General features: G+C 54.5%; 59 protein-coding genes (1 of these 59 only partly in view). 29 read left to right on the forward strand and 30 right to left on the reverse strand.

Features of this window, described 5'->3' with window-relative positions; genetic code table 11:
- Window positions 1–331: 331 nt before the first annotated feature.
- The 4 genes from IBT46_RS21320 to IBT46_RS21330 all read right to left on the reverse strand — a co-directional run bounded on the left by IBT46_RS21320 (window position 332) and on the right by IBT46_RS21330 (window position 2,587).
- A complete protein-coding gene (locus IBT46_RS21320; protein WP_200547328.1) occupies window positions 332–802 on the reverse strand; it encodes a pyridoxamine 5-phosphate oxidase in 471 nt (156 codons plus the stop codon).
- Window positions 799–921 carry a hypothetical protein gene (locus tag IBT46_RS27605; protein WP_255567239.1) on the reverse strand — a complete coding sequence of 41 codons (123 nt, stop codon included), beginning with the start codon at window positions 919–921 and terminating at the stop codon, window positions 799–801. Before IBT46_RS27605 ends, IBT46_RS21320 begins: the two co-directional genes overlap by 4 nt.
- Before the next feature lie 39 nt (window positions 922–960).
- Window positions 961–1,947, reverse strand: coding sequence for a LacI family DNA-binding transcriptional regulator (locus IBT46_RS21325; protein ID WP_200547394.1), 987 nt, complete (start codon window positions 1,945–1,947; stop codon window positions 961–963).
- A gap of 109 nt (window positions 1,948–2,056) precedes the next feature.
- On the reverse strand, window positions 2,057–2,587 hold the full coding sequence (locus tag IBT46_RS21330) for a D-lyxose/D-mannose family sugar isomerase (protein ID WP_200547329.1): 531 nt from the start codon (window positions 2,585–2,587) through the stop codon (window positions 2,057–2,059).
- 222 nt (window positions 2,588–2,809) lie between these two features.
- Between IBT46_RS21330 and IBT46_RS21335 the strand changes: the two genes are divergently transcribed.
- From IBT46_RS21335 to fetB, 14 genes are all read left to right on the forward strand, one after another.
- The gene (locus tag IBT46_RS21335; RefSeq protein ID WP_105590991.1) at window positions 2,810–3,844 is read left to right on the forward strand and encodes an NAD(P)-dependent alcohol dehydrogenase; all 1,035 of its coding nucleotides are present in this window, start codon (window positions 2,810–2,812) and stop codon (window positions 3,842–3,844) included.
- 3 nt (window positions 3,845–3,847) lie between these two features.
- Window positions 3,848–5,362, forward strand: a complete 1,515-nt coding sequence (gene xylB, locus IBT46_RS21340) for a xylulokinase (protein WP_200547330.1) — start codon at window positions 3,848–3,850, stop codon at window positions 5,360–5,362.
- Window positions 5,359–6,864: a sugar ABC transporter ATP-binding protein gene (locus tag IBT46_RS21345; protein ID WP_200547331.1), complete on the forward strand. Its 1,506-nt coding sequence runs from the start codon at window positions 5,359–5,361 to the stop codon at window positions 6,862–6,864. Before xylB ends, IBT46_RS21345 begins: the two co-directional genes overlap by 4 nt.
- A gap of 83 nt (window positions 6,865–6,947) precedes the next feature.
- Complete coding sequence (locus IBT46_RS21350) at window positions 6,948–7,985, forward strand: ABC transporter permease (protein ID WP_105590994.1); 1,038 nt, start codon at window positions 6,948–6,950, stop codon at window positions 7,983–7,985.
- 78 nt (window positions 7,986–8,063) lie between these two features.
- Window positions 8,064–9,053, forward strand: a complete 990-nt coding sequence (locus tag IBT46_RS21355; RefSeq protein WP_370569512.1) for a substrate-binding domain-containing protein — start codon at window positions 8,064–8,066, stop codon at window positions 9,051–9,053.
- A 444-nt stretch (window positions 9,054–9,497) separates the two neighbouring features.
- A complete protein-coding gene (gene arnB / locus IBT46_RS21360; protein WP_200547332.1) occupies window positions 9,498–10,637 on the forward strand; it encodes a UDP-4-amino-4-deoxy-L-arabinose aminotransferase in 1,140 nt (379 codons plus the stop codon).
- Between the two features lies 1 nt (window position 10,638).
- Window positions 10,639–11,613, forward strand: a complete 975-nt coding sequence (gene arnC, locus IBT46_RS21365; RefSeq protein WP_200547333.1) for an undecaprenyl-phosphate 4-deoxy-4-formamido-L-arabinose transferase — start codon at window positions 10,639–10,641, stop codon at window positions 11,611–11,613.
- Window positions 11,613–13,595 carry a bifunctional UDP-4-amino-4-deoxy-L-arabinose formyltransferase/UDP-glucuronic acid oxidase ArnA gene (gene arnA, locus IBT46_RS21370; RefSeq protein ID WP_200547395.1) on the forward strand — a complete coding sequence of 661 codons (1,983 nt, stop codon included), beginning with the start codon at window positions 11,613–11,615 and terminating at the stop codon, window positions 13,593–13,595. The genes arnC and arnA overlap by 1 nt, the downstream gene beginning before the upstream one ends.
- Window positions 13,592–14,488 (forward strand): 4-deoxy-4-formamido-L-arabinose-phosphoundecaprenol deformylase, encoded by an 897-nt coding sequence (gene arnD / locus IBT46_RS21375; protein ID WP_200547334.1) that lies wholly within the window; start codon window positions 13,592–13,594, stop codon window positions 14,486–14,488. Before arnA ends, arnD begins: the two co-directional genes overlap by 4 nt.
- Before the next feature lie 6 nt (window positions 14,489–14,494).
- Window positions 14,495–16,156, forward strand: a complete 1,662-nt coding sequence (gene arnT / locus IBT46_RS21380; protein ID WP_200547335.1) for a lipid IV(A) 4-amino-4-deoxy-L-arabinosyltransferase — start codon at window positions 14,495–14,497, stop codon at window positions 16,154–16,156.
- On the forward strand, window positions 16,153–16,488 hold the full coding sequence (gene arnE / locus IBT46_RS21385) for a 4-amino-4-deoxy-L-arabinose-phosphoundecaprenol flippase subunit ArnE (RefSeq protein WP_200547336.1): 336 nt from the start codon (window positions 16,153–16,155) through the stop codon (window positions 16,486–16,488). The genes arnT and arnE overlap by 4 nt, the downstream gene beginning before the upstream one ends.
- A complete protein-coding gene (arnF, locus tag IBT46_RS21390; protein ID WP_200547337.1) occupies window positions 16,488–16,871 on the forward strand; it encodes a 4-amino-4-deoxy-L-arabinose-phosphoundecaprenol flippase subunit ArnF in 384 nt (127 codons plus the stop codon). The genes arnE and arnF overlap by 1 nt, the downstream gene beginning before the upstream one ends.
- A gap of 59 nt (window positions 16,872–16,930) precedes the next feature.
- Complete coding sequence (fetA, locus tag IBT46_RS21395; RefSeq protein ID WP_200547338.1) at window positions 16,931–17,596, forward strand: iron ABC transporter ATP-binding protein FetA; 666 nt, start codon at window positions 16,931–16,933, stop codon at window positions 17,594–17,596.
- Window positions 17,583–18,344, forward strand: coding sequence for an iron export ABC transporter permease subunit FetB (fetB, locus tag IBT46_RS21400; protein ID WP_200547339.1), 762 nt, complete (start codon window positions 17,583–17,585; stop codon window positions 18,342–18,344). The genes fetA and fetB overlap by 14 nt, the downstream gene beginning before the upstream one ends.
- A gap of 188 nt (window positions 18,345–18,532) precedes the next feature.
- Here the strand turns inward: fetB and IBT46_RS21405 are convergent, their stop codons facing one another.
- Window positions 18,533–19,846 carry a carbohydrate porin gene (locus IBT46_RS21405; RefSeq protein ID WP_370569511.1) on the reverse strand — a complete coding sequence of 438 codons (1,314 nt, stop codon included), beginning with the start codon at window positions 19,844–19,846 and terminating at the stop codon, window positions 18,533–18,535.
- Window positions 19,847–20,175: 329 nt separating this feature from the next.
- Window positions 20,176–20,562 (reverse strand): carbohydrate porin, encoded by a 387-nt coding sequence (locus IBT46_RS21410; protein ID WP_200547340.1) that lies wholly within the window; start codon window positions 20,560–20,562, stop codon window positions 20,176–20,178.
- A 228-nt stretch (window positions 20,563–20,790) separates the two neighbouring features.
- Between IBT46_RS21410 and IBT46_RS21415 the strand changes: the two genes are divergently transcribed.
- Window positions 20,791–21,048: a hypothetical protein gene (locus IBT46_RS21415; protein ID WP_105591005.1), complete on the forward strand. Its 258-nt coding sequence runs from the start codon at window positions 20,791–20,793 to the stop codon at window positions 21,046–21,048.
- Window positions 21,049–21,108: 60 nt separating this feature from the next.
- Here the strand turns inward: IBT46_RS21415 and IBT46_RS21420 are convergent, their stop codons facing one another.
- The 3 genes from IBT46_RS21420 to IBT46_RS21430 form a co-directional block, all read right to left on the reverse strand.
- Complete coding sequence (locus IBT46_RS21420) at window positions 21,109–21,363, reverse strand: CsbD family protein (RefSeq protein WP_105591006.1); 255 nt, start codon at window positions 21,361–21,363, stop codon at window positions 21,109–21,111.
- A 154-nt stretch (window positions 21,364–21,517) separates the two neighbouring features.
- Window positions 21,518–22,525 (reverse strand): cytochrome d ubiquinol oxidase subunit II, encoded by a 1,008-nt coding sequence (gene cydB, locus IBT46_RS21425; protein ID WP_105591007.1) that lies wholly within the window; start codon window positions 22,523–22,525, stop codon window positions 21,518–21,520.
- Window position 22,526: 1 nt separating this feature from the next.
- On the reverse strand, window positions 22,527–23,951 hold the full coding sequence (locus IBT46_RS21430; protein ID WP_105591008.1) for a cytochrome ubiquinol oxidase subunit I: 1,425 nt from the start codon (window positions 23,949–23,951) through the stop codon (window positions 22,527–22,529).
- Between the two features lie 758 nt (window positions 23,952–24,709).
- Between IBT46_RS21430 and IBT46_RS21435 the strand changes: the two genes are divergently transcribed.
- Complete coding sequence (locus IBT46_RS21435; RefSeq protein WP_200547341.1) at window positions 24,710–25,336, forward strand: LysE family translocator; 627 nt, start codon at window positions 24,710–24,712, stop codon at window positions 25,334–25,336.
- Window positions 25,337–25,380: 44 nt separating this feature from the next.
- On the opposite strand, the gene IBT46_RS21440 is transcribed toward IBT46_RS21435, so the two are convergent.
- The 3 genes from IBT46_RS21440 to ygbI form a co-directional block, all read right to left on the reverse strand.
- Window positions 25,381–26,451 (reverse strand): malate/lactate/ureidoglycolate dehydrogenase, encoded by a 1,071-nt coding sequence (locus tag IBT46_RS21440; protein WP_200547342.1) that lies wholly within the window; start codon window positions 26,449–26,451, stop codon window positions 25,381–25,383.
- Window positions 26,452–26,782: 331 nt separating this feature from the next.
- Complete coding sequence (locus IBT46_RS21445) at window positions 26,783–27,028, reverse strand: hypothetical protein (protein ID WP_200547343.1); 246 nt, start codon at window positions 27,026–27,028, stop codon at window positions 26,783–26,785.
- Between the two features lie 298 nt (window positions 27,029–27,326).
- Entirely contained in the window at window positions 27,327–28,088 is a 762-nt protein-coding gene (ygbI, locus tag IBT46_RS21450; RefSeq protein ID WP_200547344.1) for a DNA-binding transcriptional repressor YgbI, read from the reverse strand.
- A gap of 319 nt (window positions 28,089–28,407) precedes the next feature.
- Here ygbI and ltnD point away from each other — a divergent pair, with 319 nt between their 5' ends.
- The 8 genes from ltnD to IBT46_RS21490 all read left to right on the forward strand — a co-directional run bounded on the left by ltnD (window position 28,408) and on the right by IBT46_RS21490 (window position 37,261).
- Window positions 28,408–29,322, forward strand: a complete 915-nt coding sequence (gene ltnD, locus IBT46_RS21455; protein WP_200547345.1) for an L-threonate dehydrogenase — start codon at window positions 28,408–28,410, stop codon at window positions 29,320–29,322.
- Window positions 29,322–30,584 carry a 3-oxo-tetronate kinase gene (gene otnK, locus IBT46_RS21460; protein WP_234480237.1) on the forward strand — a complete coding sequence of 421 codons (1,263 nt, stop codon included), beginning with the start codon at window positions 29,322–29,324 and terminating at the stop codon, window positions 30,582–30,584. Before ltnD ends, otnK begins: the two co-directional genes overlap by 1 nt.
- On the forward strand, window positions 30,581–31,204 hold the full coding sequence (locus tag IBT46_RS21465) for an aldolase (protein WP_200547346.1): 624 nt from the start codon (window positions 30,581–30,583) through the stop codon (window positions 31,202–31,204). The genes otnK and IBT46_RS21465 overlap by 4 nt, the downstream gene beginning before the upstream one ends.
- A 4-nt stretch (window positions 31,205–31,208) precedes the next feature.
- Window positions 31,209–31,985 (forward strand): HPr family phosphocarrier protein, encoded by a 777-nt coding sequence (locus IBT46_RS21470; protein ID WP_200547347.1) that lies wholly within the window; start codon window positions 31,209–31,211, stop codon window positions 31,983–31,985.
- A gap of 141 nt (window positions 31,986–32,126) precedes the next feature.
- A complete protein-coding gene (locus IBT46_RS21475; protein ID WP_105591017.1) occupies window positions 32,127–33,482 on the forward strand; it encodes a GntP family transporter in 1,356 nt (451 codons plus the stop codon).
- Between the two features lie 443 nt (window positions 33,483–33,925).
- Window positions 33,926–35,308 carry an aspartate aminotransferase family protein gene (locus IBT46_RS21480; RefSeq protein WP_200547348.1) on the forward strand — a complete coding sequence of 461 codons (1,383 nt, stop codon included), beginning with the start codon at window positions 33,926–33,928 and terminating at the stop codon, window positions 35,306–35,308.
- Window positions 35,298–36,389 carry a GNAT family N-acetyltransferase gene (locus tag IBT46_RS21485; RefSeq protein WP_200547349.1) on the forward strand — a complete coding sequence of 364 codons (1,092 nt, stop codon included), beginning with the start codon at window positions 35,298–35,300 and terminating at the stop codon, window positions 36,387–36,389. Before IBT46_RS21480 ends, IBT46_RS21485 begins: the two co-directional genes overlap by 11 nt.
- A complete protein-coding gene (locus IBT46_RS21490; RefSeq protein WP_200547350.1) occupies window positions 36,365–37,261 on the forward strand; it encodes a hypothetical protein in 897 nt (298 codons plus the stop codon). The genes IBT46_RS21485 and IBT46_RS21490 overlap by 25 nt, the downstream gene beginning before the upstream one ends.
- Here the strand turns inward: IBT46_RS21490 and IBT46_RS21495 are convergent.
- The 6 genes from IBT46_RS21495 to IBT46_RS21520 all read right to left on the reverse strand — a co-directional run bounded on the left by IBT46_RS21495 (window position 37,250) and on the right by IBT46_RS21520 (window position 41,304).
- Window positions 37,250–38,473: a DegT/DnrJ/EryC1/StrS family aminotransferase gene (locus IBT46_RS21495; RefSeq protein WP_200547351.1), complete on the reverse strand. Its 1,224-nt coding sequence runs from the start codon at window positions 38,471–38,473 to the stop codon at window positions 37,250–37,252. The two genes, IBT46_RS21490 and IBT46_RS21495, sit on opposite strands and share 12 nt — an antisense overlap.
- The gene (locus IBT46_RS21500) at window positions 38,470–38,871 is read right to left on the reverse strand and encodes a multidrug efflux SMR transporter (RefSeq protein ID WP_200547352.1); all 402 of its coding nucleotides are present in this window, start codon (window positions 38,869–38,871) and stop codon (window positions 38,470–38,472) included. The genes IBT46_RS21495 and IBT46_RS21500 overlap by 4 nt, the downstream gene beginning before the upstream one ends.
- A complete protein-coding gene (locus IBT46_RS21505) occupies window positions 38,871–39,227 on the reverse strand; it encodes an EamA family transporter (RefSeq protein ID WP_200547353.1) in 357 nt (118 codons plus the stop codon). Before IBT46_RS21505 ends, IBT46_RS21500 begins: the two co-directional genes overlap by 1 nt.
- Window positions 39,224–40,069, reverse strand: a complete 846-nt coding sequence (locus IBT46_RS21510) for a carboxylesterase (RefSeq protein WP_200547354.1) — start codon at window positions 40,067–40,069, stop codon at window positions 39,224–39,226. The genes IBT46_RS21505 and IBT46_RS21510 overlap by 4 nt, the downstream gene beginning before the upstream one ends.
- Entirely contained in the window at window positions 40,066–40,785 is a 720-nt protein-coding gene (locus tag IBT46_RS21515; RefSeq protein ID WP_200547355.1) for an MtnX-like HAD-IB family phosphatase, read from the reverse strand. Before IBT46_RS21515 ends, IBT46_RS21510 begins: the two co-directional genes overlap by 4 nt.
- Window positions 40,786–41,091: 306 nt before the next feature.
- Window positions 41,092–41,304 (reverse strand): hypothetical protein, encoded by a 213-nt coding sequence (locus IBT46_RS21520; protein WP_200547356.1) that lies wholly within the window; start codon window positions 41,302–41,304, stop codon window positions 41,092–41,094.
- Window positions 41,305–41,835: 531 nt separating this feature from the next.
- Here IBT46_RS21520 and pagP point away from each other — a divergent pair.
- From pagP to tatE, 5 genes are all read left to right on the forward strand, one after another.
- Window positions 41,836–42,405: a lipid IV(A) palmitoyltransferase PagP gene (pagP, locus tag IBT46_RS21525; RefSeq protein WP_200547357.1), complete on the forward strand. Its 570-nt coding sequence runs from the start codon at window positions 41,836–41,838 to the stop codon at window positions 42,403–42,405.
- Between the two features lie 150 nt (window positions 42,406–42,555).
- A complete protein-coding gene (gene cspE / locus IBT46_RS21530) occupies window positions 42,556–42,765 on the forward strand; it encodes a transcription antiterminator/RNA stability regulator CspE (protein WP_004156612.1) in 210 nt (69 codons plus the stop codon).
- A gap of 480 nt (window positions 42,766–43,245) precedes the next feature.
- Complete coding sequence (locus tag IBT46_RS21535; RefSeq protein ID WP_200547358.1) at window positions 43,246–43,671, forward strand: GNAT family N-acetyltransferase; 426 nt, start codon at window positions 43,246–43,248, stop codon at window positions 43,669–43,671.
- 3 nt (window positions 43,672–43,674) lie between these two features.
- Window positions 43,675–44,475 (forward strand): deaminated glutathione amidase, encoded by an 801-nt coding sequence (locus IBT46_RS21540; protein WP_200547359.1) that lies wholly within the window; start codon window positions 43,675–43,677, stop codon window positions 44,473–44,475.
- A gap of 106 nt (window positions 44,476–44,581) precedes the next feature.
- Window positions 44,582–44,785 (forward strand): twin-arginine translocase subunit TatE, encoded by a 204-nt coding sequence (gene tatE / locus IBT46_RS21545; RefSeq protein ID WP_200547360.1) that lies wholly within the window; start codon window positions 44,582–44,584, stop codon window positions 44,783–44,785.
- 65 nt (window positions 44,786–44,850) lie between these two features.
- Here the strand turns inward: tatE and lipA are convergent, their stop codons facing one another.
- The 12 genes from lipA to lptE all read right to left on the reverse strand — a co-directional run.
- Window positions 44,851–45,816 (reverse strand): lipoyl synthase, encoded by a 966-nt coding sequence (lipA, locus tag IBT46_RS21550; protein WP_200547361.1) that lies wholly within the window; start codon window positions 45,814–45,816, stop codon window positions 44,851–44,853.
- Between the two features lie 223 nt (window positions 45,817–46,039).
- A complete protein-coding gene (lipB, locus tag IBT46_RS21555) occupies window positions 46,040–46,708 on the reverse strand; it encodes a lipoyl(octanoyl) transferase LipB (RefSeq protein WP_200547362.1) in 669 nt (222 codons plus the stop codon).
- A gap of 84 nt (window positions 46,709–46,792) precedes the next feature.
- A complete protein-coding gene (gene ybeD, locus IBT46_RS21560; protein ID WP_105591029.1) occupies window positions 46,793–47,056 on the reverse strand; it encodes a DUF493 family protein YbeD in 264 nt (87 codons plus the stop codon).
- A 157-nt stretch (window positions 47,057–47,213) separates the two neighbouring features.
- Entirely contained in the window at window positions 47,214–48,425 is a 1,212-nt protein-coding gene (gene dacA, locus IBT46_RS21565) for a D-alanyl-D-alanine carboxypeptidase DacA (RefSeq protein ID WP_200547363.1), read from the reverse strand.
- 98 nt (window positions 48,426–48,523) lie between these two features.
- Entirely contained in the window at window positions 48,524–49,648 is a 1,125-nt protein-coding gene (gene rlpA / locus IBT46_RS21570) for an endolytic peptidoglycan transglycosylase RlpA (RefSeq protein ID WP_200547364.1), read from the reverse strand.
- An 11-nt stretch (window positions 49,649–49,659) separates the two neighbouring features.
- The gene (gene mrdB, locus IBT46_RS21575; protein ID WP_200547365.1) at window positions 49,660–50,772 is read right to left on the reverse strand and encodes a peptidoglycan glycosyltransferase MrdB; all 1,113 of its coding nucleotides are present in this window, start codon (window positions 50,770–50,772) and stop codon (window positions 49,660–49,662) included.
- Between the two features lie 5 nt (window positions 50,773–50,777).
- On the reverse strand, window positions 50,778–52,682 hold the full coding sequence (gene mrdA / locus IBT46_RS21580; RefSeq protein WP_105591033.1) for a peptidoglycan DD-transpeptidase MrdA: 1,905 nt from the start codon (window positions 52,680–52,682) through the stop codon (window positions 50,778–50,780).
- Between the two features lie 33 nt (window positions 52,683–52,715).
- Window positions 52,716–53,186 carry a 23S rRNA (pseudouridine(1915)-N(3))-methyltransferase RlmH gene (gene rlmH, locus IBT46_RS21585; RefSeq protein WP_105591034.1) on the reverse strand — a complete coding sequence of 157 codons (471 nt, stop codon included), beginning with the start codon at window positions 53,184–53,186 and terminating at the stop codon, window positions 52,716–52,718.
- A gap of 3 nt (window positions 53,187–53,189) precedes the next feature.
- Entirely contained in the window at window positions 53,190–53,507 is a 318-nt protein-coding gene (rsfS, locus tag IBT46_RS21590) for a ribosome silencing factor (protein WP_105591035.1), read from the reverse strand.
- A 49-nt stretch (window positions 53,508–53,556) separates the two neighbouring features.
- Window positions 53,557–54,237, reverse strand: a complete 681-nt coding sequence (nadD, locus tag IBT46_RS21595; protein ID WP_200547366.1) for a nicotinate-nucleotide adenylyltransferase — start codon at window positions 54,235–54,237, stop codon at window positions 53,557–53,559.
- Window positions 54,230–55,261, reverse strand: coding sequence for a DNA polymerase III subunit delta (gene holA / locus IBT46_RS21600; RefSeq protein WP_200547367.1), 1,032 nt, complete (start codon window positions 55,259–55,261; stop codon window positions 54,230–54,232). Before holA ends, nadD begins: the two co-directional genes overlap by 8 nt.
- Window positions 55,258–55,518, reverse strand: partial view of an LPS assembly lipoprotein LptE gene (gene lptE, locus IBT46_RS21605; RefSeq protein ID WP_200547368.1) — the final stretch only. It continues 336 nt past the right edge of the window; 261 of the gene's 597 nt are visible here — the last part of the coding sequence; the start codon falls outside the window, past its right edge — the gene reads right to left on this strand; the stop codon is at window positions 55,258–55,260. Before lptE ends, holA begins: the two co-directional genes overlap by 4 nt.

The following is a 55,518-nucleotide window of genomic DNA, read 5'->3' on the forward strand; positions in this document are numbered from 1 at the left end:
AGTTTGGAGAGTTTGGAGAGTTTGGAGAGTTTGGAGAGTTTGGAGAGTTTGGAGAGTTTGAACAGGTTACTATGCAGCGATAACAATGAAATGAAGGTGCACAGCCTCTGCCGGGGATACCGGGCAATCCGCAGCGCTGAGGTGGAAGCAGATGGCCAGGAGACGCCAACATGGACGTTGGCGTCAGGCGAAGTCGGGTCAGGGATGACACGTCTTCGCCGGTCCGTCCGGCCAGATGCTGTAACCGAAGGTATCACGCAGCGCGTGACGCGAGGACCGACCGGAAGCTCCGGCAGAGGCTGGGAACCTGGCACGGATTTATCAGCGACAATCAATCACCAGGCAGCGCCTTCAACTGCGCAATCTGCTGCCGCCAGCGCGCTACCGCTCCCGCCTCATCCTTCAGACTGAACGTCACCCCGCTGGTTACCGTCGCATAGGGCGCACGGTGAATCACCACCTGCTGTACGGCGGCATCAAACACCGCCAGCTGAAGATCGGTAATCGTTTCCTTACGCTTATGCGCCAGCGCCTGAATCTCAATCACCGCGCCGTCATCGACCAGCGCCAGAGTCATTTTCCCGTCGCGGGCCAGATTGGCGGTGGTGGTGGAACCGGGCCAGATGGCGAAACGTAGCTGCTGCGGAGAAACAGCGATGATCTCCCCCACACTCAGCTGCGCCGCATATGGCCAGCCGTTGCTGCCAACGCTGGAAAGACGAATCGCCTGATGCAGATGGCTGTCCGGCAGTGAGCCATCCAGCAGGGTCAGCAGCGTTTCAGATAAAAAGGTGTCACTCATAGAAAACTCCATGTAAAAATTTCAGCATCAGCATCAGCATCAGCATCAGCATCAGCATCAGCATCAGCATCAAGACTCGTATTCTTTACATCCGGCGGCCAGAGCCAGCGATAAACCATGACTCCCGCGTTGCGGACGACAAGAATAAGATATCGCCCTTATCCGGCCAGCATCTTCCCGCGTACAATCACCTTGCCGGGCTTGATATCGCTCTCGGTCGCGCGCCGAATGGCCAGATTAATCACCTGCCAGGCCATCTCGTGCAGATCGTGGGAAATGCAGGGGAAATTAAAGCCGTAGATCGCCGCATGGGAAACCTCATCAATGCTGAACAGCGACACATCTTTCATTGGCTGAAGTTGGCGATCGATGCAGGATTTTATAATCCCCAGTGAGATTTGGTTGTTACAGCCAACAAAAAAGTCCGGCGGCGGGTTGTTTTGCAGATAATCACTGGTGACGCGGGCGGCGATATCCATATAGAAATCGGCGTACAGCACCTCGAAACTAGCGACTTTACCCGCCAGCGCGGCGCTCAGCCCGGTTACGCGCTCGCGCGCCACGTTGGAATCCTCAGGACCGGAAACCACCACCACCCGCTGCGCTTTGCGATCCAGCAAATAGCGGCCCGCCTGAAGGCCGCAGTCCAGATTATCGATATATACCCCGCTGCACGAACTGATATCCAGTTCGCGATCCACCAGGATCACCGGGATATTTAACGCTTCCAGCTGCGCCATATAGGCGGGTTGATAGTTGCGATCCGAAGAGATCACCGACAGCACAATCGCATCAACGTTATAGCCAATCAGCTTGTCGATGATGCGATTTTCATGCTCCTGCGACTCACGGGAATCGAAAATCAGCGTATCGTAGCCCGCTTTTTCCGCTTCCAGCGTCATCAGCCGAGTCAACCCGCCAAAGAACGGATTGCCCATATCCGGATTAACGATGCCGATGGTTTTACTGTCCCGCGCACGCAGGTTACGCGCGGCGGTGTTGACCACGTACCCCATCTCTGAAGCGGTTTCCAGTACCCGCTTCAACGTTTCAGGATGCACCTTGTCCGGATGAGAGAACGCACGCGACACGGTAATTTTACTGACGTTTGATTGTGCGGCAACGCTCGACAGCGTGGCCTTCATTTTCCGGCCTGGCGGCAATTTGTGCTCCTGATTCTTCGAATATCATTTTGTACCATTACCGTATCATGACAGATCGCCAGACCTGAAGCGAGTCAATCCTTGCAGGCGTTTATCCCAGGCGGTTTACCCGGGGATCGGTAAAGACATCCAGATCGTCGCGGCTTTCCGAAGAGAATTCAGATACCACCGCGCCGCGCTCACCCGCCTGGAACCAGTGACGGGTATTAGGTGCAATAGTGTACTGCTCACCCGGTCGTAGCAAAATGTAATTTCCTGCTGTATACCACTGTTCCGCACCTTCCGGCGGCTGGCCAATCCCTGCCGAGGAGGGCAGGCTGTCGTCGTCAACAAACAGCCAGACCTCGCCCCACCGGCAGCGGAAGGTTTCCTGTTTGCCCGGTGTGCCGTCAAACGGCGGATGCAGATGTTCAGGGCAGGTCTGGCGTGGGAACAGCACCAGCTCCTTGGCGCAGTAGCGCGGCGTATTAATGTAGGTCAGCAATTGCAGGCCGGATATCGGGTAGTCCGGCAGTCCGAAGGTGGCAATTTCAATCTGCTGCTGCTCGGCCTCGGTAAGCTGAATGCTGGCCTGTTGCAGATAATCGTGGGTCTGTTCAATGGCCTGTTGACGCGTACTCATGATCTTCCTCCGGAGATAAAAACTGGTATCGGTAACATCGTAAAAACGATCCCTGGATCGTTTTTATTGCCTCTCATGCGCCATTATCCGCCTCGAAACGATGTTTCAGTAATGAAAAAGCCAAAAATTTAACCGGAGTCACACATTTTTAACCCCGAATCCGATATTGTCGCTGTCATATTAATGTTATCGATACCATTTAGATATCACCGGGAGCCGAATATGAAAGCGTTAGTTCTTGCAGAAGCAGGCAAAATTGCCATTGAAGATCGTCAGTTTGATGAGCAGCTGGGCGACACCGATGTTGAGATCAAGATCCATTCTGTCGGGATCTGCGGCAGTGATGTGCACTACTACCAGCACGGACGTATCGGGCCATTCGTGGTGGAAGCGCCGATGGTGCTGGGCCATGAAGCCTCCGGTGTGGTGCTGGCGGTCGGCAAAGGCGTGAAGCATTTACAGCCTGGCGATCGCGTGTGCATGGAACCGGGCATTCCGGATATGCAGTCGGCGCAGTCGCGGGCCGGGATCTATAACCTCGATCCGGCGGTACGCTTCTGGGCTACGCCGCCGATCCACGGCTGCCTGCGTGAAACGGTGATCCACCCTGCGGCATTTACCTTTAAGCTGCCGGACAACGTCAGCTTTGCCGAGGGTGCGATGGTCGAACCGCTGGCAATCGGTATGCATGCCGCCACTAAAGCGGCGATCAAGCCGGGCGATATCGCCCTGGTGATCGGTGCCGGTCCTATTGGTGTAGTGACCGCGCTGGCGGCGCTGGCGGGCGGCTGTTCCGACGTGATTATCTGTGATCTGTTTGATGAAAAACTCCAGGTGGCGGCGAACTACGAAGGCCTGCACGCGGTAAATATCAAAAGCGGTCAGCTGGCTGCCACCGTGGCGCGCCTGACCAGCGGCAATGGCGTTGACGTGGTGTTTGAGTGCAGCGGCGCGAAGCCAGCGATTGCCGGGATCAGCGAACATATTGCACCGGGCGGCACCGCAGTGCTGGTTGGCATGCCTATTGACGCCGCGCCGATGGATATCGTGGCGGCCCAGGCCAAAGAAGTGACCTTCAAGACTATTTTCCGCTACGCCAATATGTATCCGCGTACCCTGCGCCTGCTCAGTTCCGGCAAGTTGCGCGTTCAGCCGCTAATTTCACAAACCTATAAGTTTGTCGACAGCGTGGCGGCGTTTGAACGGGCGGCGGCGGGTAACCCTGACGACATCAAAATCATGCTGGAAATGGAGTAAGTCATGGCGCTGTATGCGGGCATTGACTGCGGTACCCAGGGTACCAAAGTGGTGATTGTTGATGACCAGAGCGGGACTCTCCTCGGTAGCGGTAGCGCGTCACATCAGCTGATTAGTGATTCATCCGGGCGGCGCGAGCAGCAGGCTGAATGGTGGACTGACGCGCTGATCGCTGCCTTTAAACAGGCAACGGTGGCAGCGGGCGTGGACCCGCAGCAGATTGCTGCGCTGTCGGTTTCCGGCCAGCAGCACGGTTTCGTGGCGCTGGATGATGCCGGAGAGGTGCTGCACGCGGTCAAACTGTGGTGCGACACCAGTACCGCCGATGAAAACGCCTGGCTGCTGGCACAGCTGGGTGGAGAACAGGGCTCACTGGATCGGCTTGGACTGACGGTCGCCACCGGCTATACCGCCTCAAAAATCGTCTGGTTTAAACAGCAGCATCCTGAACTGTGGCAGCGGCTGGCAACGGTGCTGCTGCCGCACGATTATCTGAACTTCTGGCTGACCGATGTGCGCTGCGCCGAGTACGGCGATGCTTCCGGCAGCGGACTGTTTGATATCCGCCAGCGCTGCTGGGATCGCCGCACGGTGGAACTGATCGACGACAGCGGCCGCCTGTGGAACGCGCTGCCGCCGCTGATTTCAGCCGAACGGCCGGTGGGCACAGTGTGTGAACGGGCGATGGCTGCACTGGGTCTGCGCCCGGGTACGCTGGTGGCCAGCGGCGGCGGTGACAATATGATGGCGGCTATCGGTACGGGCAATATCCAGCCCGGGATACTGACCATGAGCCTTGGCACATCCGGTACGCTGTTTGCCTGTTCTGACAGCCCCGTGGTGGCGGATTCCGCGATGATCGCCGGATTCTGCTCCAGCACCAACGGCTGGCTGCCGCTGATTTGTACCATGAATGTGACCTCGGCGACGACTACCGTACAGCATCTGCTGAATCAGGATCTGGCATCGTTTAATCAGGCGCTGGAACAGGCGGAGCCGGGCGCGGGCGGGATGCTGCTGCTGCCGTTCTTCAACGGCGAGCGGGTTCCGGAACTGCCGGCGGCGAAGGCCAGTCTGCACAATCTGGACAGCGATAATCTGACCCCGGCGAACCTCTGCCTGGCGGTGGTGGAAGGGGCGACCTACGGCCTGCGCTTCGGGCTGGATCTGTTCCGCCAGCAGGGCGTGGCGGTCGGTGAGATCCGTCTGACCGGCGGCGGGGCTAACAGCCCGCGCTGGCGGCAGATCGTAGCCGACGTGATGGACTGCCCGGTGGTGTGCCTGCATGAAAAAGAGAGCGCGGCGCTGGGCGCGGCGATCCAGGCCATCTGGTGCCATCGGCTGCACGGCGGTAGCGAGTGCTCCCCGGCCGCGCTGCTTGCCGAACTGAGCCAGCAGTTTGTGCGGCTGGACGAAAGCAGCCGCGCGCAACCTGACGCTGACCGCACGCGCCGCTATGCCGATCTCTATCAGCGCTACCTGCATTTACTGCACAAAGAGTACGAGGTGAGTTTATGAGTCAGTCAGCCGGAGGAGAGCAGTCCGCTTATCTGCTGGAGGTCAGCGGCGTGAAGAAGAGCTTCGGGCCGGTAGTGGCGCTGAAGAATGCCGAATTCTGCCTGCGGCGGGGATCGATCCACGCCCTGTGCGGCGGCAACGGCGCGGGGAAATCGACGTTTCTCAGCATTTTGATGGGGTTTGTTCAACCCGACAGCGGCGATATCTTTATCAACGGCAAGCGCTGTGAGTTCTCTCATCCGAAAGAGGCGCTGGCGGCCGGCATTGCTATCGTCCAGCAGGAACTCAGCACCATAGCTGACCTGACCGTAGCCGAAAATATCTGGCTGGGACGCGAGCCGCGCCGCTTTGGCTTTGTGGATTTCCGCCGGATGAATCAGCAGACCGCCGATCTGCTGGCGGATCTGCACTTCACCCTGTCGCCGACCGAGAAGATGCGCAATCTCAGCGTGGCGGAGCAGCAGTTGGTGGAGATCGCCAAGGCGCTGTCGCACGCCAACGCCGACATCATCATTATGGATGAACCGACCTCGGCGATTGGCGAAGAGGACGTGCAGAAGATTTTTCAGGTGATCACCCGGCTGGCGCAGAAGGGTAAGGGGATTATCTATGTTTCGCACCGGCTTGCGGAAATTTTCCAGATCGCCGACAGCTACACCATTTTCCGCGACGGCAGCTATATCCACGAAGGCCTGCTGAGCGATATCACCCGTGAGCAGCTGATTGAACATATTATCGGCGGCGAGTTTGAAAACGAGTTCGCCAAGTTCAATCGTCCCGGCGATGAAGTGATGATGCAGGTGAATAACCTGAGCTGGGGAAGAAAGGTGCGGGATATCAGCCTGACGCTGAAGCGCGGAGAAATTCTCGGTATTTATGGCCTGGTGGGTTCAGGGCGCAGTGAGTTTCTCGACCTGATATTTGGCATTCGCCACGCCGACAGCGGAACGGTGCAGCTGGGCGGGAAAACCCTGGCGCGCCATTCGCCGAAGGAGTCGATTGCCAGCGGTATTGCCTATGTGACGGAAGATCGCAAAGAGACCGGTTTAGTTTTGTGCCGGTCGGTGAATGAAAACATCAATATCGCCTCGTTCCAGGATATCAGCCGGGGAGGATTTATCAGCGATCGCCGCGAGCAGCAGCGTACCCGCGAGATGATCCAGCGTTTTAACGTCAAAACCCCGGACGGCGATCAGCTGGTGGGCAATCTGAGCGGCGGTAATCAGCAGAAAGTGGTGCTGGGGCGCTGGGCCCTGGTCGATCCGCAGGTGATGCTGCTGGATGAACCGACGCGCGGCATTGATGTCGGCGCGAAAAAAGAGATTTACCGCTTTATGTCCGAATTCGCCCTGAAGGATCGCGGAATTATTATGGTTTCCTCCGAGCTGTCGGAAATTATTGGTATGAGCGACCGCATCCTTGTCTTTAAAGATGGTGCACTGGCCGGGGAATTATCGGCTGATAATGTCACCCAGGCGGAATTAATGAAGCTGGCGGTGTAAATCCGCTTTAACTATCTGGCGGGAATCAGTGGCCGTTAATTATCCGGCTTCTGAATTCTGACCGGCTTAAAAGAGAAAAAATGATGAACTCGACTCATTCACTGACACCTGGGTTGTCTTTATTCGCCCGAAATAAGCGTCACCTGCATAAATACGGCATTATTATCGCATTCTTCGTTCTGTGCCTGGTGGTAACGGCAATTGGTGAAGTTCAGGTTGCCAAAGGCGCCTGGAGCAGTAATTACTTCCTCAGTAATGAAAATATGCTGATTGTTCTGCGCCAGATTTCAATTAACGGCATTCTGGCCATCGGAATGACCTTTGTAATTATTACTGCCGGGGTGGATCTGTCGGTAGGGTCGGTGCTGGCGCTGAGCGGCATCGTGGCCGCGCGCTTTGCCACCACCAACACCGGGCTGGCGATTGGCGATACCGCTCATGCGGTGCTGATGCCGCTGATTATCGCGCTGGGCATCGGCATTGTTTGCGGTCTGCTGAACGGCACGATTCTGGCGCGCTACCGCCTGCAGCCGTTTATCGTCACCATGGGCATGCTCTCTGCGGCGCGCGGGCTGGCGCTGCTGACCACCGACGGTAACCCGGTCTCGCAGCTTAACTCAGACTTCCGCTGGTTAGGCAATGGCTACGTGTTGGGCATTCCGGTGCCGGTGATCTTGTTTGTGGTGCTGTTCGCTCTGGCCTGGGTATTGCTGAATAAAACCCTGTTTGGCCGCTACGTTTACGCGGTGGGCGGTAACCAGAAAAGCGCCCGCACTTCAGGCATCAGCGTGGTGAAAATTAAGGTGCTGGTATACACCCTGTGTGGCGCACTGGCCGGGATTGCCGGGTTGATCCTCACCGCTCGCACCGGTTCGGCGCAGACCAACGCCGGGGCCGCCTACGAGCTGGATGCCATCGCCGCCGTGGTGATTGGCGGTACCAGCATGGCCGGAGGTGTGGGAACGCTGGTCGGTACGCTGTTCGGTATTTTAATTATCGGTGTAATGAATAATGGCCTGGATCTGCTCGGCGTGCAGTCTTATTACCAGCAGATTATTAAAGGCGCATTGATTGTGGTTGCCGTACTGCTCGATCCGTCGCGTAAACAACAGCGCGATTAATACTGTGTTCGCGGAATAAATAAATAGCCTGTCTAACAGGTGAGTATCCTACAAAAACCAGGAGTTAAAATGCACAAGATGACAAAAATAGCCCTGCTGACCTCCGGCCTGTTAATGGGCAGCATGGCCGCTCACGCCGCACCGGTTAAAATTGCCGTGCTGATGTACGGAATGAAAGCGGAATTTGTCCAGCTGATGGAAAAAGCCGGTAAAGAACACCCGGCGGTAAAAAGTGGCGACGTACAGTTAACCGTTTACGACGGACGATACGATCCGATGGTACAGAATAATCAGGCGGAAACGGCCATTCAGACCCACGCCGACGCGATTATTATTAACCCAATGGACTACGAAGCAAATATCGACGTGGTGACCATGGCCAACGAAGCGAAAATTCCTGTCGTGGTGACCAACGCGCGCCTGAATACCGACAAGATGACCTCCGAAGTGGTGTCCGATGACGTGCTCGGCGGCTATCTGGAAGCCAAAGCGGTACTGAAGAAAATGAACTGCAAAGGCAACGTGGTGATTATTGAAGGACCGAAGGGCGGCAGCGGTGAGATCCAGCGCGGCCAGGGCAACGATAAAGCCATCGCCGAATGCGGTGCCGGTAACGTGAAGGTGCTGGAGCGTAAAACGGCCAACTGGTCACGCGCCGAAGCGCTGCCGCTGATGGAAAACTGGTTACAAAAACACCGTGGACAGATTAACGGCGTGATCGCGCAGAACGATGAAATGGCACTGGGCGCGATTGAAGCGATCAAGGGTGCCAATCTGAATGTGAAAGACTTTGCGATCGCCGGTGTGGACGGCGTTTCCGATGCGATCCGTGCGGTGCAGGCGGGTGAGATGGTCTCCATTCTGCAGGATGCACACGCGCAGATGCAGGGTTCGATCGACGTGGCGCTGCGTGCGGTGAAGGGCGACAGCTATCAGCCGCAGTCGACCATCTGGAAACAGTACGAAGGTAAAATGGCCTGGGACGACGGCAAATCAAAACGCTACTCCGTGCCGTGGACCGAAGTGACGCCGGAAAACGCTACCCAGCTGCTGGACGCACGTAAGTAATCTCCCGCCGGGCCACCTTGAGTTAGCGGGTGGCCCTGTTTTTGCGTGTGTCTCTGCCGCAATATTCACAAATGTTTTGTGACAAAAATATGAAGTTTATTTTATAGTTCAGCTTTATCTTGGTAGATTGTTTTTTGTTCTGCCATCTTTAGATAAACGGCACGACAACCAACCTGATTTAATCTCTCGCCGACAGATGTTCTTAATCTTCCCCTAAGAAAATTCATTTATGTTCTGTGTATAGTCGCGAGGCTAAGATAACTCACCTGTTGTTAGTGAGTTACTGTCTCGGTCTGTTTTCGTGGCTAACGGCGATGTTTTTACCGTTGGCGTTTTCACGGGGCTATCCCAACTATCATCCACTTTTCCCGAGGTGCGGTTTTGCACGCCCCACGGTTAATTTCTGCCAGCTTATTGGTGATAACTGTTTAGTGAGATTAATCAATGTTGGAGTTTTTACCTTTTTCCCGCCCGGCGATGGGCAGTGAAGAACTTGACGCGCTGGCAGAGGTTTTGCGCTCCGGTTGGATCACCACCGGACCTAAAAATCAGCAGCTTGAGCAGGAATTTTGCCAGTTAACCGGTAACAGTCATGCCATTGCCGTCAGTTCAGCAACTGCCGGGATGCACGTCACGCTGATGGCGCTGGGCATTCAGGCGGGCGACGAAGTCATTACGCCGTCGATGACCTGGGTTTCCACGCTGAATATGATTGCGCTGCTGGGTGCCACACCGGTGATGATCGACGTCGATCGCGATACGCTGATGGTGACCCCTGAATTGATCGAGGCGGCGATCACCCCGCGAACCAAGGCCATTATTCCCGTGCACTATGCCGGTGTGCCGGCAGATATTGACGCGATTCACGCGTTGGGTAAACGCTACGGCATTGCCGTGATTGATGATGCCGCTCATGCTGCCGGTACCTTCTATCAGGGCCGCCACGTGGGGGCGACGGGAACGGCGATTTTTTCTTTCCACGCCATTAAAAATATGAGCTGTGCCGAAGGTGGCCTGGTGGTGACCGACGATGCGTCTCTGGCTGACCGCGTGCGCAGTCTGAAGTTTCACGGGTTGGGGGTTGATGCCTACGATCGCCAGACTCACGGCCGTGCGCCGCAGGCGGAAGTGATCGCGCCAGGGTACAAATACAACCTGGCCGATCTGAATGCCGCTATTGCCCTGGTGCAGCTGAAAAAACTGGCGCAGCATAATGCCCGCCGCGAGCAGATCGCCCGCCGCTATCTGCTTGAACTTGCCGATACGCCTTTCCTGCCGCTGAAGCAGCCCGACTGGCCGCACCAGCACGCCTGGCATCTGTTTATTCTGCGTATCGATCCGCAGACCTGCGGCCTCAGCCGCGATGAGCTGATGCAGCGCCTGAAGGAACAGGGCATCGGTAGCGGGCTGCATTTCCGTGCGGCCCACACGCAAAAATATTACCGCGAACGCTTCCCTGACTTAACGCTCCCCAATACGGAGTGGAATTCCGCGCGCATTTGTTCCATCCCGCTGTTCCCGACGATGACCGACGAAGATACCGATCGCGTTATCGCCGCACTACGCCAGATTGCAGGTAAATAAGATGACAGACCAGGATATTAAAAAGGTCTCGGTGGTAATCCCGGTTTACAACGAACAGGAAAGCCTGAACGAGTTAATCCGCCGGACGCAGGCCGCCTGCGACACGCTGACGGTGGATTACGAAATTCTGCTGGTGGATGACGGCAGCAGCGACAGCTCGGCGGAGATGCTGACCGCAGCCGCCGAACTGCCGGGAAGTAAGGTGGTGGCGGTATTGCTGAACCGTAACTACGGCCAGCACTCGGCGATTATGGCCGGGTTCAGCCACGTGTCCGGCGATCTGATTATTACCCTGGACGCGGATTTACAGAATCCGCCGGAGGAAATTCCCCGGCTGGTCGCGGTGGCGATGGAAGGCTATGACGTGGTCGGCACCGTACGCCAGAACCGCCAGGACAGCTGGTTCCGCAAATTTGCCTCGCAGATGATTAACCGCCTGATCCAGCGGACCACCGGCAAGGCAATGGGGGATTACGGCTGCATGCTGCGTGCCTATCGACGCCATATCATCGATGCGATGCTGCACTGCCACGAGCGCAGTACCTTTATCCCGATTCTTGCCAACACCTTTGCCCGCCGGGCGACGGAAATTCCGGTAATGCACGCCGAGCGGGAATTTGGTGATTCCAAGTACAGCTTTATGCGGCTGATTAACCTGATGTACGACCTGATTACCTGCCTGACCACCACGCCACTGCGTCTGCTGAGCGTGTTCGGCAGCATCATCGCGCTGTCGGGATTTGCCATTGCGGTACTGCTGGTAGTGATGCGGCTGTTCCTCGGCCCGGAGTGGTCGGCGGAAGGGGTGTTTATGCTGTTTGCCGTGCTGTTTATTTTTGTCGGCGCGCAGTTTGTAGGTATGGGCCTGCTTGGTGAGTATATCGGACGCATTTACAACGATGTCCGCGCTCGCCCTCGCTATTTTATTCAGCGCGTTGTCAGTCACAACGCCGACTCCACACAGGATAAGCAATGATGAAAGCCGTGGTTTTTGCCTACCATGATATTGGCTGCGCGGGTATTCGCGCGCTGCATACCGTAGGGTTCGAGATCGAAGCCATTTTCACCCATGCGGATAATGCCGCTGAAAATCAGTTTTACGCCTCGGTAGCCCGCACGGCGGCAGAGCTGGGCGTGCCGGTCTATGCCCCGGAGGATGTGAACCACCCGCTGTGGGTTGAGCGCATTAAAGCGATGGCGCCGCAGGTGATTTTCTCCTTCCACTATCGCCAGATGCTGAGTGAGGCGATCCTCAACAGCGCCAGCGAAGGGGCATTCAATCTGCACGCTTCGTTACTGCCTCGCTATCGTGGCCGCGCGCCGCTGAACTGGGTGCTGGTCAACGGCGAAGAAGAAACCGGCGTGACCCTGCACCGCATGGTGAAGCGGGCCGATGCCGGGGCGATTGTCGCCCAGCAGCGGGTGGCTATCGATCCGCAGGATAATGCACTCACGCTACACCGCAAGCAGTGTCTCAGCAGTGCCGAGCTGCTGGCTGCCAGCCTGCCCGGTATTTTACGTGGTGATTTTACCGAGCGGGAACAGGATGAGAGTCAGGCGAGCTACGTCGGGCGTCGCACCCCGGAAGACGGGCGTATTGACTGGACTCTGCCCGCCCACCGTATTCACAATCTGGTGCGTGCGGTGACCGATCCGTGGCCGGGGGCATTCAGTTTTGTAGGTTCCGGCAAATTTATCGTCTGGCAGTCGGCGGTCAGGCACGATTTCCCGGCGGCGAAGCCGGGCACCGTGCTGTCGGTGAACCCGCTGGTGGTAGCCACCAGCGAGGGCGCGCTGGAGATCGTTACCGGCCAGGGCGACAGCGGTGTTTATATGCAGGGCCGGCAGCTGGCGCAAACGCTGGGGCTGGTCAGCGGGGCGATCCTGCACAATCAGCCGGTTTCGGCGATTAAACGCCTGACCCGCGTGCTGATCCTCGGTGTAAACGGTTTTATCGGCAATCATCTGACCGAGCGCCTGCTGCAGGATGATAACTTTGAAATTTACGGCCTGGATATTGGTTCAGACGCCATCAGCCGCTTTGTGGGCCACCCGCGCTTCCACTTTGTCGAGGGGGATATCAGCATCCACTCGGAGTGGATTGAGTACCATATTAAGAAATGTGATGTGGTGCTGCCGCTGGTCGCCATTGCCACGCCGATTGAATATACCCGTAATCCTCTGCGTGTCTTCGAGCTGGATTTTGAAGAGAACCTGAAGATTATTCGCGACTGCGTGAAGTATCAGAAGCGCATTATCTTCCCGTCTACCTCCGAAGTGTACGGTATGTGTACCGATGACACCTTCGACGAAGACCACTCGAATCTGGTGGTCGGGCCGATTAACAAACAGCGCTGGATTTACTCCGTCTCCAAGCAGCTACTCGATCGGGTTATCTGGGCCTACGGCGAGAAAGAAGGGCTGCGCTTCACCCTGTTCCGGCCGTTTAACTGGATGGGGCCGCGGCTGGATAACCTCAACGCCGCCCGTATCGGCAGCTCGCGGGCGATTACCCAGCTGATCCTCAATCTGGTTGAAGGTTCACCGATTAAACTGATCGACGGCGGGCGGCAGAAGCGCTGCTTTACCGATATTCGTGACGGGATTGAAGCGCTGTTTTTGATTATTGAAAACAAGCAGCATAACTGTGACGGGCAGATTATTAATATCGGTAACCCGGAAAACGAAGCCAGCATCAAGCAGCTGGCGGAGCAGCTGTTGGAGAGCTTTGATCGCCATCCGCTGCGCGATCGCTTCCCGCCGTTCGCCGGATTCCGCGAGGTGGAAAGCAGCAGCTATTACGGTAAGGGCTATCAGGACGTTGAGCACCGTAAGCCATCGATTCGCAATGCGAAGCGGCTGCTCGGCTGGCAGCCTGAGGTGCCGATGAACCGCACCATCGACGCTACGCTGGACTTCTTCCTCAATTCGGTGGATGGCGGAGAGTCAGCTGAATGATCAACGTTGGTCTGCGTATTGATGTTGATACCTGGCGCGGGACCCGTGACGGGGTGCCGCGTCTGCTGGAAATTTTGCAGCAGCAGCAGACTCAGGCGAGCTTTTTCTTCAGCGTTGGCCCGGACAATATGGGCCGCCACCTGTGGCGGCTGCTAAAGCCGCGTTTTCTGTGGAAGATGCTGCGCTCCAACGCGGCATCGCTTTACGGCTGGGATATTTTGCTGGCGGGAACCGCGTGGCCGGGGCGTAATATTGGCCGGGGCCATGCGGATCTGATCCGCGCAGCGGCGGAGCAGCATGAAATCGGGCTGCATGCCTGGGACCATTTCGCCTGGCAAACCTGGGCAGGCGTTTGGCCGAAGGAGAAGCTGCATGCGGAGATTGAACGCGGTGCCAGTGAGCTGGCGGAAATCCTCGGCAGGCCGGTTAACTGTTCTGCCGTGGCGGGCTGGCGTGCTGACGGACGGGTTGTAGCGGCTAAGCAGCATTTCGGCTTTGCCTGGAACAGCGACTGCCGGGGGACGCATCCGTTCCGGCCACGTCTGCCGGACGGTAAGCCGGGCACGGTGCAGATCCCGGTAACGTTACCTACCTGGGATGAAGTGGCAGGGACTTCGGTGAGCCGCCAGGCGTTCAATGACTTTATTCTCGACCGCATCATTGAGCAGCGGAATGGCGTGCCGGTCTATACCATTCATGCCGAAGTCGAAGGCATCGCGCTCAGTGCGATGTTTGACGATCTCCTGACCCAGGCGCGGGAGCGGGGTATTCGCTTCTGCCCGCTGGGTGAGCTGCTGCCCGATGATGTTACACAGCTGCCGATGGGCAGCATTGTCCGGGGTAGCTTCCCCGGCCGCGAAGGCTGGTTGGGATGCCAGCAATTTATTGAGTGAGACCGGATGAAGAGCTGGCGCATTACCCTCTCCCTGATCCTGATGTATGCCCTGTACTATCTGATCCCGCTTGAATACCGCGCCCTGTGGCAGCCGGATGAGGTTCGCTATGCGGAAATCAGTCGCGAAATGTTGGCCAGCGGCAACTGGGTTTCCCCAAATTTTCTCGGCCTGCGCTATTTTGAGAAGCCGGTAGCGGGATACTGGATTAATAACCTCAGCCAGCTTCTGTTTGGCGGCAACAACTTCTCTGTGCGATTCGGTTCGGTGTTCTCGATTACCGTGAGCGCCGTGCTGGTCTGGTGGCTGGCAATGCAGATTGTCCGGCAGCAGCGTACCGCGTGGCTGGCGGCGATCGTTTTCCTCACCAGTCTGCTGGTTTACGGTATTGGCACCTATGCGGTGCTCGACCCGATGATTACTCTGTGGCTGGTGGCGGCGATGTGCTGCTACTGGCTGGCGGTACAGGCGGAGACTCAGCGGCAGAGGGTGCTGGCGTGGCTGCTGCTGGGGCTGGCCTGCGGCATGGGGTTTATGACCAAGGGCTTTCTGGCACTGGCGGTGCCGGTGGTGGCGATTGTCCCGTGGGCTATCTGGCAGCGTCGCTTCCGCGAAGTCCTTATCTTCGGGCCGCTGGCCGTGATTGCCGCCGTTGCCATCTCCCTTCCCTGGGGAATTGCTATTGCCCGGCAGCAGCCTGATTTCTGGTCTTACTTCTTTTGGGTTGAGCATATTCAGCGCTTTGCCGAGAAAGATGCGCAGCACAGTGCGCCGTTCTGGTACTACCTGCCCGTTTTGATTGCCGGTTCTCTGCCCTGGCTGGGGTTGCTGCCGGGGGCATTATTGCGCGCGGGCCGGGAACGGAACGCCAGTAGAGGTGGCCTCTATCTTTTGAGCTGGGTGGTGATGCCGCTGCTGTTTTTCAGCATTGCCAAAGGTAAGCTGCCGACCTACATCCTGCCGTGCTTTGCACCGCTGGCAATTTTGCTGGCTGACTATGCCGTGCAGTCGGCAAAAACCGGCGGCCGGGCGTTACGCGCCAATGCGCTGATAAACCTGGCGTTCGGTGCACTGGCCGCGCTGGCGGTGTGGCTGGTACTTTCGCCGTGGGGCCTTTCTCACCGTCCGGTGTTCCAGCCGTCCGAGGGCTTTAAGGTGGCGCTGGGCGGTATGGCGTTTTTATTCTGGGCGCTGATGGGGGCCGTCACCTTTATCGGCCGCGGCAGAAACTGGCCGCTCGCCGCGCTGTGCCCGCTCGGTATTGCGCTGGCGGTGGCATTGGTTATCCCGGATAAGGTGGTCAGCTCTAAACAGCCGCAGGAATTTATTCAGGCAACGCAAAAGCAGCTGGAGGACAGCCGTTTTATTTTGTCTAACAATAGCGGAATGGCCTCGGCGGTCGCGTGGCAGCTGAAGCGCAGCGACGTGGACATGTACGAACAGTCCGGTGAGCTGACCTGGGGATTAAGCTATCCCGACAGCCGCGACCGGCTGGTGGCGAGCGATCGGTTTGCCGACTGGCTGGCCGCTCACCGCCGGCTCGGCAATGTGTCGCTGGTGCTGAAACTGACCGACAGCGCTCGCGATGTTGACCCCGGACTGCCCGCACCGGATGAAGTGTATCGTCAGCAGCGGATGGTCCTTTACTATTATCACCAGCAACCATGAATATTCTGCTGATCGTGTTGGTCAGTCTGCTGAGCTGTGCCGGGCAGCTGTGCCAGAAGCAGGCAACGGCAGTTGACGGGAATCCCCGGCCACGGCGGCATCTGTTGCGGTGGCTTGGCATGAGCGTACTGCTGCTGGGGCTGGCGATGCTGGTCTGGCTACGGGTTTTACAGGAGGTTCCGGTAGGGGTGGCCTATCCGATGCTCAGCCTGAATTTTGTCCTGGTCGCGCTGGCTGCTCGCTGGCTGTGGCATGAGCGGCTGTCGCTGCGCCACTGCTGCGGCATTCTGCTGATCGTGGGCGGCGTGGCGGTGATGGGCGGGTATACCTGATGGGCTGGCTATGTGCTCTGGGCAGCGTGCTGCTGGTCAGCGCGGCGCAGCTGTTGATGAAATGGGCGATGATTCAGCTGCCGCCTATCGCTCGGCCGCTGGACTTCGCTGCCGCTATTCTCGCTTTTTCACCGCCCGCGCTGGCGCTGCTGGCTGGTTTGTTCGCCTATGCGTTTTCCATGCTGTGCTGGCTACTGGCGCTGAAGCGTCTGCCGCTCAGCCGCGCTTATCCGCTGCTCAGCCTCAGCTATCTGCTGGTCTGGGGGGGCGCGCTGCTTATCCCTTCGCTCAATGAATGGTTTGTCTGGGGCAAGCTGGCTGGCGGGGCGCTGATCCTCGCGGGCCTGCTGCTGATATTCTGGCCGGACAAAAAAGACCGTTAACCGGCTAAAGGCGTTATGATTGCCGGGTTTTGGGATTTCTAAATTAGCAGGTTATTTAAATGATGGATAAAAATCGCCTTCTGGAGGTTCGGGAGGTCAGCTTTGCGCTGCAGGATAAGCTTCTGCTGGCGCCGCTGTCCTTTTCGCTGGGCAAAGGGGAGTTCCTCTGGCTGACCGGTCCGTCCGGAGCAGGGAAGAGCACGTTACTGAAAATTATTGCCTCGCTGCTGGAGCCGTCATCGGGTGAGGTGATCTTCAACGGCCAGCCGCTGGCGACGTTAAAACCGGAGCACTATCGGCAGCAGGTTTCCTACGTTTTCCAGACCCCGGTGCTGTTTGGCAGCACGGTGTATGACAATCTGGCGCTGCCGTATCAGATCCGCCAGCGCCCGCCGCAGCGGCAGGCGATGATCGACGGCCTGCAGCGGCTGAATCTGCCGGCTGCCGCGCTGGACCGCACCATCGACCAGCTTTCCGGTGGGGAAAAACAGCGCGTGGCCCTTCTGCGTAATCTACAGTTTCCGCCTGATATTCTGCTGCTGGATGAGGTAACCAGCGCGCTGGATGAGGAAAATAAGCAGGCGGTACATCAACTCATTGATGAACAGGTCGGACAGGGCACCGCCGCGATCTGGATCAGCCACGATCGTCATGAAACCGATAACGCGCAGCGCATTCTGACGCTGTCGGCACCGCAAAACCGGGGGCCGCATGAACCAGCATAATATTACCAATGAATCGCTTGGCCTGGCGCTGGTACTGGTGCTGATTGCTCTGCTGGTCAGCAGTAAAGAGAAACTGGGGCTGGAAAAAGACATCGTCTGGAGCGTGGCGCGGGCGATTGTGCAGCTGGTGATCGTCGGCTATGTGCTGAAGTACATTTTCGAACTGGACAACGGCTGGCTGACGGTCCTGATGGTGTTGTTTATCTGCGTGAATGCCGCGCTGAATGCCAAAAAGCGCAGCCGGGCGATCGATAACGGTTTTCTGATTTCGTTTGTGGCGATAACGCTGGGCACCACGCTGACCTTAACTATTCTGGTGCTGAGTCGGGCGATTGAGTTTATGCCGATGCAGGTCATTCCGATCTCCGGCATGATCGCGGGTAATGCGATGGTGGCGGTGGGGCTGTGTTTCAGCAATCTTAATCAGCGCTTTGCCGATAACCGGCAAAAGGTGGAAGAGATGCTGAGCCTGGGGGCCAGTGCGCGGATCGCTTCAGGTAGCATCGTGCGCAGCAGTATTCGCGCGGCGATGATCCCTACCGTGGATGCCGCTAAAACCGTAGGTCTGGTTAGCCTGCCGGGAATGATGTCCGGGCTGATTTTCGCCGGTATCGATCCGGTGAAGGCGATTAAGTATCAGATTATGGTGACGTTTATGCTGCTGGGGACGGCCAGTTTGTCGACTATCGTGGCTGGTTATCTTGCCAGCCGGCGCTTCTACACCGCGCGTGTGCAGTTGAAGCCGTGAAGTCATCACGTAGTACGGTAGCGTATTTGGAACGTTTTCAGGCAGCCGTGTTGCCCGTCAGTCATTGGTCAGGCTGGCAGCTAACGGGCCGCTCTGCTTTGATCTGAAATGATGCGATGTAGATGCCAATGCTCAGGCCCCAAAGGGGCCTGAGAACACCGCTCTCGCACAGTTTTAATACACGAACGTTAGAAATTAACGTTAGCGCTAAGACCGCCGATAAAGGCGTTTTTCACTTCACTGACAGCGCCCGGAGAGGCGACGTACTGCAGGTTTGGCCGCAGGCTGAACCAGTTAGTCAGGCGCGCGTTATAGTAGATCTCGTAGTTATATTCCGAACCGTGCTGGATGGGCAGATAGGTCGGGCTGTGATAATTACTCTCCCCGTTTTCTTCATTAATACGATGCTGCATGCGCCCGTAGTTGCTGTTGACGTGAATGCGTGCCGCACCCATGCCAATTTCATCCTGTGAGCGGGCGGCGAACGGTCCTTTCCAGACAAAGGTCATCGCCTGATAGTTATCGGTTTTCGAGGTGCGTCGATCGTTCATCACGCCCTGTACCGTCATACTCAGGCCACGTTGATTATCACCGTCCATCGCCGTCAACTGCTGTTGCAGCAGCAGATAGCCGCCGTAGGCGTGGGCATCGTCGTTATAGCTGCCGTTGCGATAGCTGGAGTACTTATCGCCGTTGACCGATGAGTAATACACGCCCATACGATAGTTGCCCGGCAGTTTTTCAGGCCCGAACACCGGCTTCCAGCCCAGTTCTACCGGGACCATATTGCCGAGCGTCGGGCTGGTATCCAGGCGGAAGCCGTTCCCGGTATCGTAGTTGCTGGCGGTCTGATTGTAGAAGCCGACCTGCAGGAAAACTTCTGGCGTAAAGTTAAGCTTCACGCGGCCGCCCCACTGGGAAACCGGCCAGTTAAACCAGCGATCGCCGCGCCAGTTTCCCGGCTGCCCGCTGCCGAACGCCAGGTTTTCAAAATTGCTCTGGAAGGAATCAAAATCTTCGCCGACGGTAACACGACCGGCTTTCACTTCGATAAGACGATCGAAGAAGCCTTTATTCATCCAGAACTGAGTCAGGCGCCAGGTCTGACCGCGACCATAAACTTCTTCTACCGATGACAGGCCGCCGGTGCGGGGATCGTTAATATGTTCGGTGAGGTCGTGGCCGTTACGGCTGGTGACGGTGAACTGGAACTGGGTATCGTCCCAGTTGAGCAGTTTCTCTAAATCGAGAGTCGTACCAAACGCCCACTGATCGGTATAGCGGGCGGTGGTTGATGTTTTATAGCCGCCGGCCAGATTGCTGGCGGATTCCATGGTGTAGTTCACCTGGAAATCCACGCCGTCGTCTTTTAACTGCGAACGAAGGCCGCCCCAGTCACCGAACATATAGGATGAATCAACGCTCAACGGTGCCATGTCGGCCCGGGAAACCGTAGAGAACATCACCAGGGCACCGCTGCACACTAGCGCGAGTGTTTTCATTCTCCGAACTGTATCTGCTTTTCTTTGCATAATAATGACCTTTTTTATTATCACCCGACGGTCTTGCTTCACCGAATTCCATTAACGGTTAACCGCCGGGCGCGTAGAGATAAAATGCTGTTGTCATGCCTGCCGTAGTCAATGTTTTACGACTGCTGTATGACAGCATGTAAACAAGTGGCAGGGATTATATTTTTGTGCGGAGAATGCTTAGCGAAGTGAATTTATTGTATGGAAATAATTAGCATGGTTACTATTTATTTCTGTGACAGGTAATATATAGCGTGAGTCCCGCCAGTTTAGCAGTGTAATTAACCGGCGGGTAAAACTTAAAACTTAATTTCAGCGCCCAGACCGCCAACGAACAGCCGTGAGTTGTCTTCTACAGCTCCGGGTTTGGTTGTTTGTTGCAAGTTAGGATGAAGAATAACGTGGGGCGTTAAATGATAGTTATAATAAAGATCGTAGTTAAACCCTTCGCCGTGCATTAGCGGCTCCGGCCTGCGATCCTGATAATCCGGCATGGGGGATAAGCTGTTGGCGAGAGGTTTAGCAGTATTAGTATTTGGATAAACAGATGATGTCTGCTGTTCGGGTATATTATTCAGCGTTAACGGTTTTGCGCAAAGCGTGCTGCTGAAGAACAGCATCGCCAGTGCGGCAGTGCTGGAAAACATGGCATAGCGCCAACTTTTTGAGGATGATAGCCTTTCCATATGTGACCCCCTTTATCGATACCATCAGTGGTGAAATCCTTTTTGTTCTCGTTGTCATTCCACCATGCCCCTCGGTGACGGTTTCTCTCAAAAATGCGTTTTAAGGACATTTTTATGATATTGAGGGCAGACAGCATCAACTGATTTTCACCTGGTAGAGGGTTAAGGTAAGATGTCCTCAATGCAATTGAAGGGAGTTTTGATAAGTATTGATCAGGGAGGGAGTCTATGAGAAGACTACTGTTTGCTATATGGTGTGTGTTTTCTTTTGTCTTATCTTATTTGATATTCTTTTTATTGATTACATTTATTCAAATCAATATTATCCCGCGTGAAATGCTGGAAAATTTTCTCGAACTTTTATCAATGACCGGTGATGTAGCCTTTACCCGCTGGCTCTATTTCTCAGGAAGTGGGTTATCGTTACTTTTAGCTATTATGACCTGTCATGAAGTGTGGGCGATGCAGCATCACGCTGAAGCCTGAAAATAAACGCCCGTTCGCGGGCGTTTTTTCGTTAATAGTTTCGCGATTTTAACGGGTTAACTATCTGCGGCCGAAAATTTTAGCCGCCAGGAAACCGACCCCGGCTGCAATCGCCAGTGAAACCAGCGGAGAGTCTTTGGTCTTGGTTTTCACACAGTCCAGCGCATCATCTATGGCGTAGGATGCCTTTGCCGCCTGCTGGCGGACTTTCCCCTTAAATTCATGCTCAGGAGAGTCGACGGCTTTGCCAAATTCTTCCTGGCCTTTGCCGAGAGCTTCTTCCGCTTTATCGTTCGCTTTATCAAACAGACTCATACTGCCTCCTTTGATGGCATGATTTCCTCATGTGGGATAATAAGCGTAGCCCACTGAGGGCAGATGAGTGTCGGAATTTGTATGAAAATATGAATTTACGTTTAACCGGATGTAAAAAAGGGTGGATCGCTTGATCCACCCTGAATGTTAAATATCAGTGATAACCTTCGTCCGGCTTAATTTTCCCGCGGAAGACGTAGTAGCTCCAGAAGGTGTAAACCAGAATCACCGGAATAATCAGCAGACCGCCAACCAGCATAAAGCCCTGGCTCTGCGGTGGCGAAGCCGCATCCCAAATGGTAATCGACGGTGGGATGATGTTTGGCCAGATGCTGATGCCGAGGCCGGTAAAGCCAAGGAACACCAGTGCGAGTGTCAGCAGGAACGGCGTGTAGTGCGCATGGCGCTTCAGTGCGCTGAGCAGGCCCCACGCAGCGGCCAGCACCAGCACCGGAACCGGCAGGAACCAGAACAGGTTAGGCAGGCTGAACCAGCGGTGCATAATGTTCTCGTGCAGTAGCGGTGTCCAGACGCTGACGATGGCAATCACCACCAGCAGCGCCAGCAGCAGCGGCTTGGTCAGCGCGGTCATTTTGCGATGCAGTTCATTTTCGGTTTTCATAATCAGCCAGGTGCTGCCCAGCAGCGCATAGGCCAGAACCAGACCTACTCCGCAAAACAGGCTAAACGGCGTCAGCCATGCCAGCGCCGGGCCACTGTAGGTACGGTTGGTGACTTCGAAACCGTTGATCACCGCGCCCAGCACGACACCCTGGCTGAAGGTGGCAACAAACGAGCCGCCGATAAAGGCTTTATCCCAGAACGGACGGTGTTCTTCGGTTGCCTTAAAGCGGAACTCAAAAGCCACGCCGCGGAAAATCAGGCCGATCAGCATAATCGTTAACGGTGCGGCAAGTGCAGTGGTGATCACCGCGTAGGCTAACGGGAAGGCACCAAACAGCGCGGCGCCGCCGAGGATAAGCCAGGTTTCGTTGCCGTCCCACACCGGGGCGACGGTATTCACCATCATGTCGCGCTCTACCGGGTCCTTATTGAACGGGAACAGGATGCCGATACCGAGATCGAAGCCATCCATAATGATGTACATCAGGGTGGCGAAGACAATGATGGTAAACCAGATAATGGAGAGATCGATTCCCATCTTATTTTCCCTCTTCCGATGAATTGAGTTTTTCCTGCACCGCCGACAGTGGGCGAGAAGGCGTGTGCGAAGTCCCCGGTCCACCTTCTGGCGTATGGTCACCTTCACCTGCCTGTGGACCTTTTTTGATCAGGTTAGCCAGGTAGGTGTAGCCGATGCCGAACACGGAGATATAAACCAGGATAAAAGCGATCAGCGAGATTGCCATCTGCAGCGTACTGTGCAGCGAAACGGCATCGCGGGTGCGGAGCAGGCCATAAATGACCCACGGCTGGCGCCCCATTTCCGTGGTAATCCAGCCTGCGACCAGCGCAATCAGCCCGGATGGCCCCATCAGCAGCACAAACCACAGGAACGGACGTGAGGTGTAAAGACGCTGTCCGCGGCGCATCCACAGGCTGACAACCCCCATCAGAATCATCAGCATGCCCAGGCCAACCATGACGCGGAATGACCAGAATACCACCAGCGAGTTTGGACGATCTTCTTTCGGGAAACTCTTCAGTGCCGGAACCTGTTTATCGAGGCTGTGAGTCAGAATCAGGCTGCCGAGGTAGGGAATCTCCAGCGCATAGCGGGTTCTTTCTTCTTTCATGTCCGGGATGCCGAACAGGATCAGCGGTGTGGCTTCACCCGGTGGGTTTTCCCAGTGTCCTTCAATCGCGGCAATCTTGGCTGGCTGATGTTCAAGCGTATTCAGGCCGTGTGCATCACCGATCATCGCCTGAATCGGCGACACGATCAGCGCCATCCACAGCGCCATTGACAGCATTTTGCGAATGGCGGGCGTATCGTTTTTACGCAACAGGTGCCAGGCTGCCGAAGCGCCGACGAAGAACGCGGTCACCAGGAAAGCCGCAACGGACATATGCAGCAGTCGGTAAGGGAATGACGGGTTGAAGATGATCGCCATCCAGTCGGCAGGGACCACGATACCGTTTTCCACCGCGTAGCCCTGTGGCGTTTGCATCCAGCTATTGGAGGCGAGTATCCAGAAGGTGGAAATAATCGTTCCCAGCGCCACCATGCAGGTTGCAAAGAAGTGCAGTCCACGGCTGACGCGGTTCCAGCCAAACAGCATCACGCCGAGGAAGCCGGCCTCAAGGAAGAATGCGGTCAGGACTTCATAGGTCAGCAGCGGGCCGGTGATACTGCCGGCAAACTGCGAGAATCCAGCCCAGTTGGTACCGAACTGATAGGCCATCACCAGGCCGGATACCACGCCCATTCCGAAGTTGACGGCAAAGATTTTTGACCAGAAATGATAGAGGTCGCGATAAACCTCGTTTTTGCTTTTCAGCCACAGACCTTCCAGTACCGCAAGGAAACTGGCCAGCCCGATGGTGATAGCGGGGAAAAGGATGTGAAAGGCTACGGTAAAGCCAAACTGTATCCTTGCCAGGTGATACGCATCTAATCCGAACATTGCTTACCTCGATCTAACATAATACTGCCTTTTATTTTTTTACCCACAATTAACAAATAGACTACATTATGGAAAAGTGAAGGTGGATAATTGCGGGATTCTCATCGACTACGGTTTGATCCTAAGACCAAATCAGGTGAAGGAGTAGTAACAGTAATATTGATCGCGGCTATAACAGCAATCATTATTACGTTGAAGTGTTTCGCGGTGAGGTTAAATCGCTGGCGGAAAATGTTAAAGCATACTGGTTAAATGATGATTGGATGTGAATGAAATGTATAATTATGATGAATAAGGGTTTTTTGTCTCTGTCGGTTCGGGGGAAATACGAGGGAAATTTCTTCTTGAGAAGAAAGGTCGACGTTCATTTTATCGTTTTTTTATAGCTGCGAGGGATATAAATATAATTTTGTGGAACAGTATGGATATAATAACCACAGAAAATATAAAGGTTTAGTGAAATATGTAAACTGTGTGTTATTTTTTTAGAGTGTAATTGAAATTGTTAATTTATCTGCATTTTTAGAACCTTACCTCATCCTGCTATTTTCAACACCTCCCCGGAAAATGTTAATAATGTAATACATAAAAACACGCATATTGAAATATTTAGTTACATTTTTATGCGATTTATCTGTTCGATGATTGTCGAAAATCAAGATTTCACTGTGCGGAATATGCGCATTAGCCGCAGTGCAGACCGGCGTGCTATAACAGCGATACAGGGCCACCGTCGGCCATTTTACAGGGGAGGGAAGATGGATATTCTGCTGGCGCTGTTGCCGGTTTATGCGGCCTACTTACTGGGAACGGCCAGCCCGGGCCCCAGCAATATGGCCATTATGGGGGTGGCGATGAGCCAGGGGCGACTCCCTGCTCTGATGCTGGCTGCCGGTGTGATCAGTGGTTCGCTGTGCTGGGCGCTGCTGGTCGCGACCGGACTGTCGACGCTGCTGCTGGCGTGGGCGCAGGCGGTGACGGTGATTAAGATCGTCGGCGGAATCTACCTGCTTTGGCTGGCGTTTAAGGCGGCCCGCAGCGCAGCACACAGCAAGCCAAACCAGCCGAACGCAGCCGTAACGATGCCAGTCTCTTACCGCGCGCTGTATCGGCGTGGTTTACTGCTGCACCTCAGCAATCCGAAGGCGATACTGGTGTGGACAGCCATTATGTCTCTGGGGATTCATGCTGGCGCTTCACCGCTGCTGCTGCCGCTGATTGTCTGTGGCTGCGCGCTGCTGGGCATCTTAGTGTTTGGCAGCTACGCGCTGCTGTTTTCTACTCAGATGATGAGCCGGGGCTACCAGAAATGCCGTCGCGGAATTGAAGGCGTGTTTGCGCTGTTCTTCACGGCGGCGGGAATTAAGCTGCTGTTCTCACGCTGAGCGTCCAGCGGCGGCTGCATAAGCTCCGCCGCTTTTGCCGATGATCAGGGCTGGTAACCTGCCAGCTCGGTTTCCGGCATTCCGGCTTCACGTGCTGACTGACACAGCTGCTGCCAGCTGTTGGCATCAATCGGAATACCGTGCTGCTGACGTTCGGCGCGCTGTTCTTCTTCCCATTCACCGGGCACTTTAATCGGGTGTTCACCTGCCTGCGGGGAGGCTTTCGTCCAGTCAATAAACCGTTGTGCTTCCTGCTGCATTTCCGGTGCATCGAACGCGGCAGGGTCCAACACGATACTGGTCATACAGTTGAAAATCGCTGCGGATGAGGTTTGCAGCGAATCCTGGTGGGTGGTTTTGCCGCCGGAAAGTGCGCCACCGAGAATTTCACACATCACCGCCAGCGCATACCCTTTATGCAGGCCGAATGCCAGCAGAGAGCCGTAAGGCGTTTCATGCATCACGGCGGGATCGCAGGTTGGCTGGCCGTGGTTGTCAATCAGGTTCCCCTCGGCAACCGTTGCGCGCTTATTCCACGCCACGCGGGTTTTACCGTAGGCAATGCCGCTGGTGGCGAAGTCCAACAGCAGCGGCGGCTGGCCGGGGCGCGGAAAAACGGCGCAGAACGGGTTAGTGCCAAACCGGCGGTCGCTGCCGTTAAAAGGAGCGACGAGCGGATCGCCAACGACGTTGACAAAGTGGAACGAGATAAATCCGGCGCTGGCGCACATCTCGGCCCAGTGACCAATACGGCCGATATGGTGAGAATTACGCAGAGCGATGGCGCACATGCCCAGCTCGCGGGTACGGCCAATGGCCAATTCCATCGCTTCAGCGGCCATCACCTGGCCAAATCCCTGTTGGCCATCAACCGTTAACACGGCCCCGGTATCCTTGACGATCCGCAGTTCACAATTTTGTTGCAAATTTCCTAACGCGCGGGAGGTCATATAGGTAGGGATCATGCCCACGCCGTGGGAATCATGGCCGGCAAGATTGGCGGCAACAAGATGATCGGCAATTTTTCTTGCTTCAGACTCGCTACTGCCAGCATGCTGCCACAGGCTGTTAACCATCTGGTGCAGTTTAGCGGGGTGAATACGAATTTCGTCCATCGTTACGCTCCATGTTTAGCCGTCGGGTGACGGGGTTTTATTGGCCTGCTGCGATGAGTATCGCAGTATACAATTGACCATATCCTATCCGTCTTGTGACTGGGGAGCGTAGCGTTTTTATAAAAAAAGCCCACGAAACGTGGGCAAATAAAGCTATTTCTCGACTTTACCATTGGGTGGTACAGGGGCATGGTCGCACAAATTCTGTATAAAATATAATTGGTTATATAGATCGATTAGTTGATATCGATCTTATAAATCGATTACGGAAACAGCTGAACAAATTCCGTTACGAAAGCCGTTTCACTGACGTCTGAAGTTTACACTTTAGTTAGTGAGGCTGATAAAAACCGGCCTTGATCATTTCGTCACGGAGCGCCTGCGTTATTTGCCGGTTACCTCCGGTGACGGGATAAATCACATTATTTACAACATCATCCAAGTAGTGCTCTTTAAACTCCTGGCAGGTGAGTTGCGTGCCGCCTTCATCATTGATAGCAATCGAACCTTTGATATGGTTTCCCGCATCTTTGGCTGTCAGGCTGTAACGGCCCATGCTGGTATTGATTGTGCTCATAGGGATCTCCTTGTATACCCTGCCTCTTTCAAGCACCCGGTTTGATAGTTGCCGGACAATCCGTTCCCTTTAATGAGCTTGAACAGAGTGGGTATAACGGTCAGGGTGAAGTTGGTAACAAGTGAGTCCTTAAGAAAGATGACTTCATAAGTTTAGCTATAAAGCGCCGCATCCGGAGAGGATGTTCCGAGCAAAATGACAGTTTGTGATGGCAATCGCTAATAAATGAATGGTTATGTAAAGGTAAATTGCATCGGGTGTAGTGAACATCATGGCCACTACACCGTGATGCAGGGGTTTAACCCGCAATAGTGATATCTATATTCATTGCTGCCAGCTCACGACTGGCGGACGCCGAAAGATGTGGATCGGTGATTATGCCATCAAACTGTTCGAGCGGTAGTGCCAGAAAAGTGGCAATTTTATTGTATTTTGAACTGTCGGCCAGCAGTACCCGTTTACGGCTTACTTCGCTGGCAGCACGCTTAACGGCAATTTTTTCCTCATCCGGCGTGAAGATTCCGCGCGTGCCCCAGCAGGATGCCGAGATAAAAGCGATGTCAATGGACAGTCCGCGCAGGGCCTGAGCGGCGGCTTCTCCAACGCTGGATCGGTTATCGCGACACAGGGTGCCGCCGGTGTGGATCATCCTGCACTGGCTGCCATCAATCAGAAAATTGGCAATGGCGAAATCGTTGGTGACGATCAGCAGATCATCACGAACGCTGAGTTCGCGGGCAAGCGCCAGCGTGGTGGTGCCTGCGTCCAGATAGAGGCAGCTGTTACGGGGAATATGCTGGGCTGCCGCAGCGCCGATGGCTTGTTTTTCCTGGCTGAACATACTGGTTTTATCCAGATGCGAAGGCTCACTGGATAATCGCTCCGTAGAACGCACACCACCGGAAACCAACATTACCGCTCCCTGTTCTTCCAGCTTTTGCAGATCGCGGCGAATCGTCATATGGGAGACCGCCAGTCGTTCGGTCAGTTCGGCAATACTGACTACGCCACGTTCCTGCACCAGCGATAAAATTTGTTGATGGCGTTCAACGGGTATCATGAACTCTCCTTGCGAATAAGCGGCGTAACCTGCAAACGGTGTTGAAAAATGTCATCGGCTCAGCGATACAACACCACAATTTTTACCAATTTATCACGCCGAAGATTTTCCGTCACAGCTTTTCAGCCAGTGAATTCACCTATCCTACTGAATAATGATGATTTTATTTTCATAAATATTCTTTTTCCACTGTTAATCTATGTGAACCTTGTTGTCCTTATTGTTAATTATTGTGATGAGCATCACCAAGTTTGCGGTTTAAAACGCCTATACTTCACACAAGAAAACAAATTATCACCAAAATTAACACGGAGAGCGTATGTCAAACGCAGCATCAATGTCGGTTTGTGTCGTTGGCCTCGGTTCTATGGGCATGGGCGCGGCGCAATCCTGTATTAAGGCAGGCCTGCGGACCTGGGGCGTGGATCTCAATCCACAGGCATTGCAAACCCTGCGCGATAGCGGCGCACAGGCGGCAGAGAGCCGTGCGGATGATTTCGCCGACCAGTTGGATGCGGTGCTGCTGCTGGTGGTCAATGCCGCTCAGGTTAAGGCCATTCTGTTTGGTGAAAATGGCCTGGCTTCACGCTTGAAGCCGGGGGCCGTCGTGATGGTTTCCTCGACGATTTCTTCCGCCGATGCGCAGAGCATTGAACAGCAGCTGGCGCAGCACCAACTGATCATGCTGGATGCGCCGGTTTCCGGTGGCGCGGTGAAAGCCGCGGCGGGCGAAATGACGGTGATGGCTTCCGGCAGCGATGCTGCCTTCGAGCGCCTGCAGCCGGTGCTGGACGCGGTGGCGGGCAAGGTGTATCGCATTGGCAGTGAAATCGGTCTTGGCTCGACGGTGAAGATTATTCATCAGCTGCTGGCCGGGGTGCATATTGCGGCCGGAGCAGAAGCGATGGCGCTGGCGGCACGTGCGGGTATCCCGCTGGATACCATGTACGACGTGGTGACGAACGCGGCGGGAAATTCATGGATGTTTGAAAACCGCATGCGCCACGTTGTTGACGGTGATTATTCGCCGAAATCCGCCGTCGATATTTTCGTGAAGGATCTCGGTCTGGTCGCTGATACGGCGAAAGCACTGCACTTTCCGCTGCCGCTGGCCTCAACGGCGTTCAACATGTTCACCTCCGCCAGCAACGCAGGCTACGGCCGCGAAGACGACAGCGCGGTGATCAAGATCTTTAGCGGCATTACGCTGCCGGAAAAAAAGGAGCAGAAATAATGCGCCTGGGTGTGATTGCTGATGATTTTACCGGTGCTACCGATATTGCCAGTTTTCTGGTGCAGAACGGTATGTCAACGGTGCAGGTTAACGGTGTGCCGCAGGACGAGCGCCAGCTGGATGCCGAAGCGATTGTGGTTAGCCTGAAGTCGCGTTCCTGCGCGGCGGAAAAAGCCGTTGAGGATTCCCTTGCGGCATTGGCCTGGCTGCAACAGCAGGGTTGTGAACGGTTCTATTTTAAATACTGCTCGACCTTTGACAGCACCGCGAAAGGGAATATTGGCCCGGTCACCGATGCGTTGCTGGCCGCGCTGGGTGAAACGCAGACGGTGATTTCGCCGTCGCTGCCGGTGAATGGCCGTACCGTCTATCAAGGGCATTTGTTCGTGATGAACCAGCTGCTGTCCGATTCAGGTATGCGCCATCATCCGGTTACGCCAATGACCGACAGCAATCTGCTGCGGCTGATGGAAGCACAGGCAGCGGGTAAAGCCGGGCTGATCGCCAGCCAGACGCTGGATCGCGGTGCTGAGGCGGTACGGGCAGAGCTGGCCGAACTGGCGGCAGCGGGCGTGCGTTATGTGGTACTGGATGCGCTTAATGAACAGCATCTGCTGACTCAGGGGGAAGCGCTGCGTGAGATGAAGCTGGTGACCGGCGGTTCCGGGCTGGCAATTGGTCTGGCGCGGCAGTGGGCAACCAGCGGCTGGGATCGCGAACAGGCGCAGGCAGCGGGTAAACCGCAGGGTGGACGGGCGGTGGTCATCTCCGGTTCCTGTTCGACGATGACCAACCGTCAGGTTTCCCGCTACCGTCAACAGGCGTCCTCGCAGGCAGTTGATGTGGAACGCGCGCTGCAACAGCGCGAGGCCTATGCACACGAGCTGTGCGACTGGGTGGCGAAGCATGGTGATGAGCCGCTGGCGCCGATGCTGTTTGCCACTTCTGAACCGGAAACGTTGCAGCGGATTCAGCAGCAGTACGGTGCACAGCAGAGCAGCGAGGCCGTTGAGCAGCTGTTTGCCAGCGTAGTACGTGAACTGCAACGGCGGGGCTGGCAGCGCTTTATCGTTGCCGGAGGCGAAACCTCGGGCGTGGTGGCGCAGACGCTGAACATTGATGCTTTCCACATCGGTCCGGTGATTTCCCCCGGGGTTCCGTGGGTCAGATCGGTCACGCAGCCGGTGTCCCTTGCGCTGAAATCCGGTAATTTCGGTGATGAAAACTTTTTTGCCCGGGCGCAAACGGAGTTCGTAGTATGACTGAACAGCAGGCACGAGAAGAAATGGTCCGACTGGGGGCCTCATTTTTCCAGCGCGGATATGCCACCGGTTCGGCAGGGAATTTATCGATGCGCCTGGAGGACGGCACGCTGCTGGCGACGCCGACAGGCTCCTGCCTTGGTGAGCTGGTGGCCGAACGACTGTCGAAGGTCACTCCGGAAGGAGAGTGGATCGGTGGCGATAAACCCTCGAAAGAGATCAGCTTCCACCGTGCGATCTATCAGAACAACCCGGAGTGCGGTGCCATCGTGCATCTGCACTGCCTGTATCTGACCGCACTTTCCTGCCTGGAAGGGCTGGACAGCAAAAACTGCATTCGCCCTTTCACGCCGTATGTTGTGATGCGCGTTGGCGATGTGCCGGTTGTTCCTTATTATCGTCCGGGCGATCCTCGTCTCGGTGAGGATCTGGCGAAGCTGGCGCCGAACTACCGGGCATTCCTGCTGGCGAATCACGGACCGGTGGTGGTGGGGAAAACGCTGCGTGAGGCGGCGGATAATACCGAAGAACTGGAAGAGACTGCCCGACTGATATTTACCCTGGGCGATCGCCCTATTCGTTATCTGACCGATGACGAAGTGGCTGAATTACGGAGCTGAAGACATGCCTAAGTTTGCTGCTAATCTGTCTACCCTGTTTAACGAACTGCCTTTCCTTGAGCGCTTTGATGCGGCGGCAAAGGCTGGCTTTAAAGGCGTTGAATTTTTATTCCCTTACGATTACGACGCGGCGGTACTCAAAGAGGCGCTGACGCGTAATAACCTGGAGCTGGTATTGTTCAATACCGCACCGGGAAATGCGGCGGCGGGAGAGTGGGGCGTTTGCGCTATCCCGGGGCGCGAAGACGATGCCCGTCGCGATATCGATCGTGCGCTGGAGTATGCGCTGGCGCTGAACTGCCGCCAGGTCCACGTGATGGCGTCGGTGGTGCCGCCGGGTGCCGACCGCGAAGCCTGGTGCCAAACCTTTATCGACAACGTACGCTATGCGGCTGACCGCTTTGCGCCACACGGTATTCGCGTGCTGCTTGAGGCGCTGAACCCGAAAACCAAGCTGAACTATCTCTACTCCAGCCAGTATCAGACCCTGGACATCGTTAAGCGCGTCGACAGGCCCAATGTTTTCACCCAGCTCGATCTGTTCCACGCACAGCTGGTGGATGGCAACCTGAGCCATCTGATCGCCGATTACGTCGGTCAGTACCAACACATTCAGATTGCCTCTGCGCCCGATCGCCATGAGCCGGATGAAGGCGAGCTGAACTATCCGTGGCTGTTCGATCTGATTGATCGCAGCGGTTATCAGGGCTGGATCGGCTGCGAATATTTCCCACGTACTACCACTCTGGAAGGTCTGGGCTGGTTCGACGCCTGGAAATAATCTGACGTTATGACTCACCACGCTGCGCAAATTCTGCGCAGCGTCGGGTTTCTGTTGCCTGAATCTGGCTAAATGCCAGGGAAAAAGCTGCTGCTAACAGTGCTCTAAAGTACTGAAATAAAATAATTATTGAGGCTTTTTATGTCTACCGCCCTGTTATTAACCATTGCCGTTGCCAGCGTGCTGATTTTGCTGCTGCTGGTCATCAAAGCTAAAGTACATCCCTTTGTCGCCTTGCTGGTGGTTAGCCTGCTGGTCGCCATCGCCACCGGTATTCCCGCCGATAATATTATGAAGGTCATTTCCGCCGGAATGGGCGGCCTGCTGGGATCGATAACCATTATTATTGTGCTGGGTGCAATGCTGGGGGCGATTATTGAATGCTCCGGTGGCGCAGAATCCCTGGCCCAGCGCTTTACCCAGGCGCTGGGAATTAAGCGTACCGTTGCGGCGCTGACCATGGCGGCCTTTATTCTCGGCATTCCGGTGTTCTTTGAAGTTGGCTTTATTATCGTTATTCCGCTTATCTATGGCTTTACTAAGGTGGCCCGCGTTTCACCGTTGAAATATGGTCTGCCGATGGCCGGTGTCATGCTGACAGTGCACGTGGCGCTGCCAACCCATCCCGGTGCGGCGGCAGCGGCGGGGCTGTTAGGCAGCGATATGGGCTGGCTGATGTTGCTGGGTATCGCCGTTTCCATTCCCGTTGGCGTGGTGGGCTATTTCGTCGCGAAAGCGATGAACCGCCGTCAGTATCAGCTGTCGGTCAGCGTGCTGGAACAGTTACAGCTGGCTAAGCCGGAAGGCAGCCAGAGCGCGAAAGATGAGCAGGCTCCCGGCGCCTGGCTGATTTCCTCACTGATCGTCGTACCTATCGTGCTGATTGTGGTGGGCACCCTGGCACACAGCGTCCTGCCTGAAGGCAATGTCATTCGTCAGGTGTTAACGCTGGTGGGAACGCCGGCTATTGCGCTGCTGATTGCGTTGGCGCTCTCCGCCTGGCTACTGGGGCTGCGCCGCGGCTGGAGCCGCGACAAACTGAGCGATCTGCTGGATCGCGCGATTCCCAGTTCGGCGGGGGTAATTCTGGTGGCCGGTGCCGGTGGCGCATTCGGTAAGGTACTGGTTGAATCCGGCGTAGGTAAAGCGCTGGCACTGTCGCTGGAGACGATTAATCTGCCGCTGATCCCGGCTGCGTTCCTGCTCTCGCTGGCGCTGCGTGCCTCGCAGGGGTCGGCCACCGTGGCGATTCTGACCACCAGCGGGTTATTAACCCAGGCGGTGACGGGGCTGAGCGATATGCAGCTGGTGCTGGTGACGCTGTCGGCCTGTTTTGGCGGGCTGGGGCTTTCCCACGTCAATGACGCCGGTTTCTGGGTTGTGACCCGCTATTTAGGCCTGTCGGTTGCCGACGGCTTGAAAACCTGGACGGTGTTAACGACCGCAATGGGCCTGACCGGTTTTGTGCTGGTGTGGCTGCTGTCGGCGGTGCTGTGACGCGCAAATCTGCGAAGCGGTAATCTTCTTCTATACTTAAGCCACAGGGACTTACTGATGAGTCCTGTGGCTTTTTCCTCTGAAGGAGACGAAGAATGAAAATTATTCTCTGGGTCATCGCAATTATTTTTATCGTCGGTCTGTTAACGATTACCGGTGTCTTTAAACTTATTTTTTAATTTTTATTCCTGCCTCTATTCCGGCTACGCGCTATATTTAGCGCGTGGTCGGAATTAAAATGCAATCCTGGCTAAAAGTGCTTTTAGTTTTTTAAAATGTAACTTGTTTTGTTTTTTCTGCTGTAAATATCGATGATTTATTTCTGAATAAATATCGTAATTTTTATTTTCAACTAAACGTCAACATACCCTCTGCATGCGCTGAAATATTTTTTTTGCAGGATATACTCGCAGAACTTATATGGAGTAAAGTGCCAAGGAGATATGATGACGACTAATGAAGAGCAGCTGTTGCAGGATGAAGCGAAGTATTGTTCGTATGGCGATACGGTTCATTACGTTAACCCCCCGAAAATATTTGACCGCTGTCAGGGAAGCTTTCTGTTTGACGCGGAAGATACTCCCTATCTCGATCTGCAAATGTGGTATTCAGCGGTTAATTTTGGCTACGCTAACGCCCGGCTCGATAATGCGTTAAAAAGCCAGATCGATCGGCTGCCACAGTTGGCCAGCCAGTATCTGCATCCCACCAAAATCGAGCTGTCAAAAATTATTGCTCAGGATATGGAACGTAAGTTCGGCCTGCCGGGAAGAGTACACTTTAACGTGGGCGGTTCGCAGTCCGTTGATGATTCCCTGAAGCTGGTACGAAATTTCTGCAACGGTAAAAGCCGGATGTTTGCCTTTGAAGGTGGCTATCACGGTCGTACGCTGGGTGCATCATCCATTACCTCCAGCTATCGCTATCGCCGTCGCTTTGGTCACTTTGGCGAACGCGCTCAGTTTATTCCATTCCCGTATCCGTTCCGCCGTCAAAAAGGCATGACGCCTGAAGAATATGCGGAAAAACTGGTGGCCGATTTTGCCCGCCTGTTTGAAAACGAGTACCACGGCCTGTGGGACCCTAAAGCGCAGCAGGCAGAATTCGCCGCTTTTTATATCGAACCCGTGCAGGGCACCGGCGGCTACGTCATTCCACCGCGTAACTTCTATCCCGCGCTGAAAAAGGTGCTCGATCAGCACGGCATTCTGCTGGTGGTGGATGAAATCCAGATGGGCTTCTATCGTACCGGCAAGCTGTGGTCGATTGAACACTTTGGCATTACTCCGGATGTGCTGGTGTTTGGTAAAGCGCTGACTAACGGGCTTAATCCACTGGCGGGCATCTGGGCGCGTGAAGAGATGATTAATCCGACCACCTTCCCGGTAGGTTCCACCCACTCGACGTTTGCCTCGAACCCGTTGGGCACCGCCGTTGGTCTGGAAGTGATGCATATGCTGGCAGAGAAAGATTATGAACGTCAGGTTATGGAGAGCGGAGCCTATTTCCTTGAAGGACTGAAATCGCTACAGAGCCAGCATAAAGAGATTGGTGACGTTGACGGTCTTGGTCTGGCACTGCGTGCGGAACTCTGCGGACCTGATGGATTCACGCCTGATAAAGCACTGCTCGATAAAATGGTGGATATTGGCCTTTCCGGTACGCTGGAGTATCAGGGGCAGAAAACCGGACTGGTTCTGGATGTGGGGGGATACTATAAAAACGTGATCACCTTTGCACCATCCCTGGAGATCAGTCGCGCTGAAATCGATCAGGCTATCGTGCTGCTGGATCAACTACTGGTTCGGGCAAAACGTGAGCGGTAATCCTCTGCATATGATGAAAGACGGGTACGTCAATCAGTTGGAACCGGCGGGGCTTATTTCGGCGTTTGCACTCCATCCGCCTGAAGGATTTAACGTGCGGATTGCCGAAAACGGCCTGCCGATATTTACCACCCGGTTCGATCTGTTAACGACCGTTGAGCCCGCGCTGCGCCAGCGGTTAGCCCGCTGGCCCGGTTTCCCGGGCTGGCGGAAGTGGCTCACGCTGGATACCTGTTTTATTGGGGCAACGACCAGCGAATATGCCTGCCTGCCACGTCAGCAGGAGCCGGCTGCGTTGCTGGGATGGATTGAAAACCACTGCGGTAATAAGCATTCTCTGACCATTATTAAAGATCTTCCCATTGCCTCGCCGCTGCTGTCAGCAGCGGATAACGACTACAGTCGCCGCCTGATAGCGGCGGCGGAAGCGCAAGGTTACATTTGTGTGGAAGGGCAGGCGCTGGCGGTTGTTCCAATTAATTTTACCAGTACCGATGAGTTTCTGGCGCGCATGTCCCGTAGCCGGCGTCGTAATCTTCGCCGCAAGCTTCGCAGCCGTGATGAGCTTCGTATTGAGGTGATTCACTGTGGTGAAGAACGCCTGGAAGATCCCCACTGGCGTGCTCAGCTCTATCAGTTCTATCTTTCGGTGTGGCAGCAGAGTGAGGTGCATTTTGATTTGCTTAGCGCCGCGTTCTTTGACCATTTGCTGCTGGACCGGCACAGTGCCGGAAAACTGTTCTGCTACTGGCACGAAGATCGGCTGGTCGGTTTCAACCTTTGCTATCAGTTTCAGGGCCGGCTGGTGGATAAGTATATTGGCTTCGATTATTCACTGGCGCTGAAATTTAACCTCTATTTTGTCAGCTGGTTTGTCAATCTGGAGTACGCCATCGAGCAGGGATTGCAGGAATACGTTGCGGGCTGGACCGACCCGGAAGTCAAAGCCAGCCTCGGTGCCAGCTTTACCTTCACCCGGCATCTGGTGCGCGTGCGAAATCCGCTCCTGCGGGCAGCGGTGCGCTATTTCCGTCACTATCTGGAGGGGGATAAAAAGTGGTCCGATCCTCCCCCTGGCTGACGGCAGAAGATCGGCCACTGGTGCTGGATTTCGATGGTTCGGTGGCCGGACTGGATCGGGCAACAGTACTGCCGCTGTCGGACTGGCAGCAGCGGGTCCGCTTTGGGGCCAGCTGGGGCGACTGGATAAAGCTAATGGCCGCCAGTCGGGATCTGTTGCCCGAGCGCTATGGCTGCGTTTTCACCGGAAGTGGGGACTACCACCATCTCAGCTATTTGCTGTTACAGCGTCTGCCAGCGGACCGCCCGGTGCAGCTGATTATCTGCGATAACCATCCGGATAATATGCTCTATCCTTTCGGCATCCACTGTGGCTCCTGGGTTTATCATGCCAGTCGTTTGCCGCAGATTAGTCAAATACACGTGCTGGGTATCTGTTCATCCGATGTTGGTCTGAGTCACGCCTGGGAAAATCATCTGCGCCCTCTGTTATCTAAGAAGCTGCACTACTGGAGCATCGGCGTGGATACCCGGTGGCTGAACTGGCTGGGTGCAGGAAAGTGTAACCACCGTTTTGATAATCCGGATAATTTACTGTCGGCATTTTTACGTCAACTAAGCGACGATCCGGTTTATCTGTCACTGGATAAAGATGTTCTAAGCAAGCAGGTGGTACAAACCAACTGGGATCAGGGATGTTTTGAGCTAAAACATCTGGAATTACTGATTCAGGCCTGTGCCAATCGGCTGGTTGGAATGGACATCACCGGAGAAGTCTCATCATGTGAGTATCACAGCCGCCTCAAACGCTGGTTAAGCGCCGGTGATGGCCAGCAGTTGATATCGGCCAGTGAAGCTGCTGAATGGCAGCGTTCTCAAAACCGTCTTAATCAACGGCTGCTGACTTTTGTACAGCGAGCTTCAGGCGGTTAATGCCGCGCGCAGCACGGAAACAATCTGTGCAAAATCATCGTCTTCAACCCAGTGGCTGTTGCTGATGCTCAGTGAGCGAGCAGCAAAGTCTTCCGCATTGGGTATGGGGGAGGGCAGACATAATGGCATAACGGCGGGATAGCCGAGTAATGTATGAATAAACAGCCGGGTCACGCCTAATCCGGCTGTCCAAAGGTGCTGCATCGCACGATCGCGGGAGGCTCGGTCAGGCATCAGCAGCAGAAAAAATGGCCACACTCCCTGTTGGTGCGGTCCATCCTGCAGGACCGTTACGCCAGCAAGCTGCCTGAGCTCGGCGAGTCTGCTCTTCGCCCGCAGGCTGTTTTGCTGTTGCCAGGCTGAAAATCGAGTCAAAGCCGAGGCGGCGACTCGCTGACGATAGTGGCCCAGAGTGTGCAAAGGGATATCGTCTACGGTGAAATCATCGCCAACGGCGGTAACCGCATCGCCACGGTTTAACGCACTGCGAAGCTGCCGGCCATAAACCCAGTCCAGCCTGTCAGGATGATACATCAGCCGATAGCCCCAGAGTTCGATGATACGGCGCAGCTCCCAGCCCGCGCGCCAGGGTAAATCGTGGGCGATCTGCCGTTCCATCTCTTTTTGCAAGTCAGTAGAGCGGCTGAACAGCACTCCTCCCTCTGCCGTCGTTAACCCTTTTCCCATCGCCAGACTGAAAAAGCCAATGTCTCCCGCCAGGCCGACGCTTTCGCCGGCATTTTTTGCGCCCATTGATTGTGCTGCATCTTCAATGACCGCCGTGTCGTGGGCAGCCGCGATTTGAATCACGGCAGCCGTATCGGCCACCCGGCCAGCATAGTGAGTGACTACGATAGCCAGCGTTTGCGAATCACACAGCTGCGCCAACCGCTCCCTGTCGAAATTAATGCCACCGTACTCCATATCACAGGGGACGATTTTGAGCGGAGGGCAATAATATGCAGCGAGCGCTACCAGCGGGCAGGTCCAGGCGGGGACAATAATACGATGTCGATTGGGCTGGCGCCGCTGTAAGGTGCGCAGGGCAATAATCAGTGCAGCAGTACCTGAGCAGGTTAACAGCGGAGGAGGAATACCCAGTTCCTGCGCCAGTCGATCTGAAAAATCAGCGCGAGGTGGGCGTAAGTCGCGCCAGAGCAGCGGCAATCCGGCGGTTGGCGGCAGCTGGCGTCGAAAAAAAGAACGGCTCATTGTGCCTGCTGTTCCGCTTCAGCCTTAACATGGGCAATTTCACCTATTGCCAGGAAGAGTATTCCGGCGAGGATCAGCAATCCACCGACTATTTTTATAAGTGTCAGGCTGTCATCGAATAGCCATACCGATAACAAAGTGACGCTGATAATTTCAAGGTGGGATGCGGCAAAGGCTGGCCCAATGGGGGCGTATTTCAGCAGCGTCATCCAGGTGAAAAAGGCACCGGCATAGCCTACAAATGCGCCATAAATCCACGGATGGCTGAATACGCGAGAAAGCCACGCGGAATCCATAGTGAGTGGAAATGCATGGATAGCCGCTGCTTTAAAACTGATCTGAGCCAGCGTGTCGAAAATCATCAGTGCGAGGAAACCAACAATGTAGAAACGTTTCATCAATTAATTCCTATTATCGCTACGCCCAGAGAAATCAACAAAATACCGATTACCCGCCAGCGGGTCAGCGATTCTTTAAACCAGATGCGCCCGGCGAGCATAATGGTGACAATGCTGGTTGAGCCAAGGAGCATGCCGACAGAGAGAGGAACAAGCGTGAGGAAGGCCAGCCACAGTAAAAACTCCAGGATATAACACGCCATACCCAGCCAAAGCCACGGCCGTCGCAGCATAAATCGCCACTGTTGCAGCCCTTCATAGTGCACGCTGCCGCTGGCTGCCGCTTTAAATGAGAGCTGGCCCAGGCTGTCGACAAGTATATTCAGTAACCACAATATCAGGGTGAGGTGGCTCATAGTACATCACTCAGCGTAAGCGCCGTGTTAACGCTATAGCGGCGAATGAATGCAATCGAACGTTGAAATAACTCCTGCCGATCGTTATCGATGGTAATCATATGATAGCTATTGGGGAGCAGTACCATTTCCACCGGACCACTGACGGTATCACGCACCAGTTCTGCATTACGGCGATGAGAAATATCATCGTTGCTGGCATGCAACAGCAGGCAGGGGGTGTGAATATGGCGTAACTTGCGGCGGACGTTTCGCGATAGCAGTAAAAATTCGTTGAGTGAAGGCCATGGATTACCCGGCAAACCGGCTTCAGCGCTATTACCACCTTGCATTTTGTCGGCGATTTTTTTTCTCAGGACTTCGTTTTGAATACCGTAAGGCGGTTCTTCATTAAACATTTTGTGGCGACCCACATTTAGCATTCCAGCCAGCGGAAGTAGCCAGGGCGCGGCAAAGCGTGAGAGCGGCGGAATGCTCCACCCGTCGTAGCGAAACGTCACGCTATAGGCCAGTACACCTGCGACTTCTTTGGGGTGAGACGCGGTATACTTTAATGCCAGAACCGCTCCCATAGAGAGACCACAAACGAAAAGCGTATCAACCTGTTTGCGCAGTATGTCTGCGCCGTCGATCACGCTTTGATACCAGTCCTGCCAACGGGTAGCTATCAGGTCTTCAACGCTGCCACAGTGCCCGGCAAGCTGCAGGGCATAGACGGTATATCCCGCGCGATGAAATTCACGAGCCACGCCACGCATTTCAACAGGGGTTCCCGTGAGCCCATGGATCAGTAGCACGCCGATCCGCCCGGCAGGCAGCAAATAGTCGTGCTTTGCGATCATGAGATCTCCTGAGATGAGATCAGCAGTGATTCTTTTGCAACCAGTCGTTCAAGGCAGGTGCGTGCTTCTCGAAAACTGTTAAATGGTGTATGTGGAATTCCTGTCTTCTGGCAATGAGTCAGCAAACTTTTTTTGGCCAGTACATGATCCGCTATGGAGGCCACGCAAAAATCGGATCGCCCGTCGCCTATGGTGATAAATTCGTCGTAATTTAACATTTTCGCCACCCGGCATTTGCAGGTGCCACTTGCATATTGGCAGTCAGGGGAAAAATGCGGAAAGCTGATGCGCCAGCCCCGGTCGCTAACCTGTTCAAGATGGTTAGCAATCACCGGCAGACCAGCAATATTGTTGTTGCGTAAGATATGTTCGATCGCATAATCAAGACCATCACTGACGACATAAAGCGGTATCGCCTCAGCTTTCGCCCATCGGGCAAACCGGCAAAACTCAGAATCGATTTTGATTTGATCCAGGCAGGCATCTATCTGATGGCGAGAAGCATCAAGTAATGATATTTGCCCACTCAGACACTCTCTGGAGCCTATTTCAGCATTTATCCAGCGTTTCTCCAATAATTGCCAGTCAGGATGACCCAGTTTTTCCATTAATGTATCAGTGACATCAGCACAACTAATTGTGCCATCAAAATCACAAACAATAATCCAGTGTGAATCCGTGCGCGTGATAATGCCGGATAATCCCTGCTTTTTCATATATAGCGTCCGACGGTTGATTTGATAAGTACGGTGTTGAACAGATATAGAGAATGATCAATTAATTAACGGAGGCAGTCTATAATAAGCAGGGTAAATAAGACATAAACGGGGTTGTCACATAAACCATTCAGCATGCAACCCCCCTTTAAAAGGCACGAATTGTATTTTAATTCACAAAAATAATTATAAGTTCTGAATGATATTTTCAAGCTGTGACAAAATGCAAATTATCCCGTTAATTCTATTGGCATCGCGTTCTCAGGCGCGTTTAAACCTCATGAGGTCGGGCATCAGTGGGGAGGATTACTGTTTGTTTAAAGCTTGATTAAGAGCTTTTTTGGCAAGTGCTGTGGATAAGGCTCTGGAAAGGATGGATAAACCGGCACCAGTATCCTGGCTGTTTAGCTGTTTACGACAGCAGGCGCAAATCGCGCCGTGATGCCCACCGCTGCTGTTGCCTACGGTAAAGAAGAATTTTGTACTGCCACATTGTCCACACCTTAACATTTTAATCACTACAGCCTCCCTGTCTTCTGATGGATAAGAATTATCTTATCAAATTTCAGATGGATATCCATAAATAAGATTAATTAGTTTTTTATGGGATCTTATTTAGCTAAGCAATTGATTTTAAAGTTCTTATTGGGATATTGGTATGTTTATTGATCTTTTTTCTTCGATCGATTAGTAAATTAATCATGATTTATATGATTTAGCGTAAATTTTGTTCACTTTGGCAGTAAATATGGTTGAACGAGATTAACAAGGGTTCATAAAGCGCTGCTTTCCGTCAGGGTCGACTCGAAACTGTTGGTTTTTTGAACCGGAATAAGAAAGGTGGCTATGTTTTTTTTCATTTATATCAACATGTTCTAATTTTAGTGAAGTATCCTGCCTGCATAATATAGAGAAAAAACAGGAGTTAATGGTGTCTTTAAGTGGAAACGCTATAATTAACATTATTAGTCTAATGTTGGACGGGCCAAAATTTTGGGCCCTTACAGGAAGTTGATTCTTAATCATTCCCGGGGAGAAGTGAGAATTATTATGACAAGCCTGAAGAAATATCTTTTTTTACTGCTGCTGAGTGGTTTTCTTTCAGCGGGCGCACAGGCCTCTAAGTTGAACGATGCGGTAGCGGAAGGATGGCAATCTTTAACTGATAACCTCAGTCAGACATGGAACGATCCGCAGACCGTAGACCTCTACATTCCCGCTATCACCTGGCATAACCGCTGGACCTATGACAAAGATAAAACCGATCGTTATAACGAGCGCCCATGGGGTGCGGGATTCGGCGTTAGCCACTATAACGAAAAGGGTAACTGGAATGGTCTGTATGTGATGGCATTCAAAGATTCCTATAACAAGTGGGAGCCTATAGGGGGTTACGGGTGGGAAAAAACATGGCGACCGCTGGCCGATGATAACTTCCATCTGGGCGCAGGGTTCACCGCAGGGGTGACGATGCGCGATAACTGGAATTATATTCCTATCCCAGTGGTATTACCTCTTGCATCAGTAGGTTATGGCCCGGCGTCATTTCAGATGACCTATATTCCGGGTACCTACAATAACGGTAATGTTTATTTTGCCTGGCTACGTTGGCAGTTTTAACGGAAGAAAAGTGCGAAAAAAATGAGTGATGTTAAAAAAAGGCGATATTTATCACTTTTTCATCATTGTCTACTGGACAAAAGCCTTCGCAATTGCTGTACTAGATACCGACACAGTTTAGTGTCCATTTTTCATGTAAAGGTAATATAGATGTCTAAGATCAAAGGTAGCGTTAAGTGGTTTAATGAGTCCAAGGGATTCGGTTTCATTACTCCTGAAGATGGTAGCAAAGACGTGTTCGTACACTTCTCTGCCATCCAGAGCAATGGTTTCAAAACTCTGGCTGAAGGTCAGCGCGTAGAGTTCGAAATCACCAACGGTGCCAAAGGCCCATCTGCTGCTAACGTTGCCGCTATTTAAGTTATCAGACAGAATTTTTAAAACCCGCCTCGTGAGGCGGGTTTTTTTTCGCCTGAAGATCGGGGTTTGAAATAAAACCGGCGTTCTGAGCGTGATAACGGTGGCCCGGCGCAGGGATGATAAGCCGGACCGCAGTGCGCTAATGTGAGAAAAACAGCAGCAGCCAGGCCACTGTTGCTGAACAGGCCAGTAGCATAGCAAGGCTTTCAATCGGGGTGCGGGGAAGCCAGTTCATCTTGAGTGCCTCTTACAGTGGGATGAGCTGAGTCTGCCGAAAGATTATTAAGGAAACATTAATCGGTCGCCCTGGCGGCTGACAAATCCCATCCGTTTCACTTAGGATTACACTTATCAGCATTTGTAACATTAGGCTGTGATCTGGCCCCTTGCGGGGATGGCCGGGCTGAGGCTATAAACAATGACAGGTTTTTTCTGTTAGCGTTTATCGTATTAACAGCTGGCTTAGTCTGGAGAGTGTGGATGAATATTCGTCTTGCCGAATCAAGAGATGCTTTTGCCCTGAGTGCGCTGCTGGCGGAGTTGGGCTATGAGGGTACTGCTCCGTTTATTGAGCGGCGGCTGGCACAGCTGATCGCGGATGACACCGAGCGTTTGCTAATGGCAGAGCAGGGTAATACGGTGCTGGGATTCCTGTCGTTGCATTTTATTCCTCAGCTGGCGCTGGCGGGGGATTTTGCCCGTATCAGCTATTTCTGCATCGCCGAAGGCGAACGAAGCAAAGGTGCCGGGCAGCAGCTGCTGGCGTATGCAGAACAGCTGGCCCGCGATCGCGGCTGTGACCGAATGGAGGTTCACTGCCATGAGCGACGCGAAAAAGCCAACGCCTTCTATCTGCGCGAAGGGTTCACAGAGTCACCGCGCTACCACGTTAAGGAGCTGGGCTGAACGATGAAAGTTGCCGCCGGGCAGTTTGCCGTACGCCGCGAATGGCAGGAAAACGCGGAGATTTGTATCGGGCTGATGCATGATGCCGTGGGTGAAGGGGCGAGTCTGCTGGTACTGCCAGAAGCCGTACTGGCTCGGGACAACGACAATCCTGACTGGGGTGTGCGCTCGGCACAGCCGCTGGACGGACCGTTTGTTAACCAGCTGCTCTCAGCCAGCCAGCAAAATACGCTCACGACGATACTCACGCTGCACGTGCCTGATGGTGAAGGTCGGGTGTTCAATACGCTTATCGCTATTCGGCACGGCGAGATTATCGCCCGCTATAACAAGCTGCATCTGTACGATGCTTTTGCCATGCAGGAGTCCCGCAACGTGAGTGCGGGTGATGAGCTGCCGCCGCTGATTGATGTCGAGGGCATCAGGGTCGGGCTGATGACCTGCTACGATTTGCGTTTCCCTGAGATGGCACGGCGGCTGGTTCTGGACGGTGCTTCGCTGCTGGTATTGCCCGCCGCGTGGGTAAGAGGCCCGCATAAAGAGATGCACTGGGACGTTCTGGTCACTGCCAGGGCGCTGGAAAATACCTGCTACGTGCTTGCAGTCGGGGAGTGCGGCCCACGCAATATTGGCAACAGTCTGCTGGTCGATCCACTCGGCATTGCCACGGTCAGGGCGGCTGAGGTTCCCGCTCTGCTAACGGCAGAAGTAGACCCGCAGCGGATTGTGGCCGTGCGACAGGCGCTGCCGGTGTTGGCTAATCGACGTTTTGCCCCACCGGAACTGGCCGTTAAAAATCGCTGACGGATCGTATCCTGTTACAGATTGCTGCTGCACCCGCGCCGTTTCTCCGCGTTAAAATCAGCTGATACGGGGACTTTCCCCACTGCTTAACGCGAAGAAGGTAGATATGGAAGGTTTAAGTATCGGCAAACTGCTGATTGTTGGCGCGCTTATCGTCCTGCTTTTCGGTACCAATAAATTGCGCACGCTGGGCGGCGATTTAGGTGCTGCCATTAAGGGGTTTAAAAAAGCGATGAGCGACGATGACACCGCTGCGAAGCAATCTGTGTCTGAAGATAAACCGGCCGAACAGCAAACTCGTAAAGAGTGAGCAGGATTCAGGCAAAAAAAAACGGATGACTGGGTCATCCGTTTTTTTATGCCCGCAGCGCGGAATTACTTCACTTCCAGCCCTTTGGCCTGCATATCTGCATGATAAGAAGAACGTACAAACGGACCACAGGCTGCATGGGTGAAGCCCATATCCATGGCTGCGGCCTTCATTTCATCAAACTCAGCCGGGCTGACGTAGCGCTGTACCGGCAGGTGGTGACGGCTTGGCTGCAGATACTGGCCCAGCGTTAACATAGTGACGCCGTGGCGACGCAGATCGCGCATCACTTCAACGATTTCTTCGTTAGTTTCGCCCAGTCCGACCATCAGGCCTGATTTGGTCGGGATACTCGGATGCGCTTCTTTAAAGCGCTCCAGCAGTTTCAGTGACCACTCATAGTTCGCGCCCGGGCGCACCTGACGGTAAACGCGCGGCACATTCTCAAGGTTGTGGTTGAAGACGTCAGGCGGGGACGCGTTAAGGATTTCCAGCGCGCGGTCCATACGACCACGGAAGTCCGGTACCAGCGTTTCAATTTTAATGTTCGGGCTCTTCTCACGAATGGCGGTGATGCAGTCAGCGAAATGCTGAGCACCACCGTCACGCAGGTCATCACGGTCAACGGAGGTAATTACCACGTAACGCAACGCCATATCCGCGATGGTTTGCGCCAGTTTACCCGGCTCGTTGCTGTCGGGAGTCACAGGACGGCCGTGAGCAACGTCGCAGAACGGGCAGCGGCGGGTACAGATGGCACCAAGGATCATAAAGGTCGCGGTACCGTGGTTAAAACATTCAGCAAGGTTTGGGCAGGAAGCCTCTTCGCAGACGGAATGCAGACCATTTTTACGCATTGCGGCTTTAATGCCCTGAATGCGGCTGGAATCTGCTGGGAGTTTGATTTTCATCCACTCTGGCTTACGCAGTATTTCAGTACGCTCGGTCATCACGGTTTTTACCGGGATCAACGCCATTTTGTCTGCATCGCGGTATTTAACACCGCGTTCCATCAGAATCGGTTTACTCATAGTCTTGCTAGTTCCAGGTTGGATTGCGGCGAAAGTACCCGCTAAACACTAAATGAGTTTGTGGTACACCCTTTAACTATCGGACATCAGCCTGTCTGACCGTCTGCTCCAACGTAAAATTGTATGGGTGAATTCAACTTTTTTTGAAAAAGCATAAAAATTATATCATCTCTCGTTTACAGAAACAGCCTGCCAGTGCGAGAAAGCGTTACAGAATTGTAAATCAGAGCGCACATTTTAGCGGTAAATCGCACTCTTTGCTCCACTGCACGTTGGTAATTGCCAGCTGGCGTGCAAAATTGTCGATCAGCAGCGGCTGAACGGATGCCAGCGTGACCTCAGGACGCAGCGCGTGAATGTGCGTCATCTCCAGGCCGGCATAGCCGCAGGGATTGATGCGCAGAAACGGCGCGAGGTCCATATCGATATTCAATGCCAGGCCGTGAAACGAACAGCCGTTACGAATACGCAGACCCAGTGAGCAAATTTTTTTGTTGTCGACGTAAACTCCGGGAGCATCGGGGCGCGCGCTGGCGGTAATACCGAGTTGGGCGAGGGTGGTGATAATCGTCTCTTCCAGCGCGGTGACTAACTGGCGAACGCCCACTTTGCGGCGCTTAAGATTAATCATCACATACATCACCTGCTGACCCGGACCGTGATAGGTTACCTGGCCGCCACGATCGCTTTGCATCACCGGAATATCCCCCGGCATCAACAGATGTTCAGTTTTCCCGGCCTGGCCCTGGGTAAAAACCGCCGGGTGTTCCACCAGCCAGACTTCATCAGGCGTGGCTTCGCTGCGCTGGTCGGTAAACTGATGCATGGCTTGAGAGACAGGTGCCCAGGGCTGAAGAGCCAGCTGGCGAATAATCAGAGTATCAGGAGACAAAACGCACGATCCGGTTAGAAAAGCAGAAGTGAAGTATAGCGCTGGTGCAGGGCAAGAACCAGTATGCCCGCACCAGATATGGGGTTACAGCACCATCCGAACAATTTCGATTTTGCCCAACTCTTCGTACAGCGTTTCAACCTGCTCGATGTGTGTGGCGGTAATGGTAATAGAAACGGAATGGAAGTTTCCTTTGCTGCTCGGCTTAACGTCCGGAGAGTAGTCGCCCGGCGCGTGACGTTGCACGACTTCAACCACTTGATCGACCAGCTCTGGCTGTGCCAGCCCCATTACTTTGTAGGTAAAAGAGGTAGGGAATTCGAGCAGATCTTTAAGATTGGTTTTCATATGGACTCCGGTAACACATACAAGGAACCCCGTCGCTGCGGGAGTTCACAGATACTAACAATATGGGGATTATACGGGATAATTTCAAGAGACAGACGCATGGCCAACATGCTCTCTTGCAGGGACCGACCGGCGATCGGTCCCTTTGTGTGCGGAATTAACCGAACCAGTGGTGGAACATCAGTTTGATGTAGTCCACGATACGACCGAAGAAACCGCCTTCCGGCACTTCGTTCAGGACCACCAGCGGGTGCTGTTCAATGGTTTTGCCATCCAGCTGGAAGTTGATGCTGCCCACGACCTGATTTTTCTGCAATGGCGCATGCAGTTCGGTATTGCTCAGCGTGTAGCTGGCTTTCAGATCTTTCATCCGTCCGCGCGGGATCGTCAGATAGACATCGTTTTCCACGCCCAGCTGTACGCGATCGCTGTTACCAAACCAGACCGGCTCTGAAGCAAACTCTTTGCCAGCTTTCAACGGCGCCACGGTTTCAAAGAAGCGGAAGCCCCAGGTTAGCAGTTTTTTACTTTCGGTTTCACGGCCTTTATAGGTACGTCCACCCATCACCGCAGAGATCAGACGCATCTGGCCTTCGGTCGCGGAGGCCACCAGGTTATAGCCTGCCGCGTCGGTATGACCGGTTTTGATTCCGTCAACGTTCAGGCTGGTATCCCACAGCAGACCGTTACGGTTCATCTGGCGGATGTTGTTAAAGGTGAACTCTTTCTCGTGGTAAACCGCATACTCATCCGGCACATCGCGGATCAGCGCGCGACCGATCAGCGCCATATCGCGTGGAGAGCTGTACTGACCTTCCGCATCCAGACCGTGAACCGTCTGGAAGTGGGTATTTTGTAGTCCGAGTGCCTTGACGTAGTTATTCATCAGACCAACGAACGCATCCTGGCTACCGGCAACATAGTCGGCCATTGCCACGCAGGCGTCGTTACCTGATTGCAGCACGATACCACGGGTTAGCTGGGAAACCGGCACGCGGTCACCGGGCTTGAGGAACATCAAAGAAGAACCTTTGAACACCGGATTGCCGGTTGCCCACGCATCTTTACCGACGGTAACGATATCGTCCTGATGGATTTTACCTGCTTTGACCGCCTGGCCGATAACGTAGCTGGTCATCATCTTGGTCAGGCTGGCCGGATCGCGCCGGGTATCGGCATTTTTCTCCGCCAGAACTTTACCGGAGTTATAGTCGATCAGGACATAAGCTTCAGCATCAATTTCCGGCACGCCCGGGATCATGGTTTTAATGTTTACGTCATCGGCATAGGCGACAACGTTGAGGCTGAGGGCGATCAGCGATCCTACCGTCAGGCGTTTGATCAGTCGAGAAGAGGTGAAATTGCGCATGTTAAGAACGACAACATCCTGGATAAGTTAAAAAAAGTGACTCACTATAGCAAAATCCTCTGACAGCGACCCGCGCTAAATCAACGGGCCGGGCAGAATCACATTGCATTTGGTGCGACGGTAATAAACGACTGCTGGTTGGCTTCATTTGCCAGCCGCTGCTGCAATGCAGCAGCCTGCTGGCGGGAACTGAAACGGCCCAGCTGAACGCGATAAACATTGCCACGGCTGTCGACTGAGCCGCGGACGCCAAACTGTTTGCCCAGGCTGTTAGCCAGCTGCTGGGCGCGGGTGCCGTCGCTTAGCGCGCCCACCTGCACCACATAATTTCCGCTGCCGGACGCGGGCTGCGAGACTGCCGCTGCCGCAACAACCGCTGGGGGAGCAGAAGAGGCTGCCGAGGCGGCAGGTGCGCTGACCGGCTCACTACCTTCAAGTACGCCGCTACGTAACGGCTGAGCGGCACCGAGGAAGCCACCGCTGCGTACCGGCGCACCAACATTGTCATCGCTGCTCAACGTGCTGTTATCCACCGCGCGAACGTTCTGCTGCTCAGCCTGCTCCGCCGGGGCGGCATAGGTCTGCGGTTGTGACATTGCAGCACCACCGCCCATCGTCAGTCCTGCACCAATTTCGGGGCGAGCGGGGAGGGCGTAGCTTTGTTTTGCTACCGTAGTACCGATTGTACCAGGGCCAGAGAGCGTTCCGTCAGGAGCAACGGCAATATAGTCGAGGCGTACCCGAGTATTGTTGGAGGTATTCAGCCGATCGGCGGCTGCTCGCGACAGGTCGATAATCCGGTCTGGCGTATACGGGCCACGATCGTTAACCCGTACCACAATCATTCGGCCATTTGCCAGGTTAGTTACGCGAACGTAGCTCGGCAGCGGCAGCGTGGGATGCGCAGCGGTCAACGCGTTGGGATCGAAGACTTCACCAATGGCCGTGCGATTTCCACCGACTTCTTCACCGTATGAGGTGGCCAGGCCGACCTGGCTAAAGTTGGAAGGGTCCTTGATGACTTTGTAGGTCTTGCCATTCACCGAGTAATCCTGGCTGGTGCCTGGATTGATCGGCTCATAGCGTGGTTCTGCTCCGCCAATTTCCACCACCGGGCCGTTGTAAGTCTGCTGCTGCGGGGCCGGGGCCTGCTGCTCTGTATCTGTGGTGCAGGCTGCCAGCATGGCTGATGCCAGGGCAATCCAAAGCCAATCCTTACGCATGTCTATGCCTCTTAAACGCTCTTCGACAACAGTTTTCGATGGGTGTGAATCGACATAATGATCCCAAACCCGGCCATCAATACTATCAGGGCTGAACCACCGTAGCTTACCAGCGGTAACGGCACCCCTACCACCGGTAAAATACCGCTGACCATGCCAATATTAACAAAAACATAGACAAAGAAGATCAGCATTAATCCTCCCGCCATCACGCGGCCAAACGTAGTCTGTGCACGAGCCGCCATCATCAGCCCGCGCATGATCAGCAGCACGTAGAGTATAAGCAGGATCAGCACGCCGACCAGTCCCAGTTCTTCCGCCAGTACGGCAAAAATAAAGTCGGTGTGGCGTTCGGGCAGAAATTCCAGCTGTGACTGTGTGCCGTGCAGCCAGCCTTTACCGCGCAGGCCACCGGAGCCGATGGCAATTTTGGACTGAATAATATGGTAGCCGGCGCCAAGCGGATCGCTTTCCGGGTCAAGCAGCATCATTACGCGATCGCGCTGATAATCATGCATCAGGAAGAACCAGAGTACCGGAATAAAAGCCGCCACCAGAATTACGGCAACGGCAATCAGGCGCCAACTCATCCCGGACAGGAACAGCACAAACAGTCCGGAAGCGGCAATCAGAATGGATGTGCCGAGGTCTGGCTGGGCGGCAACCAGCAGAGTGGGCATAAAGATCAGCACCAGCGCGATGGCGGTATTCTTCAGCGTTGGTGGACAGACGTCACGGTTGATAAACCGCGCGACCATCAGCGGTACGGCGATTTTGGCAATTTCAGAAGGCTGAAAACGGACAATACCCAGGTCCAGCCAGCGCTGCGCACCCTTACTGATATGACCGAAAGCATCCACGGCAATCAGCAATATGACACAGACGATGTAAAGATAGGGGGCCCAGCCTTCGTAAACGCGTGGCGGGATCTGCGCCATCACCAGCATCACCAGGATGCCCATGGCGATTTGGCCAATCTTACGCTCCATCATGCCTGGGTCCTGGCCGCTGGCGCTCCACATCACCAGCGCACTGTAAATCAGCAAGGCGACAATGATCAGGCAAAATGTCGGATCAATATGGATTCGGGTCCAGATTGACTGTTTCTGACGGCTATCGTTCATACCGGTTATTCACCTTCATAGCCCGGCGGCGTAGGCGCAGCGTCAGGCAGGTTGGTATTGTTATCGCCCAAAATAATATGATCGAGGATCTGGCGCATGATCGTACCGACGGCCGGGCCTGCGCCACCGTTCTCCAGGATCATCGCAACCGCAACACGGGGATGATCGTACGGCGCAAAGGCGGTCATCAGCTTGTGGTCGCGCAGACGTTCGGTCAGCTTATGGGCGTTATAAGTTTCATTGGCTTTCAGGCCGAATACCTGGGCAGTACCTGATTTAGCGGCGATTTTATACGGCGCATCTTCAAAGCTTTTACGCGCGGTTCCGTTTGGCCGGTTTGCCACGCCGTACATGCCGTCTTTGGCAATTTCCCAGTAGCCGGTATGAATATCGGCGATCGGCGCCGCCGCAGGTTGACGCCACGGGATTTTGGTTTCGCCCTGCATGGTGTCCATCATCAGATGCGGCGTTTTAATCACACCGTCATTAATCAGGATCATCAGTGCTTTATTCATCTGTACCGGCGTTGCAGTCCAGTATCCCTGGCCGATCCCCACCGGAATAGTGTCACCCTGGTACCACGGCTTTTTAAAGCGCTTCATTTTCCAGTCGCGCGTTGGCATATTGCCTGGTGTCTCTTCCACCAGGTCAATGCCGCTCAGGTGACCGTAGCCGAATTTGCTCATCCATTCGCTCAGCCGGTCGATGCCCATATCGTAGGCCACCTGGTAGAAGAAGGTATCCGCCGACTCTTCCAGAGACTTGGTGACGTTCAGGCGGCCATGGCCCCAGCGCTTCCAGTCACGGAAGCGCTTTTCAGAACCCGGCAGCTGCCACCAGCCGGGATCAAACAGACTGGTGTTGCGAGTAATGACGCCTGCCGTCAGCGCAGAAACGGCAATATACGGCTTCACTGTGGAAGCCGGGGGATAGGCCCCCTGGGTAGCACGGTTGATCAGTGGACGGTTTTCATCATGCAGCAGGCTGTTGTAGTCCTTGCTGGAGATACCGTCAACAAACAGGTTCGGGTCATAGCTTGGCATGGAAACCATCGCCAGCAGCTCACCGTTACGTGGATCGGACACCACCACCGCTGCACGGCTTCCCGCCAGCAGCGTTTCTATGTACTGCTGCAGCTTGAGGTCGATAGTCAGATGGATATCACGACCAGCCTGCGGAGACTGCTCATGAAGCTGGCGGATAACCCGGCCACGGTTGTTAACTTCCACCTCTTCGTAGCCGGTTTTCCCATGCAGGACGTCTTCGTAGTAGCGTTCGATCCCCAGCTTGCCGATATCGTGGGTGGCGGCGTAGTTTGGCCATTTGCCTTCTTTATCCAGTCGCTCGACGTCGCGGTCGTTGATCTTGGAGACGTAGCCGAGCACGTGGGTCAATGCCGATCCGTACGGATAGTAGCGGCGCTGATAGCCTTTGACTTCGACGCCAGGGAAGCGGTACTGGTTAACGGCAAATCGCGCAACCTGAACATCGTTCAGACCGGTTTTCAGTGCGATAGAGGTGAAACGGCGTGAGCGTTTACGTTCTTTCTGGAAGGCTTCGATATCTTCGTCGGTCAGATCGACGATCGGCTTCAGCTCCTGCAGCGTTTGCGGCAGGTTATCGACCTTTTCCGGCACCAGTTCAATTTGATAGATGGTGCGGTTTAGCGCCAGCGGAATGCCGTTTCGGTCATAAATTATGCCGCGGCTCGGTGCGACCGGTACCAGCTTGATACGGTTTTCGTTAGAGCGGGTGCTGTAATCTTCAAAGCGGACGATTTGCAGGTGGTAAAGGTTGACCACCAGCACACCGGAGAGCACAAGAATGCCCAAAAATGCGATAAGCGCCCGACGAACAAACAGCGTCTGTTCGGCGGTATAGTCACGAAAGGAGTTACGTTGTAATTTCATCCGCTGCTTTGTCTGTCCGGTTAACCCAGTTCGTTATTCACGATGATAGGGGTGATTCGCAGTAATGCTCCATGCACGATACAAACTCTCTGCAACCAAAACGCGTACCAGCGGATGGGGCAGGGTCAGCGCCGAGAGTGACCAGCTTTGTTCCGCCGCAGCCTTGCAGGCGGGTGACAGGCCTTCCGGACCACCGATCAGCAGGCTGACATCACGCCCGTCCTGCTTCCAGCGTTCCAGCTGACTGGCGAGCTGTGGGGTTTCCCACGGCTGGCCGGGTATATCCAGCGTCACGATGCGGTTGCCTTTTCCGGTAGCCGCCAGCATCATCTCGCCTTCTTTTTCCAGAATACGTTTGATATCGGCATTCTTACCGCGTTTCCCGGCAGGGACTTCGACCAGTTCGAACGGCATATCTTTCGGAAAGCGCCGCAGATACTCCATAAATCCCGTCTGTACCCAGTCGGGCATTTTTGTGCCGACGGCAACCAGCTGCAGCTTCACGGCTTAACTCCAGAGCTTTTCCAGTTCGTAGAGCTTGCGGCTCTCTTCCTGCATGACATGAACAATAATTTCACCCAGATCGACAACAACCCAATCGGCGGCGGCGCGGCCATCTACGCTAAACGGACGCAGACCTGCCAGACGAGCTTCCTGCACAACGTGTTCCGCAATTGAAACCACGTGACGGGTCGAAGTACCGGTGCAGATAACCATGCAGTCGGTGATGCTGGATTTGCCCTGGACGTCGATAGCAACAATGTCCTGGCCTTTCAGATCGTCGATTTTATCAATGACGAAGTCTTGGAGTGCTTTACCTTGCAAAAGGTTCCCCCTTGGGATTGAGTTCGTGTTGGGCTGATGCCCCAAAAAATTAGCGGCGCAGTATAGCATGCGGATTTGGGTTCCGATATAAACCCTCACGCGCGATAAATTCACTGACCGACGGTGGAAGCAAATCGGCATCAGGGTGGCCCTGATGAAGGCGATCGCGGATCTCGGTTGCAGAAATTGAAACCAGTGGCGTTTCAGCCAAAAAAACTTTACCGGCGGGCTGCTGGTGCAGTTCTTCAGGCCGTTTGGCCAGATGCTTCGCAAGCCACTGCTGCTGTTCCGGCGTGGTCATTTCCCTGCTGTAGCCCGGACGCTGGCACACCAGCAGGTGACACAGCGACAGGAGATCCTGCCAGCGGTGCCACTTGTGCAGGGTGAGCAGCGAATCCTGGCCGATAATAAACGCCAGTGGCTGCTTCACTCCGCGTTCCTGGCGAAGTTCATCCAGCGTATCAACCGTGAAAGAGGGCGTGTCGCGCTGCATTTCCCGCAGATCGAGATCGAACAGCGGATTTCCCGCAATCGCCAGCCTGACCATTTCGATCCGCTGTGCCGGAGAGGCTTCCGGCTGTGGGCGATGGGGTGGCACGTTGTTCGGCAGTAGCGTCACGGTATGCAAACCGGCCAGCGCCGCCAGGGCTTCAACGGGTTTCAGATGTCCGTAGTGAATCGGGTCAAACGTGCCACCATAAAGGGCATGAAGCTCTGTTTTATCAGACATCGCAGAAGCTCGCCGGGAAGGCCGGATGGCAAAGGAGCAGTGCCAGCATTTCCAGTTCAGACCATACGGACTGGCCGTAATCCTGCTTGAGCGTCAGTTCAATGCGCGCCAGCAGATGAATGCCCTGGGTCAGGGTCGCAGATGACAGTCGCTGTAGCGCCTCGCTGAACAGCGTTCTGCGGTTTTGCCACACGCGATGCTGATCGAACAGCGTGCGCATCGGTGTGTGGGCCATCTGGCGCTTAAGCGTTGCCAGCAGCAGCAGATCGCGCTGCAGGGTACGCAGCAGGATCACCGGTTCGCTATCTTCATTGCGCATCTGGCGCAAAATATGAAGTGCACGCTTACTTTTTCCGGCCAGCAGAGCGTCAACCCAGTGGTAAGGGGTGAAATGTGCCGAGTCGCTGACCGCCTGCTCAACCCGAGGCAGCGTCAGCTTTCCGTCCGGCCACAGCAGCGACAGCCGTTCAAGCGCCTGTGAAAGCGCCAGCAGATTTCCTTCATAGCAGTAACACAGCAGCTGGCTGGCGGCATCGTCTAACGTCAGCTGCATTTTTTTCGCCCGCGCACTGACCCAGCGAGGCAGCTGTGCCTGCTCCGGTGTCTGGCAGGGGATAGTGGCACCCTGGCTGCTCAACGCCTTATACCAGGCACTGTTTTCCTGCGCTTTGGTCAGTTTAGCCGCGCGAAGGATCAGCAGGATATCGCTGTGCAGCAAGCCAGATAGGGTGAGTAGCTGCTCGTTCATCGCTGCGTTAGGGCCATTTTCCGGCAGGATCAGTAACAGCGTCTGGCGGGAAGAAAACAGGCTGAGTTCCTGGCAGAGCGCGAAAATTGACTGCCAGTCGGTGCTGGCATCCAGCGTGGCACTATGATGTTCGGTAAAGCCCTGCAGCTGGGCGGCATCACGGATAGCATCCTGTGATTCCTGCAGCAGCAGCGGCTCATTACCGCTTAATAAGTAGCAGGCGCGCAGCCCCTCACGGAGCTGCGCGCCTAGCTGTTCAGGGTAAATCCTGATCATCGGGTGTAGGAATCGTCCGACACTGCATTGTCAGAATGCAGGTGATCGACTGAAGATGGCGTACGATCCAGCGTATTGATCGATGAATCGTTCTCTGCCGCATGCACCGTCAGCAGTTTACGCACCAGCTGCTGTGATGCCTGAGTACGCATTTCACTAATGATAATCTGCTGTTCAGAATCTTTTGCCAGTGCGGCCAGCGGGTTATCAAAGAATGAACGATAAACGGTGGTGCTGATCGGGTAGATGCCTTTATT

Source organism: Erwinia sp. S38 (genome assembly GCF_016624545.1).
In the GTDB taxonomy this organism is placed as follows: domain Bacteria; phylum Pseudomonadota; class Gammaproteobacteria; order Enterobacterales; family Enterobacteriaceae; genus Erwinia; species Erwinia coffeiphila.

What these genes read in the sequence shown, in the direction of transcription:
- fetA (WP_200547338.1), top strand. Translation starts at nt 16,931, where the DNA reads ATGATGGATAAAAATCGCCTTCTGGAGGTTCGGGAGGTCAGCTTTGCG.
- IBT46_RS21475 (WP_105591017.1), top strand. Translation starts at nt 32,127, where the DNA reads ATGTCTACCGCCCTGTTATTAACCATTGCCGTTGCCAGCGTGCTGATT.
- IBT46_RS21405 (WP_370569511.1), bottom strand. Translation starts at nt 19,846, where the DNA reads ATGAAAACACTCGCGCTAGTGTGCAGCGGTGCCCTGGTGATGTTCTCT.
- arnE (WP_200547336.1), top strand. Translation starts at nt 16,153, where the DNA reads ATGAATATTCTGCTGATCGTGTTGGTCAGTCTGCTGAGCTGTGCCGGG.
- IBT46_RS21350 (WP_105590994.1), top strand. Translation starts at nt 6,948, where the DNA reads ATGAACTCGACTCATTCACTGACACCTGGGTTGTCTTTATTCGCCCGA.
- IBT46_RS21440 (WP_200547342.1), bottom strand. Translation starts at nt 26,451, where the DNA reads ATGGACGAAATTCGTATTCACCCCGCTAAACTGCACCAGATGGTTAAC.
- IBT46_RS21335 (WP_105590991.1), top strand. Translation starts at nt 2,810, where the DNA reads ATGAAAGCGTTAGTTCTTGCAGAAGCAGGCAAAATTGCCATTGAAGAT.
- IBT46_RS21515 (WP_200547355.1), bottom strand. Translation starts at nt 40,785, where the DNA reads ATGAAAAAGCAGGGATTATCCGGCATTATCACGCGCACGGATTCACAC.
- arnT (WP_200547335.1), top strand. Translation starts at nt 14,495, where the DNA reads ATGAAGAGCTGGCGCATTACCCTCTCCCTGATCCTGATGTATGCCCTG.
- arnD (WP_200547334.1), top strand. Translation starts at nt 13,592, where the DNA reads ATGATCAACGTTGGTCTGCGTATTGATGTTGATACCTGGCGCGGGACC.
- IBT46_RS21420 (WP_105591006.1), bottom strand. Translation starts at nt 21,363, where the DNA reads ATGAGTCTGTTTGATAAAGCGAACGATAAAGCGGAAGAAGCTCTCGGC.
- IBT46_RS27605 (WP_255567239.1), bottom strand. Translation starts at nt 921, where the DNA reads ATGGTTTATCGCTGGCTCTGGCCGCCGGATGTAAAGAATACGAGTCTT.
- mrdB (WP_200547365.1), bottom strand. Translation starts at nt 50,772, where the DNA reads ATGAACGATAGCCGTCAGAAACAGTCAATCTGGACCCGAATCCATATT.
- IBT46_RS21415 (WP_105591005.1), top strand. Translation starts at nt 20,791, where the DNA reads ATGAGAAGACTACTGTTTGCTATATGGTGTGTGTTTTCTTTTGTCTTA.
- IBT46_RS21430 (WP_105591008.1), bottom strand. Translation starts at nt 23,951, where the DNA reads ATGTTCGGATTAGATGCGTATCACCTGGCAAGGATACAGTTTGGCTTT.
- IBT46_RS21325 (WP_200547394.1), bottom strand. Translation starts at nt 1,947, where the DNA reads ATGAAGGCCACGCTGTCGAGCGTTGCCGCACAATCAAACGTCAGTAAA.
- dacA (WP_200547363.1), bottom strand. Translation starts at nt 48,425, where the DNA reads ATGCGCAATTTCACCTCTTCTCGACTGATCAAACGCCTGACGGTAGGA.
- pagP (WP_200547357.1), top strand. Translation starts at nt 41,836, where the DNA reads ATGACAAGCCTGAAGAAATATCTTTTTTTACTGCTGCTGAGTGGTTTT.
- IBT46_RS21345 (WP_200547331.1), top strand. Translation starts at nt 5,359, where the DNA reads ATGAGTCAGTCAGCCGGAGGAGAGCAGTCCGCTTATCTGCTGGAGGTC.
- IBT46_RS21320 (WP_200547328.1), bottom strand. Translation starts at nt 802, where the DNA reads ATGAGTGACACCTTTTTATCTGAAACGCTGCTGACCCTGCTGGATGGC.
- holA (WP_200547367.1), bottom strand. Translation starts at nt 55,261, where the DNA reads ATGATCAGGATTTACCCTGAACAGCTAGGCGCGCAGCTCCGTGAGGGG.
- IBT46_RS21410 (WP_200547340.1), bottom strand. Translation starts at nt 20,562, where the DNA reads ATGGAAAGGCTATCATCCTCAAAAAGTTGGCGCTATGCCATGTTTTCC.
- xylB (WP_200547330.1), top strand. Translation starts at nt 3,848, where the DNA reads ATGGCGCTGTATGCGGGCATTGACTGCGGTACCCAGGGTACCAAAGTG.
- IBT46_RS21505 (WP_200547353.1), bottom strand. Translation starts at nt 39,227, where the DNA reads ATGAGCCACCTCACCCTGATATTGTGGTTACTGAATATACTTGTCGAC.
- IBT46_RS21330 (WP_200547329.1), bottom strand. Translation starts at nt 2,587, where the DNA reads ATGAGTACGCGTCAACAGGCCATTGAACAGACCCACGATTATCTGCAA.
- IBT46_RS21355 (WP_370569512.1), top strand. Translation starts at nt 8,064, where the DNA reads ATGACAAAAATAGCCCTGCTGACCTCCGGCCTGTTAATGGGCAGCATG.
- IBT46_RS21470 (WP_200547347.1), top strand. Translation starts at nt 31,209, where the DNA reads ATGCCTAAGTTTGCTGCTAATCTGTCTACCCTGTTTAACGAACTGCCT.
- rlpA (WP_200547364.1), bottom strand. Translation starts at nt 49,648, where the DNA reads ATGCGTAAGGATTGGCTTTGGATTGCCCTGGCATCAGCCATGCTGGCA.
- IBT46_RS21495 (WP_200547351.1), bottom strand. Translation starts at nt 38,473, where the DNA reads ATGAGCCGTTCTTTTTTTCGACGCCAGCTGCCGCCAACCGCCGGATTG.
- cydB (WP_105591007.1), bottom strand. Translation starts at nt 22,525, where the DNA reads ATGGGAATCGATCTCTCCATTATCTGGTTTACCATCATTGTCTTCGCC.
- ygbI (WP_200547344.1), bottom strand. Translation starts at nt 28,088, where the DNA reads ATGATACCCGTTGAACGCCATCAACAAATTTTATCGCTGGTGCAGGAA.
- arnA (WP_200547395.1), top strand. Translation starts at nt 11,613, where the DNA reads ATGAAAGCCGTGGTTTTTGCCTACCATGATATTGGCTGCGCGGGTATT.
- IBT46_RS21500 (WP_200547352.1), bottom strand. Translation starts at nt 38,871, where the DNA reads ATGAAACGTTTCTACATTGTTGGTTTCCTCGCACTGATGATTTTCGAC.
- IBT46_RS21510 (WP_200547354.1), bottom strand. Translation starts at nt 40,069, where the DNA reads ATGATCGCAAAGCACGACTATTTGCTGCCTGCCGGGCGGATCGGCGTG.
- mrdA (WP_105591033.1), bottom strand. Translation starts at nt 52,682, where the DNA reads ATGAAATTACAACGTAACTCCTTTCGTGACTATACCGCCGAACAGACG.
- arnC (WP_200547333.1), top strand. Translation starts at nt 10,639, where the DNA reads ATGACAGACCAGGATATTAAAAAGGTCTCGGTGGTAATCCCGGTTTAC.
- lipA (WP_200547361.1), bottom strand. Translation starts at nt 45,816, where the DNA reads ATGAGTAAACCGATTCTGATGGAACGCGGTGTTAAATACCGCGATGCA.
- arnF (WP_200547337.1), top strand. Translation starts at nt 16,488, where the DNA reads ATGGGCTGGCTATGTGCTCTGGGCAGCGTGCTGCTGGTCAGCGCGGCG.
- ltnD (WP_200547345.1), top strand. Translation starts at nt 28,408, where the DNA reads ATGTCAAACGCAGCATCAATGTCGGTTTGTGTCGTTGGCCTCGGTTCT.
- otnK (WP_234480237.1), top strand. Translation starts at nt 29,322, where the DNA reads ATGCGCCTGGGTGTGATTGCTGATGATTTTACCGGTGCTACCGATATT.
- IBT46_RS21480 (WP_200547348.1), top strand. Translation starts at nt 33,926, where the DNA reads ATGATGACGACTAATGAAGAGCAGCTGTTGCAGGATGAAGCGAAGTAT.
- IBT46_RS21465 (WP_200547346.1), top strand. Translation starts at nt 30,581, where the DNA reads ATGACTGAACAGCAGGCACGAGAAGAAATGGTCCGACTGGGGGCCTCA.
- tatE (WP_200547360.1), top strand. Translation starts at nt 44,582, where the DNA reads ATGGAAGGTTTAAGTATCGGCAAACTGCTGATTGTTGGCGCGCTTATC.
- fetB (WP_200547339.1), top strand. Translation starts at nt 17,583, where the DNA reads ATGAACCAGCATAATATTACCAATGAATCGCTTGGCCTGGCGCTGGTA.
- IBT46_RS21540 (WP_200547359.1), top strand. Translation starts at nt 43,675, where the DNA reads ATGAAAGTTGCCGCCGGGCAGTTTGCCGTACGCCGCGAATGGCAGGAA.
- nadD (WP_200547366.1), bottom strand. Translation starts at nt 54,237, where the DNA reads ATGTCTGATAAAACAGAGCTTCATGCCCTTTATGGTGGCACGTTTGAC.
- IBT46_RS21435 (WP_200547341.1), top strand. Translation starts at nt 24,710, where the DNA reads ATGGATATTCTGCTGGCGCTGTTGCCGGTTTATGCGGCCTACTTACTG.
- ybeD (WP_105591029.1), bottom strand. Translation starts at nt 47,056, where the DNA reads ATGAAAACCAATCTTAAAGATCTGCTCGAATTCCCTACCTCTTTTACC.
- IBT46_RS21445 (WP_200547343.1), bottom strand. Translation starts at nt 27,028, where the DNA reads ATGAGCACAATCAATACCAGCATGGGCCGTTACAGCCTGACAGCCAAA.
- arnB (WP_200547332.1), top strand. Translation starts at nt 9,498, where the DNA reads ATGTTGGAGTTTTTACCTTTTTCCCGCCCGGCGATGGGCAGTGAAGAA.
- IBT46_RS21535 (WP_200547358.1), top strand. Translation starts at nt 43,246, where the DNA reads ATGAATATTCGTCTTGCCGAATCAAGAGATGCTTTTGCCCTGAGTGCG.
- cspE (WP_004156612.1), top strand. Translation starts at nt 42,556, where the DNA reads ATGTCTAAGATCAAAGGTAGCGTTAAGTGGTTTAATGAGTCCAAGGGA.